47 protein-coding genes (1 of these 47 running past the window's edge) are annotated in these 57671 nt (G+C 68.1%); 16 read left to right on the top strand and 31 right to left on the bottom strand.

Annotated elements, in window-relative coordinates:
• The 3 genes from JHD77_RS14725 to JHD77_RS14715 all read right to left on the bottom strand — a co-directional run.
• Window positions 1-561, bottom strand: the 5' portion of a protein-coding gene (locus tag JHD77_RS14725; RefSeq protein ID WP_042163790.1) for a tyrosine-type recombinase/integrase. The gene continues 642 nt to the left of window position 1, outside the view; the window shows 561 of its 1203 coding nt (coding positions 1-561); the start codon lies at window positions 559-561; its stop codon lies off the left edge, out of view.
• Window positions 562-908: 347 nt separating this feature from the next.
• Window positions 909-1385, bottom strand: coding sequence for a hypothetical protein (locus JHD77_RS14720; protein WP_031756368.1), 477 nt, complete (start codon window positions 1383-1385; stop codon window positions 909-911).
• A 231-nt stretch (window positions 1386-1616) separates the two neighbouring features.
• A complete protein-coding gene (locus tag JHD77_RS14715; protein WP_003120795.1) occupies window positions 1617-1910 on the bottom strand; it encodes a DUF2845 domain-containing protein in 294 nt (97 codons plus the stop codon).
• A gap of 339 nt (window positions 1911-2249) precedes the next feature.
• Between JHD77_RS14715 and JHD77_RS14710 the strand changes: the two genes are divergently transcribed.
• Window positions 2250-2507: a YjhX family toxin gene (locus tag JHD77_RS14710; RefSeq protein ID WP_003085431.1), complete on the top strand. Its 258-nt coding sequence runs from the start codon at window positions 2250-2252 to the stop codon at window positions 2505-2507.
• 59 nt (window positions 2508-2566) lie between these two features.
• Window positions 2567-3073, top strand: a complete 507-nt coding sequence (locus JHD77_RS14705; protein ID WP_023518351.1) for a GNAT family N-acetyltransferase — start codon at window positions 2567-2569, stop codon at window positions 3071-3073.
• Between the two features lie 43 nt (window positions 3074-3116).
• On the opposite strand, the gene gloA is transcribed toward JHD77_RS14705, so the two are convergent.
• Both gloA and JHD77_RS14695 read right to left on the bottom strand, forming a co-directional pair.
• Entirely contained in the window at window positions 3117-3512 is a 396-nt protein-coding gene (gene gloA, locus JHD77_RS14700) for a lactoylglutathione lyase (RefSeq protein WP_023518350.1), read from the bottom strand.
• A 44-nt stretch (window positions 3513-3556) separates the two neighbouring features.
• A complete protein-coding gene (locus JHD77_RS14695; protein ID WP_003085421.1) occupies window positions 3557-3853 on the bottom strand; it encodes a putative quinol monooxygenase in 297 nt (98 codons plus the stop codon).
• 115 nt (window positions 3854-3968) lie between these two features.
• On the opposite strand from JHD77_RS14695, the gene JHD77_RS14690 reads away from it, so the two are divergent.
• The 7 genes from JHD77_RS14690 (at window position 3969) to JHD77_RS14660 (ending at window position 11666) form a co-directional block, all read left to right on the top strand.
• Window positions 3969-4823 carry a LysR family transcriptional regulator gene (locus JHD77_RS14690; protein ID WP_003098432.1) on the top strand — a complete coding sequence of 285 codons (855 nt, stop codon included), beginning with the start codon at window positions 3969-3971 and terminating at the stop codon, window positions 4821-4823.
• A gap of 285 nt (window positions 4824-5108) precedes the next feature.
• Window positions 5109-5888, top strand: coding sequence for a toxA transcriptional regulator ToxR (toxR, locus tag JHD77_RS14685; RefSeq protein ID WP_016263857.1), 780 nt, complete (start codon window positions 5109-5111; stop codon window positions 5886-5888).
• A gap of 92 nt (window positions 5889-5980) precedes the next feature.
• Window positions 5981-6619 carry a type B chloramphenicol O-acetyltransferase gene (gene catB / locus JHD77_RS14680; protein ID WP_003163350.1) on the top strand — a complete coding sequence of 213 codons (639 nt, stop codon included), beginning with the start codon at window positions 5981-5983 and terminating at the stop codon, window positions 6617-6619.
• A gap of 254 nt (window positions 6620-6873) precedes the next feature.
• Window positions 6874-7773, top strand: a complete 900-nt coding sequence (gene migA / locus JHD77_RS14675; RefSeq protein ID WP_199506531.1) for an alpha-1,6-rhamnosyltransferase — start codon at window positions 6874-6876, stop codon at window positions 7771-7773.
• Window positions 7774-7900: 127 nt separating this feature from the next.
• Window positions 7901-9295: an amidase gene (locus tag JHD77_RS14670; protein ID WP_023088529.1), complete on the top strand. Its 1395-nt coding sequence runs from the start codon at window positions 7901-7903 to the stop codon at window positions 9293-9295.
• A 70-nt stretch (window positions 9296-9365) separates the two neighbouring features.
• Window positions 9366-10682: an MFS transporter gene (locus tag JHD77_RS14665; RefSeq protein ID WP_023088530.1), complete on the top strand. Its 1317-nt coding sequence runs from the start codon at window positions 9366-9368 to the stop codon at window positions 10680-10682.
• Between the two features lie 78 nt (window positions 10683-10760).
• Window positions 10761-11666 (top strand): sterol desaturase family protein, encoded by a 906-nt coding sequence (locus tag JHD77_RS14660; protein WP_003085391.1) that lies wholly within the window; start codon window positions 10761-10763, stop codon window positions 11664-11666.
• Here the strand turns inward: JHD77_RS14660 and JHD77_RS14655 are convergent.
• The 21 genes from JHD77_RS14655 to gspG form a co-directional block, all read right to left on the bottom strand.
• The gene (locus JHD77_RS14655; RefSeq protein ID WP_003163355.1) at window positions 11649-12314 is read right to left on the bottom strand and encodes a helix-turn-helix transcriptional regulator; all 666 of its coding nucleotides are present in this window, start codon (window positions 12312-12314) and stop codon (window positions 11649-11651) included. The two genes, JHD77_RS14660 and JHD77_RS14655, sit on opposite strands and share 18 nt — an antisense overlap.
• Before the next feature lie 71 nt (window positions 12315-12385).
• Entirely contained in the window at window positions 12386-13372 is a 987-nt protein-coding gene (locus tag JHD77_RS14650) for a LysR family transcriptional regulator (RefSeq protein WP_023088531.1), read from the bottom strand.
• A gap of 9 nt (window positions 13373-13381) precedes the next feature.
• Window positions 13382-13807, bottom strand: coding sequence for a hypothetical protein (locus JHD77_RS14645; protein WP_003110838.1), 426 nt, complete (start codon window positions 13805-13807; stop codon window positions 13382-13384).
• Window positions 13807-14751: a peptidylprolyl isomerase gene (locus tag JHD77_RS14640; protein ID WP_003120806.1), complete on the bottom strand. Its 945-nt coding sequence runs from the start codon at window positions 14749-14751 to the stop codon at window positions 13807-13809. Before JHD77_RS14640 ends, JHD77_RS14645 begins: the two co-directional genes overlap by 1 nt.
• Window positions 14752-14755: 4 nt before the next feature.
• The gene (locus JHD77_RS14635; RefSeq protein WP_003098446.1) at window positions 14756-15235 is read right to left on the bottom strand and encodes a YbjN domain-containing protein; all 480 of its coding nucleotides are present in this window, start codon (window positions 15233-15235) and stop codon (window positions 14756-14758) included.
• A gap of 28 nt (window positions 15236-15263) precedes the next feature.
• Window positions 15264-15926, bottom strand: a complete 663-nt coding sequence (locus JHD77_RS14630) for a hypothetical protein (protein WP_003085372.1) — start codon at window positions 15924-15926, stop codon at window positions 15264-15266.
• A gap of 34 nt (window positions 15927-15960) precedes the next feature.
• On the bottom strand, window positions 15961-17667 hold the full coding sequence (locus JHD77_RS14625; protein ID WP_016852072.1) for a putative porin: 1707 nt from the start codon (window positions 17665-17667) through the stop codon (window positions 15961-15963).
• A gap of 67 nt (window positions 17668-17734) precedes the next feature.
• On the bottom strand, window positions 17735-18481 hold the full coding sequence (locus JHD77_RS14620) for an energy transducer TonB family protein (protein ID WP_003098450.1): 747 nt from the start codon (window positions 18479-18481) through the stop codon (window positions 17735-17737).
• 8 nt (window positions 18482-18489) lie between these two features.
• Window positions 18490-18909: an ExbD/TolR family protein gene (locus JHD77_RS14615; protein ID WP_003085366.1), complete on the bottom strand. Its 420-nt coding sequence runs from the start codon at window positions 18907-18909 to the stop codon at window positions 18490-18492.
• Between the two features lie 10 nt (window positions 18910-18919).
• The gene (locus JHD77_RS14610) at window positions 18920-20767 is read right to left on the bottom strand and encodes a DUF2341 domain-containing protein (RefSeq protein ID WP_003098451.1); all 1848 of its coding nucleotides are present in this window, start codon (window positions 20765-20767) and stop codon (window positions 18920-18922) included.
• 23 nt (window positions 20768-20790) lie between these two features.
• Entirely contained in the window at window positions 20791-22425 is a 1635-nt protein-coding gene (locus JHD77_RS14605; protein WP_003116531.1) for a ShlB/FhaC/HecB family hemolysin secretion/activation protein, read from the bottom strand.
• Between the two features lie 163 nt (window positions 22426-22588).
• On the bottom strand, window positions 22589-23191 hold the full coding sequence (locus JHD77_RS33085; protein WP_003098455.1) for a transposase: 603 nt from the start codon (window positions 23189-23191) through the stop codon (window positions 22589-22591).
• 390 nt (window positions 23192-23581) lie between these two features.
• Window positions 23582-36115, bottom strand: coding sequence for a filamentous hemagglutinin family protein (locus JHD77_RS14595; protein WP_034022227.1), 12534 nt, complete (start codon window positions 36113-36115; stop codon window positions 23582-23584).
• A gap of 198 nt (window positions 36116-36313) precedes the next feature.
• Window positions 36314-37492: a substrate-binding domain-containing protein gene (locus JHD77_RS14590; protein ID WP_023116094.1), complete on the bottom strand. Its 1179-nt coding sequence runs from the start codon at window positions 37490-37492 to the stop codon at window positions 36314-36316.
• Between the two features lie 512 nt (window positions 37493-38004).
• Window positions 38005-39219 carry a type II secretion system inner membrane protein GspF gene (gspF, locus tag JHD77_RS14585; RefSeq protein WP_003112721.1) on the bottom strand — a complete coding sequence of 405 codons (1215 nt, stop codon included), beginning with the start codon at window positions 39217-39219 and terminating at the stop codon, window positions 38005-38007.
• Window positions 39219-40628: a type II secretion system ATPase GspE gene (gspE, locus tag JHD77_RS14580; RefSeq protein ID WP_199506530.1), complete on the bottom strand. Its 1410-nt coding sequence runs from the start codon at window positions 40626-40628 to the stop codon at window positions 39219-39221. Before gspE ends, gspF begins: the two co-directional genes overlap by 1 nt.
• A complete protein-coding gene (gene gspD, locus JHD77_RS14575; protein WP_191519327.1) occupies window positions 40625-43036 on the bottom strand; it encodes a type II secretion system secretin GspD in 2412 nt (803 codons plus the stop codon). Before gspD ends, gspE begins: the two co-directional genes overlap by 4 nt.
• Window positions 43033-43626: a type II secretion system protein M gene (locus tag JHD77_RS14570; RefSeq protein WP_023096963.1), complete on the bottom strand. Its 594-nt coding sequence runs from the start codon at window positions 43624-43626 to the stop codon at window positions 43033-43035. Before JHD77_RS14570 ends, gspD begins: the two co-directional genes overlap by 4 nt.
• Entirely contained in the window at window positions 43613-44824 is a 1212-nt protein-coding gene (gene gspL / locus JHD77_RS14565) for a type II secretion system protein GspL (protein ID WP_016852076.1), read from the bottom strand. The genes JHD77_RS14570 and gspL overlap by 14 nt, the downstream gene beginning before the upstream one ends.
• Window positions 44821-45786, bottom strand: coding sequence for a type II secretion system minor pseudopilin GspK (gene gspK / locus JHD77_RS14560; RefSeq protein WP_003106847.1), 966 nt, complete (start codon window positions 45784-45786; stop codon window positions 44821-44823). Before gspK ends, gspL begins: the two co-directional genes overlap by 4 nt.
• A 7-nt stretch (window positions 45787-45793) precedes the next feature.
• Window positions 45794-46243: a type II secretion system major pseudopilin GspG gene (gene gspG, locus JHD77_RS14555; protein ID WP_003085349.1), complete on the bottom strand. Its 450-nt coding sequence runs from the start codon at window positions 46241-46243 to the stop codon at window positions 45794-45796.
• A gap of 233 nt (window positions 46244-46476) precedes the next feature.
• Here gspG and gspI point away from each other — a divergent pair, with 233 nt between their 5' ends.
• Entirely contained in the window at window positions 46477-46851 is a 375-nt protein-coding gene (gspI, locus tag JHD77_RS14550; RefSeq protein WP_003085347.1) for a type II secretion system minor pseudopilin GspI, read from the top strand.
• Between the two features lie 2 nt (window positions 46852-46853).
• Here gspI and JHD77_RS14545 read toward each other — a convergent pair whose 3' ends face one another.
• Window positions 46854-47285 carry a type II secretion system protein N gene (locus tag JHD77_RS14545; RefSeq protein ID WP_004366502.1) on the bottom strand — a complete coding sequence of 144 codons (432 nt, stop codon included), beginning with the start codon at window positions 47283-47285 and terminating at the stop codon, window positions 46854-46856.
• 146 nt (window positions 47286-47431) lie between these two features.
• Here JHD77_RS14545 and gspH point away from each other — a divergent pair, with 146 nt between their 5' ends.
• Together gspH and JHD77_RS14535 are read left to right on the top strand one after the other, a co-directional pair.
• Window positions 47432-47881: a type II secretion system minor pseudopilin GspH gene (gene gspH / locus JHD77_RS14540; RefSeq protein ID WP_003106853.1), complete on the top strand. Its 450-nt coding sequence runs from the start codon at window positions 47432-47434 to the stop codon at window positions 47879-47881.
• The gene (locus JHD77_RS14535) at window positions 47865-48506 is read left to right on the top strand and encodes a PulJ/GspJ family protein (protein WP_023105549.1); all 642 of its coding nucleotides are present in this window, start codon (window positions 47865-47867) and stop codon (window positions 48504-48506) included. Before gspH ends, JHD77_RS14535 begins: the two co-directional genes overlap by 17 nt.
• 9 nt (window positions 48507-48515) lie before the next feature.
• On the opposite strand, the gene vreR is transcribed toward JHD77_RS14535, so the two are convergent.
• From vreR to vreA, 3 genes are all read right to left on the bottom strand, one after another.
• Window positions 48516-49475: an anti-sigma factor VreR gene (gene vreR, locus JHD77_RS14530; RefSeq protein ID WP_003106396.1), complete on the bottom strand. Its 960-nt coding sequence runs from the start codon at window positions 49473-49475 to the stop codon at window positions 48516-48518.
• Between the two features lie 69 nt (window positions 49476-49544).
• Entirely contained in the window at window positions 49545-50090 is a 546-nt protein-coding gene (vreI, locus tag JHD77_RS14525; protein ID WP_003085329.1) for an RNA polymerase sigma factor VreI, read from the bottom strand.
• A complete protein-coding gene (vreA, locus tag JHD77_RS14520) occupies window positions 50087-50803 on the bottom strand; it encodes a TonB-dependent outer membrane receptor VreA (RefSeq protein WP_003120815.1) in 717 nt (238 codons plus the stop codon). The genes vreI and vreA overlap by 4 nt, the downstream gene beginning before the upstream one ends.
• 165 nt (window positions 50804-50968) lie before the next feature.
• Here vreA and JHD77_RS14515 point away from each other — a divergent pair, with 165 nt between their 5' ends.
• Window positions 50969-51289 (top strand): hypothetical protein, encoded by a 321-nt coding sequence (locus JHD77_RS14515; protein ID WP_003455167.1) that lies wholly within the window; start codon window positions 50969-50971, stop codon window positions 51287-51289.
• A 117-nt stretch (window positions 51290-51406) separates the two neighbouring features.
• Here JHD77_RS14515 and pigA read toward each other — a convergent pair whose 3' ends face one another.
• On the bottom strand, window positions 51407-52003 hold the full coding sequence (gene pigA / locus JHD77_RS14510) for a biliverdin-producing heme oxygenase PigA (RefSeq protein ID WP_003085321.1): 597 nt from the start codon (window positions 52001-52003) through the stop codon (window positions 51407-51409).
• Between the two features lie 251 nt (window positions 52004-52254).
• On the opposite strand from pigA, the gene imuA reads away from it, so the two are divergent.
• The 3 genes from imuA to dnaE2 are packed head-to-tail and all read left to right on the top strand — an operon-like array spanning window position 52255 to window position 57354.
• The gene (imuA, locus tag JHD77_RS14505; protein WP_031627677.1) at window positions 52255-52860 is read left to right on the top strand and encodes a translesion DNA synthesis-associated protein ImuA; all 606 of its coding nucleotides are present in this window, start codon (window positions 52255-52257) and stop codon (window positions 52858-52860) included.
• A 7-nt stretch (window positions 52861-52867) separates the two neighbouring features.
• Window positions 52868-54283, top strand: coding sequence for a Y-family DNA polymerase (locus JHD77_RS14500; RefSeq protein WP_003116540.1), 1416 nt, complete (start codon window positions 52868-52870; stop codon window positions 54281-54283).
• A complete protein-coding gene (dnaE2, locus tag JHD77_RS14495) occupies window positions 54259-57354 on the top strand; it encodes an error-prone DNA polymerase (protein WP_196994393.1) in 3096 nt (1031 codons plus the stop codon). Before JHD77_RS14500 ends, dnaE2 begins: the two co-directional genes overlap by 25 nt.
• Window positions 57355-57671: the final 317 nt, after the last annotated feature.

The raw sequence follows: 57671 nt of genomic DNA, 5'->3' as shown, positions 1-57671 counted from the left end.
GCTGGTCAGGCCGAAGCGATTTTCCTGCTCCAGGTAGGTGCGGGGGTTGTAGTCCTGCTGCAGGGCACTCTGGAACGCCGAATGAAGGCGAGAGCGCACCCGGTTCGTCATCGTCGTGACGCCGCCGGCAATCATCTTGGCCAGGATGTCACGGATATCGGCCGGCCCGATCAACACCGCCGGGCGCTCCACCAGGGTGGGGAACGGCTCGGAAACGTAGTGTCTAAACGACCACTCGACGTGCTCGGCACTGGCCGCCCCTTCCTGCTTCAGCTTGGCAACATAGGCGGCCATCAACTCCTTGAAGGTGCCAGCCTCGATCTGGATTTCCTTCTCCTCGCGACACCGGTCCCGCGCTTCCGTGAGCGCCATCGTCGGCCAGGTGCCCAGCTTGGTCTTCAGCTTTCGCCCGTTCTTCCGGCGCTGGAAGTAGAACTCCTTCGTACCATTGGGCCGCACCCGAAGCATCAAGACACCCTCACCCCGCGCGCTGCGCCCGTCGCTGACGGTGTATTCCTTCTCGGCTGGCTTGAGTGCGCGGATCTGTCTCTCGGTGAGCACGGGCTGTCCTTAATTGGGGGCCGTTTCTGGGGGCCGTTTGCACGGGGCAAGGTGGTTCTTCCTGGGACAACCTAGGACGAACCACCTATCCAGAGACCCCGGAATAGAAGGCCTCGACGCACAATTGTGCATGAACTCAGACAGCCGTGGACAGTGCGCCTCAATGCTTCCCAAGCTCATGACGAGGGTTCGATTCCCTTCGCCCGCTCCAAATCACCCTGCCAAGCCCCTGAAATGCCTAGCGCTTCGGGGGCTTTCTGTTTTCAGGCTTTACCGCGTGAAGCCCAGGAAAGATCGGAAGCGCCCCCTGGATTTCGGTGGAGGCGCAGCCGGAAGGTTCCTCTTCCTTACATCATCAGCGAGTAGGCCCGTTCCAACTGGTCCAGATCGATATCCAGAGGCAGCGGCAGGGGCGCTTCGCCGATGCGCTGCTCGCTGGCGAACTTTCCCTCGGCCAACACACGTGCCGGGTCGTTGAGGGCGAGGAAGTCGCCCCCGTCGTATTCCCAGAAGTTCAGCGGGGAGCGGCCGGAATAGGTTTCGTTCCAGCAGGCAACGTACGAACGTTCGCCCAGGACTTTCGGACGGCAGGAAACGTAGGGTTCCAGATAGACCTCATGGGTGAGGTACAGGAAGGTGAGGTCATCCACGCGATAGGCCGGCGCTTCGCTGACCTCCTGAGGCTCCCCGTCCAGTTGCGCTTCGGGGTTCGCTCCCGGATCGACCGCTGCGACAGCGGAAAACCCATCCGCCCCCCCAGGCTCTCCCATGGCCATGCCTCCGCCGATGAAAAGGGAAGCAACCACGACCAATAACTTCAACACGACGCGTCCTCGCCTGAAAATCGCGGAGATTACGCCGCCAACTTTTCAGGTATGCGATCAGGGTGGCCCGCAACCTTCCGCCCCGCCGCCCGATATCGGGCAATTCCTACACGACGGAAGACGCATCCACCTGGGCCCGCACCCGGCTCGTCTTCTCGCTCAGCGCTCTTTCACGGTGTTCCGCAGCGAATTAGTAATTATCTGTAGGAATAACTCCTCAACAGCCTCGTATCACTTCCGCTCGAGCCGAATCTCGACCAGCTTGCCATCGATGAAGCGCAAGTGTCGGTAGACGCCTCCACTGGGGCCATACACCCAGAATTCGGTGCGTGCGGCATTCAACTTGGGCACGCCGTTGTTGCGCAGGGCAGGCTCGTTGACGATCCTGCTCAGCGGTTGCCCGCACCTTTCTAGGACTTGCTCGACGCTGTCGCCCTCGTCCACCAGATGCGTGCCGCATCTCATCGAGGCGACGGCAGGAATTGCCAACGAAGACATGAACAGCATCAGCGCCGTGCGAAACATGGATACCTCCCGCCTCCCCCGATAATGAAAGCGCGGACCGCCGCGGGGCGAGGCGAACTCCCTCACAAAGGCGCAAGCGTCGCACAGCGGTATGGCGACGCAGGCAGTTCCTTGCCGTCGCTTCGCCAGCTTCGTTAGACTGCCGCATCGCAGCACGCTTTCGTGGCTGCGCCCTCCCCGATCCGAGGCTTGCATGTTGGAGATAGTAGTCATCCGATAACCGCCACTTCGTCATCCCGCACGAGGTGTCGCCGGTTATCTGCCTTCGCCATGGCTCGCACGCGCCTTTTCGCGCCGTGCGGCCGCGTTGTCACACCGATGATTACAGGTTCTACCGACATGAACGTTTCCAAGCCGGAACAACGGACGCTTCACGCCTTGGCCCAGGGCGGCCATATCGCCTTCCTTCGCGACGCTTCGGGCAAGATCACCCGCGTCGAGTGCTACAACCGCGACGGCCACCTGCTGCTCGACTGCACCCTGGCGGTGTTCTCCAGGCTGAAGAACAAGGGCCTGGTCCACTCCCGCCAGGGCAGGCCCTACCGGATATCCATGGCCGGGCTGAAAGCCGTGCGCCCGCAGGCGGACAATCGCTGACCCCCTTCCTTTTCCATTGCCCCCGCCGGGACAAGGCGGGGGTTCCGAGGAGTGCTTGCATGAATATTTCCATCCGTGCGGAAACGCCCGGCGACATCGACGCCATCGCTCGCCTGACCGAAGCCGCGTTCCGCAACGAAACGCATAGCAGCCATACCGAGCAGTACATCGTCGATGCCCTCCGCCGTGCTGGCGCGCTGACGCTTTCGCTGGTGGCCGAAGCGAATGGCCAGGTGATCGGCCATATCGCAGCCTCACCAGTGACCATCGATGGCGAAGCGGGCGGCTGGTACGGCCTCGCGCCGCTATCGGTGGCGCCCGGGCGACAGCGCCAGGGTCTCGGTTCGCAGTTGATCCGGCGCCTGCTCACCGAGTTGCGACTGCTGCCCGCGGGTGGCTGCGTGGTACTGGGCGAACCGACCTACTACTCGCGCTTCGGCTTTCGGGTGGAAAGCGGCCTGGCGTTGCCCGGCGTTCCCGCCGAATACTTCCAGGCACAGTCCTTCAGCGGGCGCATGGCGCGAGGAATAGTGGCCTTCCACGCCGCATTCGACGCCAGCGGCTGAGCCGGAACGACAGCAGCCGCTATGTCGCCCCCTGGTCGCGAGCTCAATCGAACTGGGTGCCCTTCTGGATCAGTTCCACCTTGTAGCCGTCCGGGTCTTCGAGGAAGGCGATCACGCTGCGTCCGTGCTGCATCGGCCCGGCCTCGCGGGTGACCCGATAGCCCAGCGCCCTGGCCCGGGCGCAGGTGACGGCGGCATCCTCGATTTCGATGGCCAGGTGGCCGTAGCCATCGCCCTGGGTGTAGCCGTCCCGGTCCCAGTTGTGGGTCAACTCCAGGGCAGCGGCCGCGCGCTCGTCCTGGTAGCCGACGAAGGCCAGGGTGAAGCGGCCTTCGGGATAGTCCCGGCGCCGCAGCAGGCGCATGTCCAGGGCGCGGGTGTAGAACTCCAGCGCGGCCTCGAGATCGGCCACGCGGAGCATGCTGTGCAGGATTCGCATGGAAATTCTCCGTGGAGTCCGGCGGCGAGCCGCCGGAGCGGGAATCAACCCTCGACGCGGTAGCCCTTGAACAGGAAAAGCGGACCGAAGGCGTAGCTGTCGATCAGTTCATAGAAGCGCGCGATGGTTTCGTTGCGGCAATGCTGGAGGAACGCCGCCTCGTCTTCGTACACCTCGTCGAGGTAGAAGCGGTTGCGGTTGTTCTCGTCGCGGATCACCTCGAAGCGCAGGGTGCCCGGTTCGTTCTGCAACGAGCCATTGGCATCGAACAGGCCTGCCGCGGCGAACGCTTCGCGCTTGTCGGAGGGAACGTCGAACTGAACCAGTACGTGGTAGGTCATGGAATCTTTCCTCGTGAAATGGGGTTGGAAGCGATCGCGAGGTCCATGCTAGGGTGGCCTTCTACTCATTAAAAGTAATCAATAATCAGCAAATCACTCACTTAAAGAGAATGATGTGAAACTCTCCCAACTCGGATTCTTCTGCGCGGTGGTCGAACGCGGCACCATCGCAGCCGCGGCCGAACAGTTGCATTGCGTGCCGTCGAACATCACTACCCGCTTGCGCGAACTCGAAGGACAACTCGGCGTAGCCCTGTTCAATCGCGAAAGGAATCGCCTGCTGGTCACCCCCGAGGGCCGCCTGCTGTACCGCCACGCCACGCGCCTGCTGGCGCTGGCCGACGAGACCGCTGCGCTGTTCGCCGGCGACCAGGCGCACGGCGCGCTACGGGTCGGCGCACTGGACGTGGCCCTGGCCAATCATCTGCCCCAGCGCCTGGCCCGCTACCGCCGCGAGTCGCCGGGCGTTGAACTGCACATCCGCCCGGAGCATTCGCTGCTGCTCGAGCGCCTGCTGATGGAGGGAGAGCTGGACCTGATCGTCACCGACGGCCCCATCGAACACCCGTTGCTGGCCAGCCGCCTGGCCTTCCGCGAGCGCCTGTTGCGGGTCACTCCCGCCGACCTGCCGGCACCCACTCCCGAGGACCTCGCCAGCCTCGAACTCTATGTGTTCGGCCACACTTGCCACTACCGCCGCCAGGTCGACCGCTGGCTGGCGGAAAGCGGTATCCAGCCGCGTGCAACCCTGGAAATCGAGTCCTACCCGAGCCTCTTCGCCTGCATCGAGGCCGGTCTCGGCTTCGCCTGCGTGCCGGAGAGCTTCGTTGCACGCATGCCCTCCGCGCGACGGGGTTTCCATGCCGAACCGGTAGCCGGCCTGGACTCCAGCGATATCCATTTCGTCTGGCGCAAACAGCAAGCCTCGCCGCTGATCCAGGGCTTCATCGACAGCATCGGCGCCGACTGACGCCAATGATCGATGCCGCAACACAAACGCACTCGGAAAAATCGGTAACAGCGGAACCACTGCACAGACCAGAGAAAAAGCCGCCACCAACCAGGCCTGGCGGCGACACCGGAAGTACCCTCGGCGGCCGATTACCGAGCCGATCCCCTACCTGCCCCCTGGGTTTTCCGACGAAAGACCTTGATTCGTGGGAGGTAGGGTCGTCTCCGCTAGATACCCCTCAACCCTGCGTGCGGGCTCCATGCCCGAGCGCCTTGGCGAGATTTGCCCATAGAGCCATCACTTATGACTGCGACAGACAGAACGCCCCCGCCATTGAAATGGCTCTGCCTCGGCAACCGTGATGCGAACGACGGATTCGAGCTCTTCGCCCATGGCATCTATGCGAGGAACGGCGCGTTGGTCGGCAGCAAGCTCTCCCTGCGCGAACGGCGCCAGCGCGTCGACCTGTCGGCCTTCCTTTCCGGCGCACCGCCGCTGCTTGCCGAGGCGGCGGTCAAGCACCTGCTGGCACGCCTCCTGTGCGTGCACCGGCACAACACCGACCTCGAACTGCTCGGCAAGAACTTCATTCCCCTGCATGCCAGCAGCCTGGGCAACGCCGGGGTCTGCGAGCGGATCCTGGCCTCGGCCAGGCAATTGCAGCAGCACCAGGTCGAACTCTGCCTGCTGCTGGCCATCGACGAGCAGGAACCCGCCTCGGCGGAGTACCTGGCGTCCCTCGCCCGGCTACGCGACAGCGGCGTGCGCATCGCGCTGCACCCGCAACGCATCGATACCGACGCTCGCCAGTGCTTCGCCGAGGTCGACGCCGGCCTCTGCGATTACCTGGGCCTGGACGCGCGCCTGCTTGCCCCCGGCCCGCTGACGCGTAACCTGCGCCAGCGCAAGAGCATCGAGTACCTGAACCGGCTGTTGGTGGCACAGGACATCCAGATGCTTTGCCTCAACGTCGACAATGAGGAACTGCACCAACAAGCCAACGCACTCCCCTTCGCCTTCCGTCACGGCAGGCACTATTCGGAGCCTTTCCAGGCCTGGCCGTTCAGCACTCCGGCCTGCTGAACGCCGACGCGGCTGCCAGCCGTCACGCCAGGCTGGCCCGCTATCCCGCCAGGCGCTACCCTTGGCAGTTTCGACGGACAGGGACGACGGTCATGGGCAACTATTTCGAGAGCCCCTTCAGGGGCAAGCTGCTCTCGGAACAGGTCAGCAACCCGAACATACGGGTGGGGCGCTACAGCTACTACTCCGGCTACTATCACGGGCATTCCTTCGACGACTGCGCCCGCTACCTGATGCCGGACCGCGACGACGTGGACAAGCTGGTCATCGGCAGTTTCTGCTCGATCGGCAGTGGCGCCGCCTTCATCATGGCCGGCAACCAGGGACACCGCGCCGAATGGGCGTCGACCTTCCCCTTCCACTTCATGCACGAAGAGCCTGCCTTCGCCGGCGCCGTGAACGGCTATCAGCCAGCGGGCGACACGCTGATCGGCCATGACGTCTGGATCGGTACCGAGGCGATGTTCATGCCCGGCGTACGGGTCGGCCACGGAGCCATCATCGGCAGCCGCGCGCTGGTGACCGGCGATGTCGAGCCCTATGCCATCGTCGGCGGTAACCCGGCCCGGACCATTCGTAAGCGCTTTTCCGATGGCGATATCCAGAACCTGCTGGAAATGGCCTGGTGGGACTGGCCACTGGCCGATATCGAGGCAGCCATGCCACTGCTGTGTACTGGGGATATCCCCGCCTTGTACCGGCACTGGAAACAGCGCCAGGCCTCGGCCTGACGGTTGGACGAAGGAGGTCGAGGATTTTTCTCGGGCCCGATGGCCTACCCTCTATGCTTCCAACGGTGTACTGTCGCGATGCCTGGCCATCCAGGCATGCGTGCCAGAGCCACTCCAGCGACCGTACCGGCGGAACGAAACGCTGTGTTTCCGCCAGCCCGTGCCGAGCAACGATCGCCGGAACGATCGCAGGACTTCATGACCGGCGGCCTCCTGGAACGGCTACCGGGCAAGACGAGTGACAAGAACGACACATGATTGAAGAAGCCACTTCCAGCAAGCACTCAGACACGACGGACGCCCCACTGGTATCCGTCGTAGCGCCCTGCTTCAACGCGGAAAAGTACCTGGAAGAAGCCCTGCGCAGCATCTACGAGCAGGACTACCCGAATTTCGAAGTGATCATCGTCGACGACGGTTCCACCGACAACAGCTACGCCATGCTGGAGCAGTTGCAGAAAGTCCACGGTTTCCAGCTCTACCGCCAGCAGAACCAGGGCGTCAGCGCAGCGCTGAACTTCGGCCTGCGACACGCCCGCGGCGACTACGTAGCCACGCCGGACCTGGACGACATCATGCTGCCGCACTCGTTGAGCGTGCGCGCCGCGTACCTCGACCAGCACCCGGAAGTCGGCTGCGTCGGCGCCCTGGTGATCTACATCGACAGCGAAGGCCAGGAAACCAAGCGGCAGAACGGCAATCGCATCCGCCAGCTGGACTTCGACTACCTGCTCGGCAACGCCTACGTCTGCGGCGCCCCGGAGTCCCTGTACCGCATGGAGGCCCTGCGCGCAGCCGGCTTCTACGATCCCGAGATCAAGGTGCAGGACTTCCAGATGACCCTGCGCATCGCCAGCCAGGGCTACCAGATCCACAAGCTGCCGGTGCTGGTCACCCGCTACCGGCGCCACCCCGACAACCTGTCGCGGCGCTACAAGGTGCTGCTCGATGCCGACCTGCGCACCATCGCCCCCTACCAGTCGCATCCCGCCTACGAGCGCGGCCGCACGGAGCTGGTCAACAAGGCCCTGAAATACGCCGTGGTCGCGGACAAGCGGCATGCCTGGCAACTGCTCCGCTCGCTGCCGCTGCGGCAGTGGAACCGCACCACCTTCCGCCGGTTGAAGCGCTTCCTTCTCCATCACGAGAGCTGAGTCCGTCACCGCGAAGATTCGTCGTGCATGGGCTATACCTCCCCGATACACCTTGGTTTCGAATCGCCGCCCGACGACGGGTAGGCCGGTCGCTTGACGCCCGCGGCCGTTCTTCGAGGGAGCTTGAATGACCACGCTGCACGACCTCCCGGGAACCCGCCTGCTGGCACTGTTCGCCCGCCGGGAACTCTCGCCTGGCGAGTACTACGAGCATCTGCTGGCCCACATCCAGCGCTGGGAACCGCATCTCAACGCGCTGTATCGCTTCGACCCGCAACGGGTTCGCGAACAGGCCGCGGCGGCCACCGAGCGCTGGCGCAAGGGACAGCCCAAAGGCCCGCTGGACGGGCTGCCGGTTACCATCAAGGAGCTGATCGCGACCGCTGGCGAACCTATCCCATTGGGCAGCGCCGCCACCGCCCTGCAACCCGCGCCCTGCGACGCGCCACCGGCCGCTCGGCTGCGCGAAGCCGGCGCGATCGTCCTGGCCAAGACTACGGTTCCAGACTTCGGCATGCTCTCATCCGGCCTCTCCAGCTTCCACGGAGTCACCCGCAATCCCTGGAACCTGGCCAACAATACCGGCGGCTCCAGTTCGGGCGCGGCAGCGGCGGCCGCCGCCGGCTACGGACCGCTGCACCTGGGCACCGACATCGGCGGCTCGGTGCGACTGCCGGCGGGCTGGTGCGGCCTGGTGGGCTTCAAGCCAAGCCTCGGGCGGATCCCCATCGACCCCTACTACACCGGTCGCTGCGCCGGTCCGATGACCCGCTGCATGGACGACTGCCTGCTGCTGATGCGCTACCTCGCGCAGCCCGACGCCCGCGACGCCACCAGCCTGCCGCCGGAAGTGCTGGACTGGAGCGCCGAGCCGCTGTCGGTGCGCGGCCTGAGGGTCGGCCTGCAACTCGACCCCGGCTGCGGCCTGCAGCCCGACGCGGAAATCCGCGCCGCGATCGAGGCCGCGGCGCGGCTGTTCGAGGAGCACGGCGCCCAGCTCAGGATCGTCGAACCGCTGATGGACCGGAGCCTGCTCGACGGCCTGAACGACTTCTGGCGCGCCCGCCTGTGGAGCGAACTGCTGCTCCTCGACGAGACGCGGCGGGCCAGGGTGCTGCCCTATGTCCACGCCTGGGCCGAGGGCGGCGCACGGGTCAGCGGGGTCGATGCGGTGCGCGGTTTCAACCAGACCTTCGAGATGCGCCGGCGCGCCGCCCGGCTGTTCGGCGAGATCGACCTGCTGCTGACGCCGACCAACCAGGTCGAGGCCTTCCCCGCCGACTGGGCCTCGCCGCTGAACGATCCGCAGCGACCATTCGAGCACATCGTCTTCACCGTGCCGTGGAATATGGGCGAACAGCCCGCGCTCTCGATAAACTGCGGCTTCACGGCCGCCGGCATGCCGATCGGCCTGCAACTGGTCGCGCCGCGCTTCGCCGATACCTGGCTGTTGCGCATCGGCAAGACCTACGAAGGCTGGCGCGGTCCGATCCACGGCTGGCCACGGCCGCCGGCTGACTGAAGCCGGCAGCCGCTCGTCGCTCGGCTCCAGGCCTGAGTGTTTCAGTCGTCACTCCGAGAGGGCCTTCGCCATGCGCTCCCCCACCCGTCCCCCGGCGGCCGCCGATCCGGCCAGCCGCCGCAGCGTCTTTGCCGTGGTCCTCGGCAACGCCGTGGAATTCTTCGACTTCGGGGTCTATGCCACCTTCGCGGTGATGATCGGACGGACTTTCTTCCCCTCCGACAGCGCCTTCGTCAGCCTGCTCCTGTCGGTCACCGCGTTCGGCGTCGGCTTCGTCATCCGCCCCCTCGGCGCGGTCCTTATCGGCGCCTACGCCGACCGCGCCGGGCGCAAGCCGGCGATGCTCCTTACCCTGTTCCTGATGGCGCTGGGCACCGGCGGCATCGCGGTGCTCCCCGGCTACGACAGCATCGGCCCGGCCGCGCCGCTGCTGCTGGTGCTGACCCGCCTGCTGCAAGGCCTGGCCTGGGGCGGCGAGGCCGGGCCGGCGACCACCTACATCCTCGAGGCGGCACCGCCGCACAAGCGCGGCACCTACGCCTGCTGGCAGGTCGTGGCGCAAGGCATCGCGGCGGTCGCCGCCGGGCTGATGGGCTACCTGCTCACCCTCTGGCTCGACGAGCGCCAACTGCAGGAATGGGGCTGGCGGATTCCCTTCGCGGCCGGCCTGCTGGTCCTGCCGATCGGCCTGTACATCCGCCTCAACCTGGCCGAGACCTTTTCCGGACGCGGCCGCCAGGCCAGCACCCGGAGCCTGCTCGGCGAATTGTTCGGCAATCATCGGCGGGCCCTGCTGCTCGGTCTGCTGATCCTCTCCGGAAGCACCATCACCCAGTACTTCCTCAACTACATGACCACCTTCGCCCTTACCGAGCTACACCTGCCGGCGGGCATCGCGATGCTCTCGACGCTGGTCGCCGGCGCCGCACTGGCGCTCTCGGCGTTGCTCGGCGGCGTGCTCTGCGACCGCTACGGGCGCCGCGCCGTGCTGATCCTGCCGCGCCTGGCGCTGCTCGCGGTGCTGTTCCCGGCACTGCAGGCAATGACCCGTCACCCCGAGCCGGCAGTCTTCCTCGCCGTCCTCGCCCTGCTCTCGGCCCTGCATGGCATGAGCGGCGCGGCGCTGATCGTGCTGCTGGTAGAAAGCTTCCCCCGGGCGCTGCGCTCCACCGGTTTTTCCCTGGTCTATGCAACCGGCGTCGCCGCGTTCGGCGGCACCGCGCAGATAGTGGTGACCTGGCTGATCGGCGTCACCGGCAATCCGCTGTCGCCGCTGGGCTACCTGCTGCTGGCCAACCTGGTCTGCCTGGGTGGGGCCTGGCTGGCCCGCGAGACCTGGCCGGGTCGCGGGGACATGGGAGGCGCGCCGCTGGTGCTGCGCGACTGAGAACTTGCGCGGTTCGTTCAAGCGCCGCCGGCCTGTCGCGAGCGACGCTGGGGACCTCATTCATCCGGAGGTCCCACCATGCAGTTCTTCCTGCGCTACGCCTACGCGCCCCTCTTCTGGTCCGGCTTCATCGGCCTGGCGACCTGGCAGGTCGGCTATCGCCAAGCTTCCCACGCCTGGCTGGTCGCCCTGTTCCTCGGGGCGCTCGGCCTGTCCTTTCTCGCCGAACGACGACTGCCCTACCAGCCACGCTGGAACCGGCCGCACGCCGACCGCCTGCGCGATGTCCTGCACGCGTCGGTCAACGAAAGCCTGAACGCACTTGGCATCCTCGCCCTGCCACTGCTGGCCGGAGTCCTGGGCTTCTGGCCGGTATGGCCGCAGGCCTGGCCGCTGTGGCTGCAACTGCTGCTGGCGATCGTCCTGGCCGATCTCGGCATCACCCTGGTGCACTATGCCAGCCACCGTTCGGCGCTGCTTTGGCGGCTGCACGCGGTGCACCATAGCGTGCAGCGCCTGTACGGTTTCAACGGGCTGATGAAGCATCCCCTGCACCTGGGCCTGGAAGCGCTCGGCGGCACCCTGCCGCTGTTGCTGCTCGGCGTGCCGCAGACGGTCGCCGCGCTGCTCGCCTTCGCCATCGGCATCCAGTTGCTGCTGCAACACAGCAACGTCGACATGCGCATCGGCGGGTTACGCCATGTGTTCGCCTGGGCACCGCTGCATCGCCTGCACCACATCCGCTACGGGCGCGCCGGCGACGTCAACTTCGCGCTGTTCTTCAGCGTCTGGGACCGCCTGCTCGGCACCGCCCTCCATCGTCCCGACTACCGCCTGGACAGCACCGACATGGGCATCGGCGACCAGCCTGACTATCCCCGCGACTATGCCGGCCAGTTGCTCGCGCCATTCCGCGACCTGCCACGCAGCAGGCACGTCCCACAGCCGCCGGAAGGATTGGGGCGTTCAGCCGGCCAGGCGTAGGTGCGGCAGCGACAGGCCGGCGCGGATACCGAGCAGGCTGCGTACGCTGCGCGACAGGTGCGCGGCGTCGGCAAAGCCGGCGTGATGGGCCGCCTCGGTCAGGCTGCGCCCCTGCAAGGCCAGGGCGAAGGCCAGGTACAGGCGGCGCCAGAGCACCAGGCGGCGCACCGACAGGCCGACCTGGACGGCGAACAGCCGCTCCAGTTGGCTCAGCGAAAGACTGGCGCTGCGCGCCAGTCTTTCCGCCTCGACCCGCGCCGCGAGTTGCTCGTCGAGCGCCGCCAGGGCCTTTTCGACGCGGCGGTCGAGCCGTCGACGAGGCAGCCGCGCAAGCCGCCCCAGCAACGCCTCGGGCTCGCCGGGAGCGTCCTCGAGAAGCTGACGCAGGTCGTCGCTGTCGAACGCCAGCGGCTCGGCGTACAGCGCCAGCAACGGCTGCGACGCTTCGACGCAATGGGCTTGCAGCGAGGGCACCAGCAAGCGCCGGGCCTCCAGTATCTGGCCAGCGACGCGCACTCGCAGCGGCGTCTCCGCCAGCAGCAACTGGTGGGCATAGTGCGCGTGCTCGCGGGTATCGCCGTTGACCCCGGCGAACAGCGCGTGGTCCCGCGCCAGCCAGACCTCGCCCTGCCAATGCCGCTCCGTCATCGCGTACCTTCCGTCAACCGTTCCGTGGCGAAACGGTGTCGGCTATGGCGACCGCCGTCAAGCCCGCAAGGTCAGCGTCCGAACCAGTCGCGCCGATCGTCGAAGGCGTGCTCGATCAGATCGAGCAAGGCACGCACCTCCACGCGGTTCTCCGCTTCCGGCTGCACGCTCATCCAGACTTCCCGCCGCATCGGCTCGTCGAAGACCTGCGGCAACGCCGCCAGGTTGCGCTCCAGGCGTCCGGCGTAATGCGGCAGCAGGCCGATGCAGGCGCCCCAGAGGATCGCCTGTAGCAGCAGGTCGTGGCTCTGTACCTCGATCACTCCCGACTGGCGAGCCGCCACCCGCCGGTTCCAGGGCGCCAGGGCGGCGCTGGCGGCGTGACCGTGGAGCTGCGCCAGCAGGTAGTCGTCCAGCTCGTCCTCGCTGGCCGGCCGCGTGCGCTCGCGCGAATAGCGCTTGCCGATGTGCGGCTGGTACTCCAGCTCGGCGATGCGCGCCGGTGCGGCGAAGTGGCCTTCCATCGCCGGATGCGGCTGCCCCGGATCGGCGATCCAGATGGCGATCTCCGCCGGCCCTGCGCTTTCCGGCCAGCCCTCGCGCAACTCGGCGAGGGCTACGCGCAGGTTGGCGTTCTTGCGCAGGTAGCCCCACAGCTCGCGACTGAGCACATCGTGCAGGACGCTTTCGGCCACCGCCAGGCGCACCAGCGGCTGTTGCCGGTGAAGATCGGCGTGGCTCTGGCTGTCCTCGACCAGGCGCTGCCCGGCGGCCTGGACGATGCGGCCCTCGCGGGTCAGCGAGAGGGCGTTGCCCTCATGCACGAACAGATGCAGGCCGAGGCGCTCCTCGAGCCGGGCCAGGGTCTTGCGCAGCAGTGTCGGCTTGACGTCCAGGCTGCGCGCAGCCTGCATGAAACAGCCGCAACGGGCAGTGACCAGGAAGAAATGCACCACCTCCAGAGAACCGAACAGCTCGTGCCAATAGGCACGGTCGTCGCGTCCCTGCGCGGGCCTGAGCGGTGCCGGGCGCTGCCCGGCGGACTCCGATAGGGCCATGCTTCCTCGCTAGCGTCCAGGCATGAGGCGAATCCGCAGTTCGATCGGCTGCGGCATGTGTTCCGGCGGCGGCAGGCGCAACGAACGGTCCATCAGCGCGCGCCGCAGTTCATTCTCGATCGGCTCGGCGTCGCTGCGCAGGCAGGCGAGACGGACGATCCAGCCGCGTTCGTCGAGCCAGACCCGCAGGTCGATGTCGGTATTCGGCAACTGCCCCGCCGCGCGCCGCGACTCCAGGAAGGCCAGCAGCCGCGGCGCGGTTTCGGCGTCTTCGCCCAGGCGCTGCTGGACCTGCTCGCCGAGCCATGCGGCATAGGCGCCCCAGAGCCGCTGGCGTTCGTCGCGGAACCGCTCGGGCTCGCCGAACAGCCAGCTGCGCAGGTGCCGCCAGCGGCTCGCGCGCGGCCCACGCCTGGCCTCCGGGATGCCGTCCATCAGTGCAGTTCCGCCAGGGTCTTGCCGAGCAACGCGCCGTCGATGCTCAGGGTAGCGTTGTTCACCAGGCCATCCAGGTAGGCCTTGGCTATCTGCTCCTGGCGTTGCGCGCGCAGGCTTTCGCGCAGGCGACCACGGACCTCGTCGAGGGTGGCGAGGCGGGCGTCGCGACGCTCGGTCAGCTTGACCAGGTGGAAACCGTTGGCGCCCTGGATCGGCTCGGACACCGCGCCGACCTTTAGCCGTTCCAGCGCCGGACGGATCGCCGGCAGCAGTTGCGCCTGCGCCAGTAACCCACCGATGTCGCCGCCGTTGCGGGCGGTCTGCGGGTCGTCGGAATGCTTGCGCGCCAGTTCGGCGAAGTCGCCGTCCGCGGCCTGCCGGTAGAGTTCCTGGGCGCGCTTGCGCGCTTCGGCAAGCCCGCCGGCCGCAGAGGCGGCGATGAAGATCTGGCTGACCCGGTACAGCGCCGGTACAGCCAGTTGCGCCTTGTTCGCCTGGTAGGCGGCCTGCAGTTCGGCATCGCTGGGGTAGTCCTCGGGCACCGTGCTCACCGACTCCAGGTAGGTACGCAGGACGATCTGCCGCGCCGCCGCATCGATCAACGTCTTCACCTGCGGACGCTGTTGCCAGTCCTGGGCGCTGGCCTGTTCGTAGAGCGCCTTCTCGGCGAGCCGCGCACGCATCCAGCGTTCCAGTGCGTCGCGGTTCTCGCTCAACTGCGCGCGGGTTTCCGCCGGCACCTCGGCCAGCAGCGCCTTCAGTTCGTCCGGCGCCACCTGCAAGGCGCCGAGGCGGGCCACCGCGGGTTCCGCGGCGGCGCTGGCAGATGGCTTGGCAAGCGCGGCCTGGGCCTGGCCCGCGCCGCCGTCCTCGCGCTGGCCACAGCCGGCGAGAACGGCAAGCGCGAACGCCAGGACGCCGCAACGAAATGCCGGCCGCATCGGCTCAGGCCTCGCCATCGACGGGTTGACCGGCATCCTGCGCCATGCCCTGCTGCTCCGCGGCCAGGCGGCTGTAGTCGCGCAGATAGGCGATGAACTCCTGCAGCAGGCGATCCCACAGTTCGATATGGCTACGCAGGTTGGCCGGGCTGACGCCGCCGGCGACGATCACGTCCATTTCCATCACCAGGAACTCGCCCTGCTGCGACAGGCGGCCGAAGCGCCGGCTGAGATTCCAGCGCTCGGTCAGCCCGGCGGGCAACTCGCCCTGCACGCGCAGGGCGCAGCTGAAGGTGAAGTCGAGGTAGCTCGCCGGCGTCGCCGCCGGATTGCCGAAGCGCACCGCGTAGCCGATTCCCTGGCTGGCGCTGAGCAGTTGCACGACGCCGTTCTGCTCGCTGCGGTTGACCCGATAGCCGGCCTCCTGCAAGGCCTCGGTCAGGCTGTCGACGGAAAGGTGTTCGATCAGGGTGATGTCGTTCATGTCCGGGTTCCTGGTTTGCTATCGGATTTCACTGGGCGAGCGCCGCCTGGCGGTTCTCGACCTGGGTCTTGTAGAGGTCGTCGCCGAGCTTCTGCGCCATCTCTTCGAATTTCACCCGCGCACCGCTGGCGAACGGTTGGCGGATCTTCATCACCTCGGCGACGCTGACGTTCTCGTAGGCGCCGAGAATCTCCTTGGCCACGCCATACATCTCCCGATTCTTCGCGGTGCACTGCTGCAACTGCTGGTCGTGCTCGCGGAACGCCAGGTCGAGCTTCTGCCGCTCGGCCTCCTTGGCTCGCGCCATGACCAGCAACTCGTCGTAGGCCTGCTTGTACTTGCCCAGTTGCTCGTTGCTCGCCTCAACCATCTGCCGCGCCCGGTCGTGCAAGCCCTGTTGCTGGGCCGAGAGCTGCTCGGCCTGGCCCTTGGCCCGGGCCAGCTCGGCGCTCAGTTGCTTGACCTGGGCCAGCGCCGCATCGCGCTGGCTTTCCAGCGCGGCTTTCGCCGCGGTGGCCTGGGCCTGTTCGGTCTGCAGCGCCTGGAGTTGCTGGGTGGTGCTGCGCAACTGGGCGCGCAGGCGTTCCTCCAGGCTGTCGGCGTAGGCCGCCTGGCTGGCGTAGGCGGCGAAGGCGGCCCCGGCGAGCAGCGCCTGGGCCCAGATCGGTAATGAGAAAGGTCGCGTGTTCATGGTCTGCCTCTTCATGGTCTGCCTCGAGGAGCGCTCAGAAGCGCGTGTTGACCTCGAGTTGCAGGACGTCGATGGAGAACGGTGCGCCGTAGACCTCGTCGGAGCTGAGCCAGCGCGCGGTACCGTAGACGCGCTTGTCGAAGCCATAGCTGGCGCCGAGGATGTAGCCCTTGGCGTTGGTCCCGCCAAGGTGGAAGGTGGAATCGTTGAAACCGTCCGGCAGGGCATCCGGCTGGATGTACTTGTAGGCGGCGAAGACCTGCCAGTCGCCGGCGTCGCGCATGTCCAGGGCGTTGCCCAGGGTGAACTGGAGCATCCAGGCGTTCGCCCCGCTCTTGATGTCGCCGTCGGAGCCGAGGTTGTTGGCGATCTGCGCCACACCGCCGGCGCGCTTGCGCATGTCGCCCTCGTCGTAGCCCAGGTTGTGCACGTAGTTGCCGGCCACCCGCAGCTTGAAGTCGTTGGGCAGCTCGGCATCCCAGCCGAGGTTCAGGTCGAGCAGGTTGAACTCCGAGGCCAGGCCGACGTACTGCGGGTTCGGCGTGTTCGCCGGGTCGGCCGGGTTGGGCACGATGTCGCGCAGGAGGAACACCGTGTTGCCCTTCTGCATGAAGGTCGGACGGCTGCCGTCGGTGTCGCACTCCGGATCTCCGGCCCAGGGCCGGCAGGGGCTGGAACGCCGCCCTTCGATATCGTCGAAGCGGTAGTAGGCCAGCGCGCCGGTAAGGCTGTGCTGCGGGTTGATCTTCCAGGTGGCGCCCAATTGCGCGCCGTACATCCACTTGTTGTCGCTGTCTTCCTTGTCGAAACCGTTCGACGAGGCGGTGTCCGAGCTGTACTCCACGGGGAACGCGCCGACCGTGCCGAACAGCGCGACATCGCGGCTCAGCGGCTGGTTGAAGATCGCCGCCACGCCGTCGAAGTTGAGGTCGTTGGAATACAACAGGTCGGTGGACAGGAACGGATTGGCGATCCGCCCGCCGGTCAGGCTCAGGCGCTCGCTGGGCTTCCAGGTCAGGTAGCCCTGGTCGAGCCAGAGGTCCTTCTTGCCGAAGCCGCCGCCGAGGGTCTGGGTGGTCGACACCGGGTTGTTGTCCGAACCGGTGCCGATGCGGATGCCGGCGCTCCAGCTTTCCGACAGAGCCGCCTTGAGGCCGAAGCGCGCGCGCAGGCGCAGCAGGCTGTCGCGGTCCTCGCGGGTGTTGAGCAGCGGCGGCAGGCCCGAGCTGGTATTCGGGTTGACGTCATAGGGACCGTCGTCGTTGAGTTCGGCGAAGTCGGTGATCTGGTTGCTGTTGCCGTTGCCGAAGGAGCGCGACTCGTAGCGCAGGCGCACGTCGCCGTCGAAGCTGATGCGCGAGGCCCAGTCCGGGAAGGCGTTGGGCTGCGCCCAGTTCTCCGCCTTGGCCTGGGTCATTACCTCGGCCTTCACTTCGTCGCGGATCTGGTCGCGCACCACCTGCGGGATATAGGGTACGCGGACCTCCCCGGGGACCGCGGCGACGGCCGCCGCGGGCGCCACGGCCTGGCGCGCCTGCTGGGCCTGCAACGCCTCGGCCTCGGCCTGCCTGACCAGCGCATCGGCCTGTTCCTTCTTCAACACGCCCTGCTGTACCAACAGGCGGATCAGGTTGATCGTGGCGTTCTCCGAGGGCGCCGGCGGCTGGGCCTGCGCCTGGCCGGCCAGCGCGGCGAGCATGACGCCCATCCCCAGCGCCAGTCGGTTCACTTTCGCGTTCATCTGTGTACGGCTCCTAAGGTCCTTCAAGGCAGTCGCCTGCCGGAAATCATTCTGGGTTGGCGTCTTCTCATCCCGGCCGCTTGCCCTGCAGGGCGATGCGCACCGGCAGGGTCAGCGAAGCCGGCGGGCGTTCTTCCAGGCGGCCGGCGGCGCGCAGCGCGGCCAGCACCTTCTGGTCGGTCTCGGGGTCGCCGCTGGAGCGGGTCAGTTCGGCCCGGGTGATATCCCCCGAGGAACTCAGCCAGATCTCCGCCTGCAGGCGGAACGCCAGGTTGCGCAGCTCCGGGTTGTCCCGCAGCAGGCGCTGGAAGGCGTAGGCCAGGTACTGGCTATAGCTGGCGTTGCCGGCGCGACCGCCGCCGGAACCGGCCATCCCGCCGCCCTTGCCGGCGCCGATGTTGAAAGCGTCGGAGCCGGACTGGGCGTCGCCATCCATCTGCATCGGGTCGGCCAGGTCGTCGGCCGGCGACGGCGGCGCTTCCTCCTGCGGCTTGACCTCCTCCAGTTCGGGTTGCGGTTCCGGCTCGACGATCTTTTCCTCTTCCACCGGCTGCTCCGGTTCCGGCGGTTTTTCCGGCGGCGGCGGAGGCGGTGGCGGCAGCGGGATGATCGCCGGCACCTTGGGCGCCTCGCGGCGCACGCCGCTCATGTCGTTGGCCCACTCCCAGACCAGCCAGGCGAGGCCGGCGAGCAGCAGCGCGCCGAGGCCCCACTTGAGGTAGCGCAGGGTCGGGTTCGCCGGGCGGCCGTCGATGGACAGCGGCGCGGCATTTTTCGGCTCGGGGGTGTGCTTGGGATCGGCGGACATGTTCATCCCGGGCCTCAGGTCGGTTTGCCGGTGACCAGGCCGACCTGGGACAGCTCCAGGCGGCGCAGCAGGTCGAGGACCTCGATGACCTTCTGGTACTGCACCGTGGCGTCGCCGCGGACCACTACCGGGAAGTCGGGGTTGAGGGCCTTCTCCGTACGCAGGCGGTCCTCCAGCTCGGGCAGGGTCACCGGGTAGGCGTCGAGGAACACCTGGCCGGCGTCGTTCACCGAGATCGCCTTGGTCTTGGGCTGCGACAGCGCCACGGTGGCACTGGCCTTCGGCAGGTTGATCTGGATCCCGGCGACCTGGGCGGTGGCGGTGAGGATGAACATCACCAGCACCACCATCAGTACGTCCACCAGCGGGGTGATGTTGATGCTGTCGACGGCGCCGTCGTCGTCATCGTCGTGGCTGCTGTTCACGGAAGCCATGGCGTTCTCCTCAGGCCGGCAACGGCTGGCCGTTGCGACGATGGGCCACTTCGCTGAGCTGGCTTTCGCCATGCACCTCGGCGAGGCGGGTGACGAACTCGTCGACGAACACCCGCATGTCCGCGCTGACTTCCTTGTTCCGCGTGACCAGGCGGTTGTAGCCGAACAACGCGGGGATCGCGACGAACAGGCCCATGGCCGTGGCCAGCAGGGCGGCGGCCATGCCCGGGGCGATGGCATTGATGTTGACGTCGCCGGCCATGGCGGTGCCGAGGAACACCACCATGATCCCCAGCACGGTGCCGAGCAGGCCGATGTAGGGGCCGCCGGCGATGGCGTTGGACAGGCTCGACAGGCGCGAGCCGAGCTGCTGGTTCTCCTTGATGCGCACGCCGTCCATGGAGGCGCGGATCGCCTCGATGGTGGCCGCGGAGACGGAAGAGGTGTCGGCGCCCTGCTCGCGGCGGGTACGGATCTCCTTCACCGCCACCTGGTACAGGCGCCACAGCGAGGAGTGTTGCAGGCGGGCGGCCAGCTCGCGGTCGTCGGCGAGCAGTTCCAGGCGCGTGCCGACCTCGGCGAAGCGCTCGCGGAACAGCCCGTTGGCACGACTGACGCGGCCGACGTTCTGGTTCTTGCGGTACATGATGACCCACGACTGGACCATCATCAGCGCCAGGATCGCGATGATCACCCAGGCATCCAGCGGCACTGCGTTGAGCAGGAAGCCGAGCTTGCCGAAGCCGAAGCCGGACTGCTTCTCGTCGACCCCGTAGGCCACCAGGCGCGACTCGGCGCCCTGGGCGGTGGCATCGGCGAGGAGCAGCGCCGCCGGGCGGGCGATCTTCGACAGGCGCAACTCGTCGATGGCGCCCTGGAAGGGTTGCAGGGTCGGCGCCGCGGCGCTCGCCTCACCTTCCCCGCTTGCCGCCTCGGTGGCGGCCGCAGGCGCGACCTGGCCTTCCGCGCCGATGGCGATCGCGCCGCTGAACGCCGGCAGCGCCGCCGCCAGGCTGGCGACTTCGCGACCGCCGAGATACAGCGCCAGCCGGGTACCGTCGGCGACCAGCGCCAGATGCTGCCATTGCCCCTGCGCCAGGGCCTGGCTGGCGGCAGCGCGCTGACCGTTCAGCTCGACGAAGGGCGCACCCTGGGCCAAGCCGACCAACAGGGCGTTGCCGCCTTCGCGGCGCGACAGCAGGACCTGTTCACCGGCCAGTTGGTCGGGACGCACCCAACCGCTGAAGCTGAAGGTGCCACCGGCGCTCACCGCCAGCGATGGGCTGGCCGGCAGCAGCAGCGGCTGGCCCAGCAGTTGCGCGGAGCGACCGATGACGCCCTCCACCGGACTGCCGGCGGCGGTCTGCGCATTGTTGGCGTAGGCGGTGGAGTCCCGCGGCGGAGTGCCTGGCGCACCGTCGAAGTGATAGACCAGGGTGTAGTCCGGGTCGAACACCGACTGGCCGTTGCCGCTCTCCGGCGCCTTGGCGTTGCCGTAGTACATCCAGATGTCCTGGCGCTGGCCACCCTCCACCCGCGGCACGTCGACCCAGATCAGGGCCATGCCCATCAGCGGGTCGAAGCTCTCGACCTGGTGGCGCAACACGGTCTTGTCGTCGGCGGCGACGAAGCGAATGTCCGAGCCGTTCTCGTTGACCCCGTCGAAGGTGAAGTTGCCGGTATGCAGGCGCACCAGCAACGGCAGGCGACCGAGACTCTCGTTGATCGCCGCGCCTTGCGGGGTGGTATCGACCGAGACCTGCTTGCGGTACTGCCAGTCGTCCTGCCACCAGGCACTGGCGCTGGCCGGGGCCAGCAGGCCCAGGCAGATCAGCGATGTCAGCAATAAGCGATACATGTGGGGTTACTCCGGGGTCAGCGTCAGAAGCTCGCCTGCACGCTGAAATGCAGGCGCGAGTCGTGTTTGTCGGTGTTCGTCCCTTCCAGCAGCGGGAAGGCCCAGTCGAGGCTGCCGGACAGCCAGTCGGCGAGTTGCGCGCGGGTGCCGATGCCGACGCTGGCCAGGCTGAAGTCGTCGTCCTGCTCGGGCAGCGCATCCTGCAGGCGCAGTTGCGCGCCCTCGGCGAACACGTAGAAGCGCCAGTCGTTGACGTAGCCGCCGGCGCGCTTGCCGAGGAAGCGTCCGAGGGACGGCGTACGCCATTCCTGGGAGAGCAGGTAGCCGTCGTCGGCGGTGTTCTCCGCCGCCAGGTAGCCACGCACGCTGGTGGCACCGCCGGCGGCGAACTGTTCGTTGGAAATCAGCGGCCCGGAGGCGAGCTGGAAGGCCGCCTTGGTCGCCACCTGCCAGTCGCCGCCGAAGGTCAGGGTGTGGTTGAGATCGCCCTTGAGCACGCCGAAGCCGGACTTGGCGCGATAACGCTTGCGGTCGAATTCCTCGTCGTCGTCGCCGTAGCCGAGGAGACTGCCGGTACCGGCCACCAGGCTCAGGCCAAGGGCCAACTGGGAACGTTCGGTGTAGCGGAAACCGTTGTAGCCGAGGGTCAGCGGGGCGTACTTGATCGGCACCCTGTCGTTGTTGCCGCCGATCCGGGTCTGTTCCTCGAAGTCCTTGAAGTCGACGCCGAAGGAGAACGAGTGCGACCAGAGGCCGGTGACCGGCAGGCTGTAGATCGCCGCCACGCCATAGGAATGGCCCTGACCGACCACATTCATGCTGCCCACCGTGGCCACGTCGCTGTCGGACTGGTAGCCGGACAGCTGCACGCTCCAGCGCTGGCTCAGCGGCGCGGTATAGGAGCCGGACCAGACCTTGGCGTTGTCCTGGTCCTGCGGCGCGGTGAAATAGGTCAGCGAGATGGCGTGGCCGAGTTGCCAGAGGTTGTCGTAGCCCAGCGAAACCACCGAGCGCAAGTGACGGGTGTCGGCGCTGTAGTCGTTGTTCAGGCCGATGCTGGCGTGCCAGGGATTCTTGTCTTCCACCTGCAGGTCGACGTCCATGGTGCCGGGCCGCTGGCCCTCGCGCACCATCGGCAGCACCTGGCGGCCGGGGGTGCGGTTGACCTGCGCCAGCTCGCGCTGGACCTGGGCGAAGTCGGGCACCTTGCCCTCCTCCAGGGCCGGCACTTCCTCGCGCAACTCCACCGGCGAATAGTGCTTGGCGCCGACCACCCGGACGCGACCGACAGTGGTCTCGGTGACCTGCAGGTAGACCACCCCGCCGCTCACCTGCTGCTCCGGCAGCTCGACGTAGACCGACTGGTAGCCCTTCTCCTGGTAGGCGGCCTGCAGCGCATCGCGCGCCCCCTCGATGTCGCCCAGGCTGCGCTGCGGTCCGAGGAAGGGATACACCGCCGCCTCGATGGCGCGGTTGTCCAGCACGGTGTTGCCGCGTACCACGTACTCGTTGATGTCCACCAGACGCTGGGTCTCGGCTCCCGCCGCGGCGGGAGGGGCCTCGTCGGCCAGCGAAGCGCACGACAATGCGACAGCCAGGCAACCGATCGACCAGCGCTGGCGAAACGGGTGCGCACAATTGAACAGCGAACGCTTCACACGGTCCCCCGAAGTTCCATCGGGACTTATTGTTCTAATGCAACAAGTCCGTTCATCGAACAGTTCTGTGAAAGACAACAAACTAGCGGCGACGCATGAACAACCTGTTAAAAACGGCGCCCGCCCTTATGAAATCTCGTTCTTTTCTATTTTCACTTTCGTGCTAGATATTCAGCCGTCGCGCTCCGCCATGGCGCGCTTGCCATGTATGCAACAAGGCGAAGTTCAGGGAGAACTCCGGCATCTGCATGAGATCCCCGGAAATCACTTCCCCGATAATCCTGCCTATTATCCTTACCGCCTCCGCGCTGTTCAGCAGGACGGTTATATCGCTGACGAAAACCGGAAAATTCCAGATCTTCTGCTTCATTTCCAGGCCGACGAACCAGCGATACAGCAGGTTGTAGTTCAATTGCTCGTACAACTGCTGCTCGCTGGGAATCGCGTACAGCAGTTGCAGCAGCAGCGCGTGGATCAGCGGCTCCGGGGCCAACTGCATGCCATGTTCGCGGGCGAGCGCCGAGAGGACTTTCGCCTCTTCGCCAAGGAGACTTTCTATTTGCGGTTTCAGCAACGCCAGGGAATGTCCCGGCGGTATATAGCTGGACACTTCCTTGAGCGCACCCTGCCAATCTTCCTGGGACACTATCCAGACCCATGGCGCCCCATATCGATAAACCGATACCGGTTTCTTGCGTGCGGCTTCGACGATCTTCGATAGGCGCTGGTCAAGTTCCTGCATACCGACTTTCGAGTAACTTTCCATCAATACTCACCGTCCTTCGCCGTATTCACCGGAGTGACCACGGCCGTTAGCGGATACTGTTCTCTTGTTTCAGAGCGGAACGCGTCTTTCTCGAACGACACGCTCATTTCCAGCAACCGGTCAGCGCAACCGGGAAATGGCCGATTCCTTTCGTTCCCGTCCCTGCCTTTCACCGCTGAATTCCGTTTTCCTCATTCACACCTGTTTGACGGCAACCCCGCCGCACCACCGAACTTTTGTCATGAAAACTTCATGCGGCCGGCCATTCGCGCGCCACCGGCGGGGACGAACGGGCATTCACCCGAGAATCGACCAGCGCCTCGGAAGTTCGCAAAAAAAGGGCCCTCCGTGGGGAGGGCCTGGCGGGTATCGTGCCTCCGCGGCGGTGCCTTACAGGATCAGGTTGCCGCGCTCTTCATCGGTCAATTGGCTGCGCGCCTGTTCGCCGAGGGCTCCGGCGCCGAGCACCTGCACGGCGCTGTCCGGGTTGTAGCCCGGCGAACGACTGGCGCCGTCGCGCGAAGGCTCCAGGCGCTCGTTGCCGAACCCGAGCACCTGCACCGTGATCACCGACGGCATGCGCTGCCGCGCGGCGGCCTGCTGCTGGCGACTGACGTCCTCCGCCGCCTGGGTCGCGGAACTCGCCGCGGCGCTGGCGGAGGTCAACGCCCCGGTATTCACCGAAGCCACCAGCGGAATGCCGCTGGACTGGCCCTGGGTCTGGATGTTCGCCGCGTTGACCACCTGCAGCGCCGCCACGTTGACGTTGCCGGAAACCCGGATGCCCGCCTCGCCGGCATCGATGGTGCCGAGCGGGGCGATCAGGTCGATGTCGCCCGGTGCCACTTCGGGAATCGGGTTGAGGGTGGCGATACCGGCGCCGGTGCTGGGCACCTGTGGCGACAGGCTGACGTTGCCCCAGGCGTCGTAGATGCGCCGCGGCGGGGTGTAGACCACGGTGGTCTTGCTGCCGCGCCCGGCGTTGATGTCGCCCTCGGCCGACCAGATCTGGATATCGCCACCGAAGGTGGTCATCACCCGGCTCTGGCCGAGCAGGATGCTGCTAAGGGCGTAGGAACGGATATTGCCAACGCCCTGGGTCACCACACCGGCGGTGGACGGCGGCGCCTCACCTTCGATACCGAATACCTGCTGCCCACCCGGGGTGAGCAACTGGATGTCGCCACCGAAGTTGGTATGCACGCCGGCACCGCCGTACATGACGATATCGCCTTCGTAGCTGATCGGATTGCCCGCCGGATCGCGCTCGGGGAACAGCGCGGCGATCGCGTTGCGCCCGCGCAGGTAGCTGCCCTGGCGCACTCCGCCGACCTCGTTGTACTCGCGGCCGCCGGCCTTGAGCTCGGCGAAGTACACCTCGCGGGCGAAGATCCGCTGCTGCTCCGCCGAGAGGCCGGCGAGGAACTCCCGCGCCTGCTGGGCGTCGCCGCTGAAGCCATAACGCCCGCTCAACCATTCGATCAATTCGTTTTCGTAGGTCCGTACCACCTTGCCGGGCTGTTCCGCCAGGGGCGTTCCTGCCTGCGCCAGGTTGTCGAGCTCCAGGTAACGCCGGAGGAAGCCGGAGTAGTCCGCCTGGCTGGCGCCCGCCTGCAGGACGATGCTGGCGCCGGAGCGCGTGTCGCCCGCGGCGACCGCCCCCAGGCTGGTGACCGCCACCTCGTCGTTCATCAGCAGGTTGCGTCCGGCGCTGATCTCCAGGCTGCCCGGTCCCGCGACGTTGAAGTTGCCGTAGAGGATGTCGCGCCCCGCCTGCACCAGCGACACGTCGGTAGCCGAGGTATTGACGAACAGATTGCCGCTGCTGGCGTAGACCCCCATGTTGTCGCTCGCGGTCCGCTCGGAGCCCAACCCGGTGCCGCTGCTGACGATGTCACGGCCGGCGATCATGCGCACCGCACCATGCCCCTCGTAACGCAACTGGCCGAAACGCACATCGCTGGTCCCGGTGTAGCGCAGCAGCCGGCCACTGTCGACACCGACCAGATCACCCGCAAGGGCGTAGAAGCGCGACGGTTCCAGCGCCGCCCCCCATTCGCCGGAGACGCTGTTGGCGCCGAAGGCGAACAACGGGAAGTGGTTCGTGTCGGCGCGGCTGCCGTCGCTGGACAGGTTGTCGACCTGCCGCGTGATCCCGGTATAGCCCTGGTAGCTCGGATTCAGCGGCGTGGCCAGGCTGCCGGTGCTGGCGCCGGAACGGCTGATGCTGTAGCCGCCGGCGTAGATGGAGTCGCCGGCCAGCAGGTCGAGACGGCCCTGACTCGACGGCGCCAGGACCAGCGCGGTCCTGTCGCTGCGAGCGTTTTCGCGGAGTGTCGCGTTGCCATAATAGAGGCTGCCGGTCAGCGCCACGGCCGACAGCTTCGCCGGATAGACCAGCGCGGAATCGGTGTCCTGTTCCGTCCTGCCTTGGGAAACCGGGGTCAGGTTGCCTCCCGCCGATGTCAGGTCGATCGCCGTGCGTTCGGTCCACAACGAGAAACCGCTCAGGCCGTAACCCTCGACACCGCTGGCGCTGGTATAGGGGGTGCCGTTCATCAACGGCGTCCGCCCGGGATCGACCACCCCTTGCAGCACCAGGTCACCCAGGCTGTTCAGGCTGAAGGTGGCGTCGCCCGGCACCAGCGTCGGCCCGCCGTTGGCCAGGCCGAGGGTCGAGACGAAGGGATCGTAGGCGCGCCGTTCGCCCGGAACCTGATCGCTATCCAGACGACCATAGATCAGATCGATACCACCCAGGCTCGTCGCCCGGACCTGAGCATTGCCGCGCAGGTTGACCATCGCGCCGTACAGTGAACTGCCCTGATCGAAGGGCGTCAACGGGTTGAGCGCACCGCCGATACGTACGTCCATGTCTCCGCCGCCGCTCAGGGTCAGTTGGCCATCGGCGCCTACCCGGCCGCTACCGCCCACCGCCAGCACCAGCCCCTGGCTGCGCTGCGACGTTTCCTGCGGAACGCTGGACGTGCGCGCCTCGATGACGCCCGCATCGCCCGCGACCTTCAGGCTCAGATCGCCACCGCCCAGGGTGCCGATGCCGGTGAAGCCCACCTGCTGCGTGGCGGCAGCCGCTCCATCGCCGCCCGGCTGGCGCGCATAGGTGCCGAAATTGATCCACCAGGCGGTGCGGTCGGCCGTACCGGCGGTCGAACCGCTGCCCTGGCGCCAGAGCCAGTTGCCGACGGCCGCCGAGTCGTAGCCGGCGTTGGGTACGGCGCCGGACAACCGACCCAGCACATCGCCGCGCAGATCGCCACCGACCGCCAGCGTCAGGTTGCCGCCCAGGGTCGGGTACCAAGCGCTGTAGAGGCTCTGTTCGCCGCCGTCCACCCATTGCTCGTAACCGCCCAGCGCCGGATCGCGCAGAACGCTGCCGCCGTCCCTGGCACGCGCCAGGTTGTAGCTGGAATCGACCGCGCTCGCGGTACCGGCGGTGTAGACTCCGAATGGCGAATCCATACGCAGGTTGCCGGCGGCGAACAGGTCGAGATCGCCAGTGCCGGTGCGCAGCACGCTGAAGCGCGAAGCGTAGGGTTCGGCTTCCAGCGCATAGTCGTCGCTGGACGCAGCGCACCAGGTCGGGAAATCGTCACAGATGGTCGGGTAGCCCAAGGCCTCCGGGTCCAGTGGGTCGCCCGGCTTGATGCCGGGGTCGCCCCATCCTGCCACCCCTTCCTCGGTCCACACCATGCCGCCCGAACTCGCGGCGCACCAGGTCGGGAAATCGTCGCAGATGGTCGGGTAGCCCAAAGCCTCCGGGTCCAGTGGATCACCGGGCTTGAGGCTGGGATCGCCCCAGTTATCCACCCCTTCCTGGGTCCATACCAGCCCACCACCCGCCGCCGGTATGCGCCGCATGCCGTAGTGCGTATCGGCGAGGCGCATCTGCCCGCTGGAACGCGGATCGGTCAGCCGCGGATCGGCCGCCTGCAGATCGGCGCCAGCCACCAGGCGCACGCTCCAGGACTGCGAACCGGCCGCCAGCATCGGCGCGATGGCCCAATTGTGCGAAACCGCACCGGCCGGGCGTACGTCCACCGACGCGGCGCCATCGGGCAGGCGGATATCGCTGCCAGCCGGCAGGAAGGCCCCGGCGCGCAAGGCCAGTCCACCGGCCAGACGCACGCCGTCGACTTCGTCGTTGGCCAGCGTGGCGCGGCCGGGCAGCGGCACGCCGCCCGGCCAGGTCATCCCCGTCACGGGCGTCGCCAGCGGCAGACGGCTGCCGGCGCCGAGGCGGGTGCCGGCGGGCAGGTCCAGAGCCTCGCCAAGCAGGCTGCCGGCCGGCCGGAGCAGGTTGCCGGCGGCATCCAGCAACGCTCCCTCGAGCACCGTTCCCGCCGGCAGTTGCAGTGGCTGGCTGAGCACCGCCTCGACCGGCAGCCGGGTACCGGCGGCCAGGGTCATGGCCTTGATCGGCAGTTCGAAGTTGAGCGTCTTGCCGGCCGGGAAGAAGCTGTCGTCGTCCAGCCGCACGCCAGCCGTCGGCACCACCCGATCGCCGCCCAGGTGATCCTGGCCGGCTAGCAGCAACCAGCCCTGATCGTCGTCGGTTTCCGGCGGCGGGGCGAAACCGTCGGTGACGCTGCCGTAGATGTTCAGGTCGCCGCCGGCGCGGATCGCCAGCGAACCGGCCTCGCCGGAGCCGTATACCGAGGTTTTCGCCCTCCGCGGGTTGAGACTGGCGTAGCGATGGCCCGACAGGTCCAGGTCGCCCTGCACCACCAGGTCGCCATCGGCCGTGGCGCTGACGATCTCCAGCCCGGGGCGCAGGTGGAAAGCTTCCGCGTAGGTGGCATTGTTCAATCCAGCCAGCTTGCCGTCGAGCAGGGTGCTATTGGCCAACGCCGCCTGCATGAACAGTTCGCTCTGCTGGTGCTTGCCATCCAGGTAGGCCTGGGTGATCTCCTGGTACGGCCGGCCGTTGCTCGCCGGCAGAGCGGCGACCGGCGCGTCGTCGTAGCGCTGCACGGCGCTAAGGGTGATGGCGCGGACACCAAGGATCTGCAGCGGCGCACCGGCGTCGATGGCGATATCGCCCGCCGTCGCCCCGCCCAGACGCGGCGCGTACAGGTCGAGGGTGCCGCGGGCGACGCCGTCGTTCTGCCCGGGCGCGCTTCCCGCTGCCGCCTCGGTGCCGTGGCGCAGGTCGATACGGGCACCGGCGCCGAGGCTGAGCAGCCCGTCTCCGGCGTTCAGCTCGATCAGCGCGCGGTTCGGCGAATCGATGATCTTGCCGTAGCTGTCCACCCGCAGCCGCCGCCCATGGGCATCGAGCAGCGCCTCGCCACCGATGCTCAGGCCCTGCTTGGCGGCCAGGCGGATACTGCCGACCTGCTCGCCGCTGGCGTCAAGCACGCCGTTCACGCTCAGATGGCCACCATCCAGCGACACCTCGATCGTCGAGGCCCTGACATCGTTGCCGATGTTCAGGTCGCCCTGCTTGATCTGGAAACTGCGCGCACCGAACACCTGACCGGCATTCAGGCGCTGGTTGAGAGCGGCGAACCGGCTGTCTGGCGTACCGTCCTCGCCCAGCCGCTGGGCACGGATCTCGACGCTGCCCGCGGCGTATGGCACCAGGGTGCCGCCAGCGTCGTATTCGCCGCTGCTCGCCGCCAGGATCTGCCCCTGTAGGTCGACCACGCCGGCCGCGCTGTCCAGCGCCACCGCCGTCAGGCTACCGGCCTGGTTGTTGCTCGCCGACAGGTCGATGCGCGAAGCGCCGGCCTGGCGGATGTTGCCACCGTGGCTCAGCAGGTTGACTTCGCCGCCCCAGCTGTAGCGGGTCACGTCGTCGAAACGCAGCGCGCGCCCGGCCAGGTCGAGCTGGGCGCCGGCGCCCAGTTCCAGGTCCTCCTGCGCGGTCAGGCTCAACTTGCCGCTGGGCAGGCCGACGCGGGTGTCCAGCAGCAGGCTGGCGCCCTCCAGGGCCAGTTCGGCGCCCAGTGCACCATTGGCCAGTTCGACCGGGGTGGATGCCGCGCCGTCGCCCCCCGCGCTGACCCGCAACGCACCGCCCGCCAGCAGGCTGTTGCGTGAGCCGGCCTCGCCGGTGAGCAAGGGTGTGATCAGGTTGAGATCGCCGCCGCTGTATGCGTAGCCGCTACCAGCCCGATACTCGCCCTGGCTCTGATAGACCGCGAGGCTACCCTTGTGGTTGGCGGTGATCCGCTCGCTGGCCGCCAGGTTGACCGTGGCGAAGCCCAGCGCCAGGCGCTGGTAACTGTCGATGGCGCTGGGCTGGCTGAAGGGACCGTAGCCGAACTCCAGGCGTTCGCTGCGGATGTCCAGCGTGCCCTGGCCACTGCCGGCGCCGCCGGCGATGCCCCCGGCGGCCGGCGTCTGCGCGCCGTTCCAGATCAGGTTGGAGGTGCGGATCGAGGCGACGCTGTCGCTGTCGCCGTATCCATAGATCGCCGGGGTGCCCAGCACCAGGCGCGACAAGCGGGAGCGACCGCTGCTCGGATCGTAGGAATCGAGGCTGACGTCGCCGTAGAAGTTGAACGCGTCGCGGGCGTTCAGCACCAGCGTCTCCAGGGGCGGCGCGCCCTCCGACGCATCACCCTGCAGCAGGCGGTCGAGCACTTGCTGGTCGAGCGCCAACCCGGTCGGCAGCACACCGCGCTCGGCCAGTTCGGCCAGCAGCGCCTGCTCGCCGACATTGAAGCCGCCCGCCGCCAGGGTCAGGTTGCGGGTGCCGTAACGCACGCTGCCGTCGAGCACGAAGCGCTTGTCGGTGGCCGCGACCAGACTGCCCTCGGAATACAGCCGGGTTTCGCCGGCCACACCATCGGCAGCGGGAACGCCAAGCAGGATGTCGCCGGGACCACTGTCCGGCGTTCCGGCTTCCGGTGGCAAGACGTTCAGCACGCCGTTCGACAGGGCGAGCATGGAACGCCCTCCCGACGCATACAGGAAGCCATCCCGTGCATCGTAGGCAGCAGCCCCCCGCCCTAGGGTGACAATGGCGGCACCTTGTTCAAGGCTGATCGCCTCCCCCGGCCGATTCGCCAGGAGGAACACCTCGGGTGCGGCCAGTTCGGCGCCATTGCGCAGGACGATGCTTTGCGCGCCATCGGTGATGTCGAAGGTGACGTAATTGCCGCCTTGCCCGTAGAGCACTGCTGGCGTCGAGCCGATCACCATGCGCGCCGCACCGAAGGCGTTGAGATCGTCGGCCCGCAGCGTCACGCCCTGGAACCCCTCGCTGGCCTGCGCGCCGGCGCCGACGATCTCGATCCGCTGGTTGTTGCCCAATACCACCAGACTACCGCCATAGCCGCCTCTGGCGGCCTGGAACAGCCCGGTGCCGTCGAACGCCAGCGCATCGGCACCGCCACCGGCGAGCAGGTCAAGGCGCAGGCTGCGCGCATCCACCGGCAGCATCGGCCGCGGGATGCCACGGCGAGCAGCATCGGCCATGGCGAAGTCGCTGTAACTCGTTTCGTTGTACTGCGAATGGCGCCGCAGCACATCCGCCGGGGTCAGCAGCACCTGGCGGAACAGTTCGTCGCGCACCCCGGTGCCGGCGAGGGACAACTGCCCGGCCAGCGACCAGGAGCCGCTGCGCATGAGCTGGGTGGGCGCTGCCCGTCCCAGCCCGGCCTGGCCGTTGAGTTCGACCCGGTACGCGCCGGGCAGCAGGGCGTAGGTCGACGGCAACAGGGTGTAGGTTCCCGCCGACAGGCCGGGCACGCCGCTACCGATGCTGATCTGCTGGCCGACCAGCGGGTCGACGGCGCCGCCTTCGGCGGCCACCGGCGCGATGCGCTGAACCCCGGGCACAATGGCGTAGATCGGATTGTCGGCCAATCCCGGCAGGTCGAAGCGGCCCTCCTCGTCGAAACGCACCAGCGGGTTGTAGCGCGCATCGGTGGAGCCACCGCGGCCGGAAACGAAACCGGCGCCGAGCAGTTCGCCGCCGCCGGAAAGATCCAGCGTCGCTCCGGACGCCACCCGTACGGAGCGGCCACCCAGGTCGACCCCGGTATCCATTATCCCCCTCTCGTTGAAGCTACCGCCGACGCCGGTCAGGGCGATTTCCTCCCCGGCATAGCGCCAGACCTGGCCGTCTACCGTGCCGCCGTAGGGCAAGGTCAGGCCGGCGCCGCTGACCGAGGTCAGGCTGCCAGACAACAACTCGACCTTGTCGGCGTTCTGGCCGATTTCCAGATAGCCCAACGGAGCGCGCACGACGCCGCCCTGAACGACGCTCGCCGCCCCCAGCGACAAGCGACCGAAGACCGCCAGGGGCTGCTCTGGCGTCGTCGCGTCGCTGCGCTCGATACGCAAGCTGCGCGCCGGGTCGAACGCCGCAGCGGCGCCATCGGCCTGGTAGCCGTAGCCGGCGAGAATCCGCGCGCCCGCCCCGGTGCCCGGATAGAGCTGCGCAGCGCGGATGAGCAGATCGCCGCCACTGAGCACCTGGGTGTTGATGCGCTCTACCGGCGTCGCGTTCCCCGCCAGCAAACGCATGTCGCCCGTGCTGGACAGCTCGACCCGGTCGAAGCCACGCCGGTCAATCGTCTGCGTCCCGCCACTGGCGTCGCGGAAACTGCCACGCGAGCCGAAGACCAGGCTGTCGCGGATATCCAGCACCTGCGCGCTGGCTTCGAAGAGCGCCTCGCTAGGTTGCCTGGAAACCTCGAACAGGCCGGTCGACAGCGGCTGGGTTTCGTTGTTCTCCGCCGCTTCGTTGACGAATGCTCCCGCCAACAGCAGGGACGGTGCCGACAACCTGACCCGGCTATCGCCGGCGGCGCCTTCGCCAAGCCCCAATGCCCCGCTGTAGAGGCGCAAACGTTGCGCCAGGGACAGCTCCAGATCGCCGGCGAAACTCAGCAGGCCGTCGCTGAACAGGGTCAGGTCACCGAACCCGCCATCCTGTACCTGGCTCGCCGCCAGGCGGCCATGGCCATAGGCATAGTCTCGCCCTTCCCCGGCGGCTTCGCGCTGCTGGCCGACGATCAGCTCGCGCGGGCGCAGCACCTGGTCGGTCGCCAGGCTGGTCAGGTAGTTCGGCGTGGCCAGCGCCAGCGTCAGGCTGCCGGCGGCGGCACCTTCCCCGCCGGCGAAGGCGCGCAGGTCACCATCCAGGTACAAGCCGTTGGCCGACGCCAGGGAGATACTGCCGCCGGCGCTGCTGACCCGGGTCTGGCCGACCCCGGGCACGTCCAGCAGCGCCTGGGTGCCGGAGGCATCCAGCAGGCTTCCCGGGCGCAGGTCGATGAACAGTTCGGCGGCATCGGCCTTGCCGCTGGCATGTTCGACCGTGCCGCCGATGACAATGCTGCCACCATCGGCCACCTGGCCGTAGCGCCGCCCCTGGAAGTCCAGCGCGGTCGCAGCGCGTGCGGCGACATCGAGCACACCCTGCTCGCCAACGCGGATGGCGCGCTGGTGGCCGACGCTCTCGACCTGGTCGCGCACCGGATCGGGCAACGCCACGCTGCCCAGTTCGATCGAGCCGCCCCAGGCGTTCAGGCGACCATCGACGCTCAACTGGCCGACGCTGCGCAGCTCGATGCGCTGGCCGGGATCGACCTCCAGCAGGCTGCCACCACCGACGTCGAGGACGCTGTCGGCCACCTGCCCGGCACCACTCTGGCGGCTGCCGGCCTGCAGGAACAGGCTGGCGCCGGGACGCTGGCGCAGTTCACCGTCGGCCGGCCGCTCCTCGTATAGCGGCGTCAGCCAAGGCTCCAGCGCGAGCAGCGGGTCGGCGCCGCTGGCGACGCTGACGGCGTCGTCGCGGAAACGGTACAGCGGACGCAGCACCTTCACCTGTGCGCCTTCCGCCACTTCCAGTCCCTGCTCGCCGATCACCTGGTAACTGGCGAAGCCCTTGTCGAAGAACCCGGCGGCCAACGCCAGGGTGCCGTCCTGCGCCGCCGCGCCAATGCTCACCCGCGGCGCCTGGACGCTCAGGGTGCCGGCGCCGGCGACGCCATGGCCGGCCAGTTCGCCGCCCAGTTGCAGGCGGCCGTCACCTGCCGCCGAGCCGGTATTGGCCGACAGCGTCAGGTCGCCGCCCTTGCCGCCCACCTGTTTGCCATCGGCGAGCAGCGCGGCCCCGGACGACACGTCGATCCGGCTGCCATCGCCCAGCGACAGGTCGCCGCTGCTACGCAGGGAAATCCGCCCGCCGTCGAGATGAGCTCGATCGGCATCCACGCCGCCCTGCGCCTGGTTGCTCCAGAGGCCACGCGCATCCAGCGTCACGCCATCGCCCAGGGTCAGGGCGGCACGCTGGCCGGCGGCGGGGGTGAGATAGGTATCGATCCGCTCGCCACGGGCTACCTCCACCTGCTCCAGCACGTTGCCCAGGCGCAAACTGCCGGCGCGCGCCGTGAGGTCGGCGTTCACCTCGACCTCGGGCGCGTACAGGACGATCTCGCCGCCATCGCTGACCTGCAGGGCATTGTCCACCGCGATCCGCTCACGGGCGGCCACGCGCAGCGCCCCCAACTCGAAACCCGACAGCCGTTCGCTGTCGAGCAGGAGGACGCCCCGCTGTTCGTCGGCCAGCGCGGTATCCAGGTCCAGGTTCGCCGCCAGCGGCTCGCCGCCATCGGCCAGGCGCACCTGCTGCAGGGTCGGCGCAAGGTTGTACAGCACGTTGCCGCTGGCACTTTCGTAGCGCGGGGTATAGCTGCCCACGATCAGCTCGGCGCCGCGCGCCACTGCGTTCTGCGCCTGCTGGTAGCCATCCGCGCCCGACTGCGGCGCGCGCACCTGGCGCTCGCCCTGGAATACCTTGCCGAGCAGGTCGCCCTCGAGCACCGCCGAAGCGGTGCCGACCACCAGGCGGCCAGCATCGCGGCCGACCATGTAGCCGCTCTCGTAACGGCTCTGCGGGGCGATCAGCGGATTGTAGAAATAGCGCGTCTGCCCCCAGCGCGGGCTGCTGTCCTCATAGCCGCGGTAGATGCCCTCGTAGAGCAGGTCGCCGGGGGCGCGGGAGATTTCGTAGAGACGTCCGTCGCTGCCCTTGAGCCAGGTCTGCCGGATCAGGCCGCCCTGCACATCGAGGGACCCGCCGGAGAGGTTGACCGTCGAGCCGGGCTGGCTCACCAGTTCGCCGCCGGTGAAGGTCAGGGTGCCGCCCTGGGCCATCCACTCGCCGGCCGAATGGTTGCGCGTGCCAAGGTAGCCACCCAGTTCCAGCAGGCCGCCGGCGGTATACCAGCGATCGGTGGCGTAGCCGTTGGTGCCGGCCGGAACCAGGACCAGTTCGCGGGCATCGACCCAGACATCATTGCTGGCCAGTCCGCCGCCGTCGCGGTTGACCGGCGCGTCGCGCTGCTCGTTGCCCTGGACATTGATCTGGATGTTGTTACTTTCCATCGCCACCTTCACCCCGACGGCGCCGGCGACGTCCACCTGCGCGCCGTCGCGCAGCAGGCTCCGGCCCGCCGCGCTGACCGCCACCTGGCCGCCGCTGGCCAGGGTCAGCGAGCCGCCCTGGAAATCCACGCTACCGCCGCTGACGATCTCAACCCGCGACTGCTCGCTGCGATCGGCGACCCGGCTGAGGTTGTCGAAACGACCGATCACGTTGTTGGTCGGCGTGGTGCCATCCAGCGCCTGCTGGGCGGCATCGCGCTGGCTGTCGAGGGCGCCGGCGCCGCTGGCGTCGATCAGCACCGCGGTGGTGCTGCCCTCGCCCAGGACCACGCTGCCCCTGGCGTCGCTGGCCGAGTTGAGCAGGTGGATGGTGCCGCGCACGTCGGTTGAGCTACTGGACAGAGCGACGCCCTCCTGGCGGACCTGGCGCCCGGTCAGGGTGATGTCGCCGGTGGCCGCCTGGATCAGACCCTGGTTGACCACCCGGCCGGCGGCGCTGTCAGCGGCCAGGGAGGTGGCCACTTCATTGCCGCGGGTGGTGGAGCGCAGGTTGCCATCGGTGCCGACGCCACGGCGAATGTAGAAGCTGTCGCCCGCCGCCAGGGTGGTCTGGCCCTTGGGCGTGACGATCTGCCCGGCGTTCTCCACCTCGCTGCCGAGCAACAGCACGTAGCCGCCCGCCGCGGTGGAGCTGGCCGGATTGGCGGTCTGCAGCAAGGCGCCCTGCTCCACCCGTACCGCGCCGGCGGCGTCGGTGAAGCTCGGCTGGCTGCCGTTGGCGTCGAAATACAGGCCGCGTTCGCGGAACTGGCTGTCGCTGATGGCTGCGGCGGCGACGGCCAGGTTGCGTACGTTGACCTGGCTGCTGCCGCTGAACACCACACCGTTGCGGTTGGCCACCATCACCGTACCGTCGGCCTTGATCTGGCCCTGGATCTGGCTCGGCCGGGCGCTCGGGTCGTTGACCCGGTTGAGCACCGCCCAGTTGCTCTGCTGGTCGAACTGCAGGGTGGTCTGCCGGCCGATGTTGAAGGTTTCCCAGTTGAGGATCGCCCGATCCGCGGTTTGCTCGACCGTCACCGTGGTACGCCCGTCGGCCTGCGACTGCACTGGCGCCTTGGCGTTCTGCCAGGCCTGCTCGAAAGGCAGGGAAGCGTCTACTTTCAGGCCGCCCTCGCCCAGGCCGTCCGGGATGTCCGTCGGCGCCGCCAGCGCGGCCTGGCGTCCCGCCGCCTGGGCGGCCTGCTGCGCGGCGATGGCCGCCACGGTGTTGTTGAGGTTTTGCAGCGAACGCTGCAACTGCTGGTTGACCTTCTGCTGCTGGGCCAGCGGCGGTGGCGTCATGCCCGGCAACTGCGCACTCGGACGCGCCGCCCCGGCGCTCTGCTGGGCGCCCTTGGCGGCGAACCAGGCGGCGCTGAACGGCTGGGAAGCCTGGGCGCCACCTGCAACCATGAGCAAGGCGATGATCTGCGCCAGCGGTTTCAGCCGCGGCAAGCCGCCATCGAGCGAAACGGTGACGGGGGACGACGGCACGAACGGACGAGACGGCATGACGCGAGATTCCTTGGGCGTGTTCAACTCGACGCGTCGGCTTGCCAACGCGCATTCCTGATAGAAAGACAGCCCGCAACCGGGCGGGCCGAAGTCTTGTCACGGAAAGTTCATGGAAAGCGGCTAAGCGCCGGAAAAAAGAAACCGGCAGTGCTTGCGCACCGCCGGTCTCCGCTATCGCCCGTGGACTGGAGCGTCTTAGAGCGGACGGCCGATACCGTTGCAGACGTTGGAATGGCCGATGTACAGGTTGTTGGTGGAGGTCAGGAACGACTGGCGTACGGCAAGCTTCCAGGAAGCCGGCAGCGGCACGAAGCGATGGTTGGTGATCGCGGTGTCGTTGTTGACGCTGGCGCCGTAGTGACGGGTGAAGAAGTCGCGCACCTGCTGGGTCTGGGTAGCGTCGGCGTAGCACTGGCTGAAGATCAGGTTGGTGAAGCCGAGGATCGGATAGCCGGTGGTCGGATAAGGACGGACGCTCGGATCGGTCGCACTGGCAGTGGCGGCGAAGACCGGCACCCAGTTGTTCGGGTCTGAACGCTGTGCGGTGGTCGGCGGGGTAACGGCACCGATGGCTGCCGAGACGTTGGCCGGAGCCGGCGATACGCCGCGCACCTGGGCGACCTTGGTGGCGTCGTCGAGGCCGGCCAGCGTCGGCGCGGCGAAGTCCGGGCTCATATAGGTGATGCGGCCTTCGGCGGCGTTGAGCGTATTCATCACGGCCTGGCTGCCCTGGGCCGATATGGCGCCAGCCGGCAGGCCGCCGGAGAAGCTGTTACCGAAGCTGGTGGTGATGGCGAAGGTGCCACCTTCGAGGGCGCTGGAGCAAGAGGCGTTGAGGAAGCGGGTGAACAGTTCGGTAGTGCCGCTGCTCTCGGAACGGTAGACCACTGTGATGGCGCCGCTACGGCCCGATCCGGGAATCTGGCTCCAATCGGTCAGACGGCCGGAGAAGACACCGCAAAGGGTGTTCACGTCTGCGAAGTTGACGGCGTTGCTACCTGACTTGTTGAACGGCAGAGCGACCGAAGTAGCTACCGACGGCACTTGGATCAGCGGTCCCCAGGCGGAGCCATGGGCGCTCAGATAGGGGGTGGTTTCGCCGCTCGGGTTCAACTTGGAGTCGCTGCCGGCCCAGTGCACGTTCTTGTTGGTGGTGCCGGCGACGAACTTGGTGTAGTCGTTGTTCAGGAAGGCCGCCTTGCCGTTGCCACTGCCTACGCCGATGTAGGCGGCAAAGCCGGCGGTCAGGACGCCGGGCTCCTGGTACAGCTGTTGCGGCAGGGTGGCGCCACCGCCGTTGATGTCGGCCATGGCTTGGGCGGATACGAGGGCGGCCACGCTCAGCGAGGCAGCGATCAGAGAGCGCTTGAACATGAAGAATCTCCTTTCATCGTGGTGTTGGTACGTTGAGGAAGTCGTCTTGCATGAGGCGGCGCCGTGCTTGCCGGGCTTTGCATCCCTAGCCGGTCGAAGGGGCCGCTGGGGATAAAACTCGCAAGTTCCGGTGACAGATCGGGGAAAAAATCTCGGGAGCATCGAATTGTTTTCGCAGCCTTTCCTCGGGTGTTCGCAGGCTCTGCGCCGGGCCTTTTCGCGGGACCTGCGAGGTTCCGCGAGCGCCTCCCGGCGGCCGGCCCGCGACGGCCATGGCGCGCCCTCGGGGCAACCTCGCTGAAACATGCACCCGAGCCCTGGCGAGGGGCCACACGGGTTGATGACAGCGAGAGGAAGGCCGGCTTGCACAAGCCCACCCGTAGGGCGGATTACGCCAGCGGCGTTATCCGCCGATACCTCTCTTCGGAAGATTGCTGAGACGCCCCATCCCCACGGCGGATAGCCGCGAGCGGTTAATCGCCCAGCACGGGAAAGGCTTGTTCAGGCACGGACTACTGGACCAGTTGGTTCATCTCGATGATCGGCATCAGCACCGCCATCACGATGGTCAGCACCACCCCGCCCATGACCACGATCATCAGCGGCTCGAGCAACGCGGTCATGCCCATGGCGCGGCGCTCGATGTCGCGCGACAGGGTCTGCGCTGCGCGGTCGAGCATCGGCGGCAGCGCACCGGTCTTCTCGCCGCTGGCGATCAGGTGGGTGAGGATCGGCGGGAACACCTGCCGCGTGCGCAGCGCCGAGGCCAGCGAGACACCTTCGCGAACCTGCGCGGTGGCCTCCTCCACCGCCTGCGCGAGGCAGTCGTTGGCCAACGTCTGGCGCGCCGCATCGAGCGCGCGCAGCAGCGGTACGCCAGCGCTGCCGAGGATCGCCAGGGTGGAGGCGAAGCGCGCGGTATTCACCCCGAGCACGAAACGACCGAGCAGAGGCAGGCGCAGCACTCGCCGGTGCCAGCCGAGCCGCGCCTGCGGGTCGCGCAGGTACAAGCGCCAGCCCCAGTAAGCGCTACCGATGGCGCCGGCGCAGAGCCAGCCCCAGGCGCGCACGAAGTCGCTGGCCTGGAGCATCGCCCGGGTCAGCGCCGGCAGGTCCTGGCGCGCCTGGGAGAAGGCGCTGACCACCTGCGGCACCACGTAGCCGAGGAGGAAAATGACGATGCCGATGGAGACCACGCCGACCACCGCCGGGTAGATGAACGCGGTGAGGATCTTGCCGCGCAGGGCGTTGCGTTCCTCGATGTAGTCGGCCAGGCGCTCCATCACCTGGGCCAGGTCGCCGGACTCCTCGCCCGCAGCCACCAGCGCCCGGTAGATTTCCGGGAAGTCCCGCGGCCGTGCGGCAAGGGCGTCGGCCAGGCGCATGCCGCCGCGTACGTCGCTGCGCACGGCGCTCAGGGTCTGGGCGATGTGCTTGCGCTCGGCCTGGTCGAGGGTGGCGCTCAGCGCCGCCTCCAGCGGCAGGCTGGCGGCCAGCAGGCTGGCCAGCTGGCGGGTGGCCCAGGCCAGGTCGCCGTCGGACAGGCGCGGGGCGAACAGCGCGCCCGCCCCTTGCCCGGTCCCGCCGCCAGCCTGCTCGCGGACCTCCAGCGGGGTCAGGCCGCGGGCGCGCAGTTGGCCGAGGGCGCCACGCTGGCTGTCCGCCTCCAGGGTGCCGGTCTCGATCCGGCCCTGGGCGTCGGCGGCTTCGTAACGGAAGGTCTGCATCAGGCGTCCCGGGTCACGCGGAGGATTTCCTCCAGGGTGGTGGAGCCGCTGGCGATCCAGCGCTCGCCGTCCTCGCGCATGCTGCGCATGCCGGCCGCGCGGGCGGCTTCGCGGAGATCCTGCTCGGCGCGGCCCTGGTGGACCAGGCGGCGGATCTCGTCGTCGATCACGAACAGTTCGTGGATGCCGGTGCGCCCGCTGTAGCCGGTCTGGTTGCAAGCCGGGCAGCCGACCGCGCGCCAGCCGCCGTCCTCTTCGACCCGGCAATGCGTGCACAGGCGCCGCACCAGGCGCTGGGCGAGTACGCCAAGCATCGACGAGGCGAGCAGGAACGGCTCGACGCCCATGTCCACCAGCCGCGTCACTGCCGACACCGCGTCGTTGGTGTGCAGCGTGGCCAGCACCAGGTGCCCGGTGAGCGAAGCCTGCACGGCGATCTGCGCGGTCTCCAGGTCGCGGATCTCGCCGATCATGATGATGTCCGGGTCCTGCCGGAGGATCGCCCGCAGGGCTACGGCGAAGGTCATGTCGATGCGCGCGTTGACCTGGATCTGGCTGATCCCCGGCAGGTCGTACTCCACCGGGTCCTCGACGGTGAGGATGTTGCTGGTGCTGGCATCGAGCCGCGCCAGGGCGGCGTAGAGGGTGGTGGTCTTGCCGCTGCCGGTGGGCCCGGTGACCAGCACGATGCCGTGCGGCTGGCGGATCAGGTTGTCCAGCGGCGCCAGCACGCCGGGAGCCATGCCCAGGGTCTCCAGCCTCAGGCGTCCGGCCTGCTTGTCGAGCAGGCGCATCACCACCCGTTCGCCGTGGCCGGTGGGCACGGTGGAGACGCGAATGTCGATCGGCCGCCCGGCTACCCGCAAGGCGATGCGGCCGTCCTGGGGCAGGCGTTTCTCGGCGATATCCAGCTGCGCCATGATCTTGATCCGCGACACCAGCGCCGCGTGCAGCGCCTTGCGCGGCGCGACCACGTCGCGCAGGGCGCCGTCGACGCGGTAGCGCACCACCGAATGGGGCTCGAAGGGCTCGATGTGGATGTCGCTGGCCTCGTCGCGCGCGGCCTGGGTCAGCAGCGCGTTGATCATGCGGATCACTGGCGCGCCATCCTGGGTGTCGAGCAGGTCGGTGACCTCGGGGATATCGTCCATCAGGCGGTCGAGGTCGACCTCGCTCTCCGCCGCGCCGACCACCGCCGCGGCGCTGCCGGTATCGGAGTAGGCGCTGGCCAGCAGGGTGTCGAGTTCGTCGTCGCGGACGCTCTCCAGGCTGGCCAGCGCATGCCGCTGGCGCACCTCGCTGATCGCCCAGCCGGGCGTGCGCGGGCTGACCAGCAGGGTCGCGCCATGCTCGCCCGGCCGCAGCAAGGCGCGCTGCGCCTTGGCCCAGGCGTAGGGCAGCAGGCTCATAGCGGCGCCGCCTCGCCCAACGGTACCGCGCGCAGCGGCCGCGGGCTCGGGCGCAAGTCGTAGGCGGCCTGCGGGATGCCCTGCTGCGCCGGCGGCAGCACCGGAGCCTGCATGTCGCCGACGCTCCAGTCGTGGCGCGGCTGCACGCGCTGCTGGGCGCGGCGGATGAAGTCGTAGCGGTTGAGGGTGATGCTGCGGCCGGCGGCGGCGTCGCGGACGATGTAGGGACGCAGGAAGACCATCAGGTTGGTCTTGGTCCGCGAGCGCTTCTGGTAGCGGAACAGCGAGCCGACGCCGGGGAGGCTGGAGAGTCCGGGAACGCCGTCGGTGTTGTCCTGCACGTTGTCCTGCAACAGGCCGCCGAGGACCATGATCTGGCCGTCGTCGAGGAGGATGCTGGTATCGATCGCGCGCTTGTTGGTGACCACCCCGGCGGCGGTGCTGGCGCGCTCGTCGACGCTGCTGACCTCCTGGTAGACGTCGAGCTTGACCGTTCCTCCCTCGGAGATCTGCGGACGGATGTTCAGCTTCAGGCCGACGTCCTCGCGCTGGATGGTCTGGAACGGGTTGTTGCTGGTACCGCCGCCGTCGGTGACGTACTGGCCGCTGACGAAGGGTATGGTCTGGCCGACCATGATGCTCGCCGACTCGTTGTCCAGGGTCAGCAGGTTCGGGGTCGACAGGACGTTGGTGCCGCCGCGGCTCTTCAGCGCCCGGGCGAGCACCTTGAGGTCGAGGATCTTGCCGATCCCGGGGATGTCCACGGTGCCATCCACCAGGCCGATGTTGAGCCCCTTGGGCAACACGTCGATGGTGTTCTTGCCGGCCGTGTTCAGCGCCGACTGGCCGAAGTTGACCCCGCCGAACACGCCGTTGCCGCCGAGGTTGCCGGCCTGCCACTGGATGCCGAACTCGCTGGAGTCGTCTTCGCTGACCTCGACGATCAGGCTTTCGATCACCACCTGGGCGCGGCGCTGGTCGAGCAGGTCGATGACTTCGCGGAGGTTGCGGTACAACGGCTCGGGTGCGGAAATCAGCAGGGTGTTGGTGGTGGCGTCGGCCTGTACGGTGACCCCGCCGGCGGAGAACGCCGAGTTCTCCTCGCCCATCGCACCGGGTCCGGCGCCGCCCTGGCCGCTGCCCATCGCACCATAGGCGCCGCCGCTGCGGTTGCTGCCGCCCAACCCGCTGGAACCGCTGCCCGTGGTATTGCCGCTGCTCCCCAGGCCCTGGCTACCAGTACCGCTATTGCCGCCACCGAGCATGCCGCCGCCGCTCAGGCGCGCGCGCTGCTGGTCGCCCTCGTTGCCCTCGCCGCCGCTGTCGCCGGTGATCAGCCCGCGCAGGGCCTGGACCAGGCGGGTCGCCTGGGCGTTGCGCAAGTAGACCACATGGAGGTTGCCGGGATTGCTTTGCACGCTGTCCAGCTTGCCGATCAGGTCGCGCGCCAATTGCGTGCGCTCTGGGCTCGGCGAGCGGATCACGATGCTGTTGGAGCGTGGGTCGGCGAGCACCACGGTCTTCTGGCCCTGCTCGGCGCCGCCGCTGCCCTGGCTGTCGAGCAGTTCGGAGACGGTGCTGGCGATGTCCACCGCGATGCCGTTCTGGATCGGCACCACGTCGGTGTCGCTGGCGCTGGGGATGTCGATGCTGGCGATGATCCCGGCGACCCGGTCGAGGTTTTCCGCGTAGTCGGTGACCACCACGGTGTTGTTCCCCGGATAGGCATTGATCGGGTTGTTCTGCGCGACGATCGGGCGCAGTACCGGGATCAGGTTCACCGCGTTCTCGTAGCGCAGGCGGAAGGTCCGCGTGACCATGCCGTTGGCCGCCGGCCGGTCGGCGCCGTAGACCGGCCCGCCGAGCAGCTTGGCGTCGGCCTCCGGCACCACCTGGCTGACCCCGTCGACGTCGACCACGCTGAAGCCCTGCATGCGCAGGGCGCTGGTGAGCATGCGGTAGGCGGTGCGCGCCGGCACCTGGCCTTCGGAAACCAGGGTCAGCTTGCCCTTCACCCGCGGGTCGACCAGGAACTGCCGGCCGGTGGCGCGCGACAGCGCGCGCACCACCGCTTCCACCTCGGTATCGACGAAATTCAGGCTGACCGGCTGCTCGCCGAGTTCGGCCGCTGTCGCTGAGACCGGAGCCACGCCACCGGAGCGCGCCACGCCGCGTCCGGCACTCAGCGCGCGGCGGGCCTGCTCGGCCTGGGGCCGCTCGCGGACGTCGGCGCTGCGCAACGGCGCACCGGAGCGGACACTGCTCAGCGGCCGACCGACTTCCTCGTCGGCCGGGGGCACGCCGGGGACCTTCGGCGTCTCGCTACACGCCGCGACCAGTAGCGCGCCCAGCGCCACGCCCAGTACAGGCCAACGACGCCGGGCATGGTGGAAAGCTGATTGCCTCATGGGGAATCCTTGGGAGCGGAAGTCGACTGCAAATGGATCGAGGCGGACACCAGCCCGCCGGACAGCTCGTTCGAAGAGCCGGAGCGCTCCTCGGAAGGAGCGTCGAGACGCGTCACCTGCGCCTCGCTGACGCTCAGGCGCAACGCTGCCGGGCTGCGCGCCAGCCAGCGCAGCAAGGCCTCGCCGGACACGCTGGCGAAGTCCAGTTGCCATTGGCCCGGTTGCGGGGCGTCCAGTTGGAAACCGTCGAGTCCCTGATCGCGCAGGCTGCGACGGATCGCCTCGGCGTCCGCCGTACCGCTCAGGGTCGGACCGCGCAACGCCTCGACCTCACGCAACACGCCGTCCACCGCCACAGCCTGCGCACGCAGGCGCGGCAGTTCGGCTTGCCAATGCTCGATCCGCGCCAGCGGCGGATCGACGAACACTTGCCAGGTCAGCGCCAGGCATAGCGCCAGGCCACCGCCGGCGAGAATCTTGCGCTCGCGCGGCGCCAGTTGCCGCCAGTAGGCCTGCAATCGCAGCAGCAGGGGACTCCAGCGCTGCGCCGGAGTATTCAGCAGGCCCGCCAGGCGCTTATTCATCTTCATCGGCAGCCGCCTCGGCAGTGCCACTGTCTGCCGCGCCAGCGGCCGGCGCTGGCGGCGCTTCCATGGCGCGCACCTGCCAGCCCTTGTCGGAGGCATCGGCCTGCAACCCGTGCTTGCCCAACTCGCCCTGCCAGGCAGCGGCATCGCCGCCTGGCGGTCCCGGCAGCAGCTCCAGGTCCAGTTCGCCGGCGTGGTAGTCCAGTCGTTGCAAGCGCCCGGCGAGGAACGGCATCGCCTCGCCGGCGCCATGCAGCAGCGCGGCCAGTCCCGGTGCGGCATCGCCATCGGCCTTGCCGGCCAGATAGGCGTCGCGTCGCTCGCGAGCCTGGCGCAGCGGATCGAGCACCACCGGCAGTTCCGGGAAGGCCTGCTGCACGCGTTGACTGCTCTGCCGTTGCAAGGACTGGCCCTGCCCGGCCAGTTGCCCGGCGTACAGGTTCAGACCGGCGACCCACACCAGCAAGGCCAGGGCAGCGCAGAACAGGGGCATCTTCCAGGTGCCGTTGCCGGCGCTCGTCGCCGGCGCTTTCAGCGCCAATCCCCACGGACTGGCGGGCCCGCTCCAGCGCAGCGCTTCGTCCAGCGCCTCGGCCCGCTCCAGGGCTGCGGAGCGCCACGCCGGTCGCTCGCCCAGCCAGAACAGCCGCAACTCCTGCGGGACCTCAGCGAGGCCCTGCTCCGGCAAGGGATGGACCACAGCGTCGCTCAGCGAGCGGCGCAACAGCAGATGGCCGTCCCACTCGCCGGCCACCCAAGCGTCATCGCGCAACGGCAGGAGGAACGGCGCGGCCTGCACCTCCCGCACGTCGAGCCGCAGCCGCTGTACGGCCTGCTCCAGCGAGGCCAGCGCCGACGCCTCCAGCCACCCCAAGGTCAGGCGCCCGTCGGCGCCGCGCGGGCCGTGGGCCAGGCGTAGCTGCGCCGGATCGCCGAGGACCAGCGCCTCGGCCGCACAGTTCACCGCGGCGGCAAGCTTCGCCGCAGGCAGCGCCGGCAGTTCGAGACTGACCAGGCGGCAATCGCGCGGATGCAGGAACAGCGCCACCGGCAACCCCTGGCGCCGCCGCGCCAGTTCCGCGAGCGAGACCTCGATTCGTTCCTGCACCGCGCCGCGCGCATCCAGGCGCAAACAATGCAGCGGCGCCGCCTCGGCGAACTCGCTCAGCGGCGGCAGCAGGCAACGCCAGGCGGCCTTCATGAGCCCACCCTCATCCAGTTGACCGCCGTGCTTTCACCGGCCTTGCGCTGCACCAGGGCTTGCAGGCGCACCTCTTGCCGGTCGCGCCGAGCATAGGCGGTGAGCAGGAACCAGTCGCTGGTGATCCCGACCTTCACCGACTGCGCCTGCAATTGCGGCATGTTCAGGCGGTTGACGAAGTCGCCGCGATTGAGGAACCAGCGGCCCCGGTCGCGCTCGCCGAGCACCCGCCGCGCCTGGTCCAGCCCGAGGCCGGGGACACAGGCGGCGAGCACTTCGGCGCGCGCGGTGTTGCCGTTGATCCAGGTGGTTTCGGGCAGGATGGTGACGTAGGGTCGCAGGCGTTCCAGGGTCGCCGGCGGAATGCCCAGCCGCGCCAGGTCGTCGAGACGCCTGAGCGCCGGCATGCGCGCCGGAAGCGCACGCAACACGGCGCCCGGCGAAGTCTCGCGGCCGCTGTCGAAGCCTGCGGGTTGCGTCTCGGCCGGCGGCGCTTCGGCGGGCAGCCGTGCATAGGAATCGAGTACCCGCTCGACGATCAGCCGCGTCTCCTTCGGGCGCACGCCGAGCAGACCGGCGAGGCGTTCGAAGTTCGCTCGCTCCTGGAGATCGGGGCGTTGGTCGACCAACAGGTTGCGCAGGTTGAACTTGCCCTGCTCGTCTTCCAGTTGGCCGTTGAACGGCAATTCGGCGCTGCTCAGACGCAAGCCACGCATCGGTTGCGCCCAGCGCTGGTCGAGGCGGGTCAGCGGGTCGCGGCGGCTGTCCTCGAGCAGCAACTGGCGGCTCCATTCCAGGCCGCCGCGCAGCATCCAGCCGGCCTGGATGCGTAGCTGCTCGCTTTCCAGGGCGCGGATGAATGCGCTCTGGCGGGCGATCAGGCCGGCGGCTATGACCGCGACCACGGTGACGATCAGCAGCGCGCTGATGATCGCCATGCCGCGCTGGCGATGACCGTTCATGGCGCGCTCAGAGCTGCCAGGAGCCGATGTCGGCGTTGATGCCCTCGCCGCCCGGCTGCCCGTCGGCGCCGAGGGAGAACACGTCGATCTCACCGTTCACGCCGGGATTCAGGTACTGGTAGGGCTTGCCCCAGGGATCGTTGGGCAGGCGCTCCAGGTACGAGCGCCAGTTGCTCGCCGAGGCATCGGCAGGGCGCTCCGCGAGCACCTTCAAGCCCTGCGCCTGGCTCGGATAGCGGCCCTGGTCGAGGCGGTAGAGCTTGAGCGCCTGCATCAGCCCGGAGATGTCCTGGCGCGCCGCGGTGGCGCGGGCCTGGTCGGGACGGTCGAGCACCTTGGGCACCACCATCGCGGCGAGGATGCCGAGGATCACCACCACCACCATGATCTCGATCAGGGTGAAGCCCCGCTGTCCCCGATGTCCTTTCGGGCTGGAGCTGAACTGCACGACATCCATCTCGACACTCCTCGGCATGGTTCGATTCGCCGCGGATTGTTTCAGGAAGATATGTCAACGATATTGAAAATCCTCGGGTGCGCCGCTCTTCCGGAGGCGCCCGCAAGGCCCTGGAGCCGGGCTTTCCGGCAGGCGCCGGGGATGGCTCGCGGGGGCGCCCTCCCGAGCTTTTGTCAGGGATCGGTCAGATTTCCCGGCTAGCCTGGAAGTCCCCTTTCGCCGACCTTTCCGCGATGTCCACGCGCCTGTCTTCCCGCGGTTTCACCCTGATCGAAGTGCTGGTCGCGCTGGCCATCGTCGCCATCGCCCTGGCCGCGGCGATCCGCGCGGTGGGCCTGATGACCGACGGCAATGGTCTGTTGCGCGACAAGTCGCTGGCCCTGCTGGCAGCGGAGAGCCGGCTCGCCGAGCTACGCCTGGGCGTCGGCGCGGCTCCGGGAAACAGCGATTTCGAATGCTCCCAGGGCCGCCTGCGGTTGTACTGCGAACAACGCGTCGAGGCCACCGACGACCCCGCGCTACTGTGGGTAGAAATCCGTGTGCGCACGCAGCGCGAACAGGCGGTGCCGCTGGCGCGCCTGAACACCCTGCTGAGCCGCTCCCGGTGATCTCAACCGCGCTTGAGGGTAGCCAGCGGCGGCGGTTCGGCGAGCCGCTGCATGGCCACCCGGCGAACCTCGCCGTTCTGCTCGATGAGCACCGCGTCGGCCTCGATCCGCCGCACCTTCGCCGCACGTGCCAGGACCTCGCCCTCGCGATAGGCCTGGGCCGGCGCGCCGTTCACCGAGAGGATGGCGATCGCCGCGGGACCACCGCTGATCAATCCCGCCAGTTGCACCTCTACCTCACCGGAAGGCGCCGCGAACCAGCGTTGAGCGGCGTCCTCGCCGCTGGGCGGCGGAACGTCGGCGACCTCGGCCTGGACCACGCCGGGAATCGGCGCCAGCAACAGATAGCCCCAGAACAGCAGGCCGGCGAGGATCGCCAGCACGGCGGCGAACTGGACCAGGCGGGGCGGATCGATACGGGGCATGGCCGGCATGGCGGGCTCTCCTGGCGTATGGGCGACAGGCGCCACGAACGGCGCCCCGGCACCAGCCTAGCGCGGAATTCTCTCCGTTATGTTTCACACGCCGATCATCTTCGTCGGGCACTCTGGAAACCTCTCTCTTCGCGGAGCGGCATCCGGTGAGGCGACCCCGGCAAGGCGGTTTCACCCTGATCGAACTGATGGTGGTGCTGGTAATCGTCGGCATCGCCACGGCGGCCATCAGCCTGAGCGCCCGCCCCGACCCGACGGGCCTGCTGCGCCAGGATGCCGCGCGCCTGGCGCGGTTGCTGGAAATAGCCCAGGGCGAAGCGCGGGTACGCGGTACGCCGATCCTCTGGCAGCCCAGCGCCAAGGGCTATCGCTTCAGCCCGCAGGCCTATCGCGGCAAGACCGACGCCTTCGCCGCCGACACCGAATTGCGCGCGCGCGACTGGCAGGCCGCGCCGCTGCGGGTCAGCGTGCGCCCGCCGCGACCGGTGTTGCTGGACGCCGAATGGATCGGCGCGCCGTTGCGGATAACGCTCTCCGACGGCCAACACAGCGTCACCGTGCTGCGCGAGGCGAACGGCCATGTCCGGGTACGCTGAACGCGCGACGACGCGGCGCCGGCAAGCCGGCTTCACCCTGATCGAGGTGATGGTCGCGATCATGCTCATGGCCATCGTCAGCCTGATGGCCTGGCGCGGCCTGGACAGCATCGCCCGGGCCAGCGCGCACCTGGAGGACAGCACCGAGCAGGGCGCCGCGCTACTGCGCGCGCTGAACCAACTGGAGCGCGACATCGCCCTGCACAGCGCCATCCGGGAGGAGACCGGCCTGCCCAGCGGCGACGAGCCGATCCGGGCCGGCGACAGCCTGCCGCCCGGACTCGCACTGAAGCGCCTGAGCGAGATCCCATTGCGCCTGGACATCGTCCGCGCCAGTACCGAGCCAGGCGCGCCGCTGCAGCGCGTGCGCTGGTGGCGACAGGGCAAGGTCCTCTACCGCGCCGCCTCGCCCAGCGGCGACCGCCTGCCGTTGCCGCCGCTGGCGGAGCGGGTGGCTGTGCTGGACGGCGTGAGTCGGTTCGAGATCCGTGCCTGGGTGCCGGGAAAGGGCTGGACGCACCTGCCGGCACGCAGCAAAGTCCGCGCCAGCGGACTGGAGATCAGCCTGGCACGGGTCACCCGCAACGGCGTGGAGCGCTATCGACGGGTGGTGGCCCTGCAATGAAGCGGTGGCTCAGCCGAGCAGCACCACCCCGCCCGGCAGGCGGGTGACCTCGATGCCATAGGCATCGCGGATCAGGGTCGCCACGTCGGCCAGTTGATCGAGGCTGAAACGGGCCTGGACCCGGCGTCGGCCAAGGGCCTTGTCCAGCAGCAGGAGCATGCCGGGACGGTAGCGGTTGATTTCGTCGATCACCGTGGCCAACGGTACGTCGTTGAACACCAGCATGCGCTCGCGCCAGGCCATCACCTCGGCAACGTCGAAAGGCACCGGCGGACCGTTGCGTCGCTCGTCGAAGGTCAGCTGCTGGCCGGCCTGGAGGTCCAGGCGCTGGCCGAGGTGTTCGAGCCGCACGCTGCCCTCCAGGCAGGTCACCACGCAAACGTCACCGCTGCTGCGCACATTGAAGCGGGCCCGGCTGGCGCTCAGCCAGGCGCTCCCGGCCATCACCCGCAGGCTGCTCTGCGGCGGGTGGCTGGCGATGATCTCGGCCTCGCCGCCGAGCAGTTCGATGGTTTCCTGCTGCTCTTGATTGCGCCGCACGTTCAGGCGGGTGCGGGTGTTCATCTCGATCCGCGTCTCGCCGCTCACCTGCACCTGGCGCTGCTCGCCGACCGCCGTGACGTAGTCGGCGCCGCCCAGGCCATGGTCGAGCAGCGACGGGCGCAAGACGAACAACGCCACCGAGGCGGCCAGCGCACCGCCGACGAACCAGCGACGACCGAAACGCCTCGGCGCGATCTGCGCCACGGCCGGCGGCTCCAGCGGCAGAGCGGCGGCACTGCCGAGTGCCTGCCAGAGATCGCGCGCCTCGACGAACGCTCGCAGGTGTTGCGGGCTGCGCGCACACCACTGGCGGAAGGCCCGCGCGTCGCCCTGGGTGACGCGTCCGGAGGTCAGGCTGATCACCCAGGCGTGCGCTTCGTGGCGAAGGTCGCCGGTTTCATCGGCGGCGGAGTCTGAGGCTGTCATGACTGTGCTGTACGGACACCGGAATGGCTCATGGGAGGGATATGGCGGCGGTTTTCCACCTGCTTATGCTTATGACGGTTTTCCGGCCCCGGGACCGAACCTCTGGATGACTTTTCTTTCCAGGCGCTCCGCGCAGAACCACAGGGCGGCCTTGAGTTCCTTCTCCACGGTGCGGGTGGAAATGCCGAAGCGACGGGAGATTTCCGCATGCGGCGTCTCTTCCAGGCGCGAGGCGATGAGAATCTGCCGACGCCGCGCCGGCAGTTCGCAGAGCGCCTCCAGCAGGCGACGGATCTCGGCGTGACCGCCGACGATGCGCTCCGGGTCGAGGCCTTCGTCGGCCACCTGCAACAGCTCCGCCACCTCCTCCCCGGTGAGCAGGCGGGCGTCGCCCTCGCGGCGGTCGGCGGCAATGTTCAGGGCAATACGGAACAGGTAGGCCTGGGGCTTCTTGACCTCCAGGGCATCATCCAGCCGGTCGACTCTCAGGTAGGTTTCGTGCAGCACGTCGCACGCCAGGTCCTCGGAGCCCAGGCGCCGTTTCAGGCGCGCCTTGAAGTCGTCATAGGAGGCGAGGAACAGCTTCACCATCGCGCTTTGCCGCGAATCGCTCATGACCCTCCCACTCCCTCCGTCAGCTTGCATTCCATGGCCTTGCCCGTCGTCTTCGGCAGCAACAGGATGGTCAGCGGCTGGGCCAGCGTAGCGGGCGTCGCCTGCATCACCCGCACGCCGCGCAGGCTTTCCACCAGGGCGCTGTCCCGCTGCGGGTCGCCGGTCGAACCGAGCAGGCGACTGTGGCGAACCTCGCCGAAGCGACCGATCCAGAGTTGCAGCACCGCGCGATAGGTACCCGGACGAGTGCGCGGCGAGCGGCACAACTGTTCTTCCAGCGCCGCCTGGACCGCTCCCGCGTAGCGGCGATCCAGCGGCTGCTCGACCTTCGGCATCTCTGCCGGCAGCGGCGCAGCGTTCCTGACGGCCTGCGCCGGCAGCAGGGTGAACGCTTCCTGGCTGGTGTAGCGCGCCATCAGGCCGGTTCCGCCGAGCAGTCGGGTCAGGGCGTCGCTGGCGGTGAAGCGCCCCTGCAAGCGGGCCGAGCGCCGTCCACGGGCCAGCTCGCCATCCACCAGAACCGCCATTCCCGTCACCCCGCTGTAGGTCACCAGCGCCGATGCCAGGCTCTGCGGAGGAATATCGAACGCGTGCACCGCCAGGCGCAACGGCGGCCTGCCGCCATCGCCCGGCACGGCGCCGGACGCCGGCAGCAGCATGCCGAGACCGAGCAACGACACTGCGCACGACCTTGCCACCCCGAGGATCGACATCAACGGATTCCAGTCCGAACTACCCGGTTCAGGCCAGATGGCCATCACCCAGGAGGGACATCCTGATGGCACTGTGTGACTGTGGTGTGACGGTACCTGCGGTGACATGTTTTCACCGATTGCCGTATAAGCGGGAAACCACCATCCCAGCGCGGGAGAATCGCCATGCACCGTTCATCGCAGGTTCTGCCGGCCCTGATCCTGGGCCTGGCCATGAACGCCACCCTGGCCGACGAGCCGACGCCGCCGGCGAACTGCATCAACACCGAGGTCAACGGCTACCAGGCTTTGTCCTATGAATGCCTGAGCCAGCAGATGACCGATCCTGACAGCGCGGCCAGGACCCGCCGCGAACAGGAGCTGGATTCCGCCGCCATCGTCCGGCGTCCGCCAAACCAGCTCGGCCTGTACAACCAATCGGCGACGCGCATTCGCCTGGGCACCTCGTTCGGCAACTCAGTGGAAGCGCAGCGGCCGCCTCGCTAAGGGTCTCCGCAGGTCCGCGCTCCTGGCCGGCGGCGCAAGACAGAAAACCCCGGCAACCAGGCCGGGGCAATCGTCGTCGGCGAGGTTGGCCGCCGATCAAAGGACAAGGAACGCCCCTCAGGCGAAGGTACGCTCCAGCAGGTCGCCGAAACGATTGAAGGCATCGCTGGCGCCCTTGGCGGCCAGGCGCTCTTCTTCCTCGTTCAGCTCGATGCCGTCGAGGATCGCCACGAAGCTCTTCCAGCCTTGCGCGCGGCCGCCTTCCGGTTCGGCCAGATGGCGGGCGCCGAAGTTCTCGTCGAGTTCGAGCGCGGCGGCTTTCTTGAACAGGAACGCAGCGCCCAGCTTCGAACCTTCGGAAACGAACAGCCAGCCCAGTGCCTCGGCCAGGCTCAGGTCGGCCTCGCGCACGCTCTGGTCGCCCTCCGGCACCGGATGGCCGAGGTCCGCCAGGTCTGCACGAGCGGCGTCGTCGCGGGCGCGGGAAGCCAGGCCGGGGAACAGGCGGGCCAGCGCTTCGTTGCGATAAAGCGGCTCCAGGTCATGCTGGAAGAGGTACTGGGCGGCGACGAAGCGGGCGAAATTGTCCCGGCTGGCGAAGGGTTCCTTGCTTTTCACCAGGCTCTCCAGGCGCTGGTGCGGCTCGTTGGTCAGCAGGTTGAGGCGTTGCGAACGCAGGTTTTGCCGAGTGGATTCAGGGGCCAGGGTATCCATAGGGGAATTCCTTTCGAGGGACGGAACGCACTGGGCCGACATAGCGCGCCCAGGATCAATAACGATTCTCAATTATATTCGTTATTGAATCTCAGTGTCACATGAAAGGATGCCGACCGACTGCCATTGACCAGAAAAGGACTACAGCAAATACTGTATTTACATACAGCATTCGAGTTATTTCCTTGGCCTCCCTTTCATCCGTAGCCGACATCACCCCACCCGCAGCCGTCGCCGGACGAGGCAATGGCATAGCGCTGAGTGCGCTGCTCGACGCGCGTAGGATCTGGAAAGGCCAGTCCGCCGTACCGGCCGGCGCTTCCCTGCCCACCGGGCATGCGCGCCTGGACGCACTGCTGCCCGGCGGCGGTTGGCCGGAGCATGCCCTGAGCGAAATCCTCCATGCCCGCGACGGTGTCGGCGAACTGCAACTACTGATGCCGACCCTCGCTCGCCTGACCCAGGCGCAACGTCGTGTCGTCCTGGTCGGCGCCCCCTACGTACCTTATCCGCAGGCCTGGCTGGCCGCCGCGGTCGACCTGCGCCACCTGGTCCTGCTGCAGGCCAGCGGACGCGACGCCTTGTGGGCTGCCGAACAGTGCCTGCGCTCGGGCAGTTGCGCCGCAGTGCTGTGCTGGCCGCAGCAGGCCGACGACCGCGCCCTGCGCCGCCTCCAGGTCGCCGCCGAAAGCGGTCAGGCCCTGGGTTTCGCCTATCGCCCCCTGCGCGAAGCGGTCAATCCTTCGCCGGCAGCGCTACGCCTGTGCATCGAAACCCGCCCCCCACGCCTGCGCATCCTCAAGTGCCGGGGCGGCCTCGCGCCGGCGACCGCCCTGCCGGCCAGCGCCTGGCAATGAGGCGGCCATGCTCTGGGCTTGCATTCTCCTGCCGCAACTGGCCATGGACAGCGCGCTGCGTCAACGGAGCAATCCCGACGCACCGCTGGCGCTGCTCGGCGGCCCAGCGCAGCGCCGGCAGTTGCAGGCGGTCAACCCTGCGGCACGCGCGCTCGGCCTGAAGCCCGGTCAATCGCTGATCGCCGCCCAGGCCCTGAGCCGGGACTTCGCCACGGCGGAATACGACCTCGCCGCCGTGGAGCGCTGGCAGGCCTTCCTCGCCGCCTGGGCCTACGGTTTCAGCTCGCAGGTCAGCCTGCACTATCCGCGTGCGCTGCTGCTGGAAGTGCAGTCCAGCCTTGCCCTGTTCGGCCCCTGGCCACGCTTCGAGGCCCGCTTGCGCAAGGAACTCACGGCGCTGGGCTTCCGCCATCGCCTGTGCCTGGCGCCGAACCCGGTGGCGGCGAGGGTCCTGGCGAACAGCCACGACGGCCTGGCCATCGAGGACGAGACAGCGCTGCAACGCCAGTTGTCCGCCCTTCCGCTGGACCGCCTGGGACTCTCGCGGGAGCTGGCCGTCGCCCTCGGACGCATGGGACTGCGCCATCTGCGCCAGGTCCTCGAGTTGCCGCGCGCCGCCCTGGCCCGTCGCTTCCCGGCCGAACTGCTGTTGCACATCGACCGCCTCTGCGGCCGCAGCCCGCTGGCGCTGGAGCACTACCGGCCGCCGGACACCTTCGACCTGCGCATCGAACTCAATTTCGACGTGGAGTCGCACCAGGCCCTGCTCTTCCCCCTGCGACGGCTGAGCGCCGATCTCGCCGCCTTTCTCGCCGGACGCGACAGCGGCGTGCAGCGCTTCACCCTGCATCTGGAGCATCACGGGCGCGCCGACAGCCAGGTCACGGTCGGCCTGCTCAGCGCCGAACGCGAGGCGGCCATGCTCTTCGAACTGACCCGCGGCCGTCTCGAACAGCTGCAACTGCCCGCCCCCGTGCATGCCGTGCGCCTGGAGGCCCGCGAGCTGCCTCCTTTCACGCCGCAGCACCGCGAACTGTTCGACGAGCGCCCACAGCAGTATCTCGGCTGGGAACAGTTGCGGGAACGCCTGCGCGCGCGGCTGGGCGACGAGGCGGTACAGGGCCTGAGCGCCGTCGCCGAACACCGTCCGGAGCGAAGCTGGCGGCCGCACAGCTGCGACAGGGCGCAATCGCCGGCAGCCTGCGGCCTCCGCCCCGGCTGGCTGCTGGCGGAGCCACGCCCCCTCGGCGAGGCCTTGCCCACCGTGCTGGCCGGCCCGGAGCGGATCGAGTCGGGCTGGTGGGATGGCGAAGACATCCGCCGCGACTATTACCTGGTGGAAACCCGCAGCGGACAACGTGCCTGGGTCTATCGCGAGGTCGGCAGCGAAGGGCCGCTGTGGCTGCATGGCTGGTTCGCATGAGCGCCTACGCCGAACTGCATTGCCTGTCCAACTTCAGTTTCCAGCGCGGCGCCTCCAGCGCCGCGGAACTCTTCGCCCGTGCAGCACGCCTGGGCTATCGGGCCCTGGCGATCACCGACGAATGCAGCCTGGCCGGTATCGTGCGGGCCTGGCAGGCGGCGCGGGAGCATCAGGTACAACTGATCATCGGCAGCGAAATCCGCCTCGAACAGGGGCCCAAGCTGGTCCTCCTGGCGGAGGACCTGAAGGGCTACCAGAACCTCTGTCGCCTCATCACCCGCGGCCGGCGACAAGCCGACAAGGGCCACTACCGGCTGCTGCGCGAAGATCTGCAACAGCCGCTCGCCGGCCTGTTGGCGATCTGGTTGCCGAACGACCATGGGGACGAGCAGGCTGCCTGGCTCCGCGAACGCTTCCCCCAGCGCCTTTGGCTGGGCGTCGAGTTGCATCGCGGCGCCGATGACGATGCCCGCCTGGACAAACTGCTCGCGCTCGCCTCGCATCTCCGGCTACCGCCCGTGGCCTGCGGCGACGTCCACATGCACGCCCGCGGCAGGCGAGCCCTGCAGGACTGCATGACAGCGATCCGCAACCATCTGCCGGTCAGCGAGGCCGGCGCCTATCTCTTCCCCAACGGGGAACGCCACCTGCGTACCCTGGAGGCCCTGCAGGGGATCTACCCGCAAGCCCTGCTGGCGGAAACCCTGAAGATCGCCGAACGCTGCCGGTTCGATCTGGAACAGCTGAAATACCAGTACCCACGCGAATTGGTACCGGCCGGACACGACCCGGCGTCATGGCTCCGCCATCTCACCGAACAGGGCATCGCCAGGCGCTGGCCGAACGGCGCGAGCGCCAAGGTCCGCAAGCAGATCGAGAGAGAACTCGAGCTGATCGCCGAACTGGGCTATGAAAGCTATTTCCTCACCGTGCAGGACATCGTCGCCTTCGCCCGGGGCCGGAAAATCCTTTGCCAGGGCCGCGGCTCGGCGGCCAACTCGGCAGTGTGCTTCGCCCTCGGCATCACCGAGTTGGACCCGGACCGGACCAACCTGCTGTTCGAGCGCTTCCTTTCCCGCGAGCGCAACGAACCACCGGACATCGACGTGGATTTCGAACACGAGCGCCGCGAGGAGGTCATCCAGTACGTTTTCACACGCTACGGACGCCAGCGCGCGGCGCTGACCGCGGTGGTCAGCACCTACCACGGCGCCGGCGCGGTGCGCGACGTAGCCAAGGCCCTGGGTCTGCCGCCCGAGCAGGTCGACGTCCTGGCCAACTGCTGCGGCCGCTGGAGCGACCAGGCCCCCAGCGCCGAACGCCTGGAAGAGGCCGGCTTCGATCCGCAGAGTCCGATCCTGCGCCGGGTGCTGGCCCTGACCGACAAGTTGATCGGTTTTCCGCGCCACCTCTCGCAGCACCCCGGCGGCTTCGTCATCTCCGAACAGCCATTGGACACCCTGGTCCCGGTGGAGAATGCCAGCATGGCCGAACGCACGGTGATCCAGTGGGACAAGGACGATCTCGACGCGGTCGGCCTGCTCAAGGTCGACGTCCTCGCCCTGGGCATGCTCAGCGCCCTGCGCCGCAGCTTCGACCTGATCCACGCGCTGCGCGGCGGCAAGCGGTTGAGCATCGCCAGTATCCCGAGCGAAGACCCGGCCACCTACGAAATGATCAGCCGCGCCGATACCATCGGTGTGTTCCAGATCGAATCGCGCGCCCAGATGGCCATGCTGCCACGCCTGCGCCCGCAGAAGTTCTACGATCTGGTGATCCAGGTCGCCATCGTCCGGCCGGGGCCGATCCAGGGCGACATGGTGCATCCTTACCTGCGCCGGCGAAACGGTGAAGAGCCGGTGGCCTATCCATCGGCCGAACTGGAGAAGGTCTTCGAACGTACCCTGGGCGTCCCGTTGTTCCAGGAACAGGTCATGGAACTGGCGATCGTCGCCGCCGACTACACGCCGGGCGAGGCGGACGAACTGCGTCGTTCGATGGCCGCCTGGAAGCGTCATGGCGGCCTGGAACACCACCGCGAGCGGCTGACCCGGGGCATGCTCGCCAACGGCTACGAGGCCGACTTCGCAGCGCGCATCTTCGAGCAGATCAAAGGCTTCGGCAGCTACGGTTTCCCTGAATCCCACGCCGCCAGCTTCGCCCTGCTCACCTACGCCAGCAGTTGGCTGAAACGTCACGAGCCGGCGGCCTTCGCCTGCGCCTTGATCAACAGTTGGCCGATGGGCTTCTACAGCCCCGACCAGTTGCTCCAGGACGCCCGCCGCCACACCCTGCAGACACGCCCGGTGGATGTCCGCCACAGCGGTTGGGATTGCAGCCTGGAGCCGTTCGGCCAGGCGCAACCGGCCATACGCCTCGGCCTGCGGATGATCCGAGGCTTTCGCGAGGAGGATGCCAGGCGTATCGAGCAGGTCCGGGAGGCCCAGCCGTTCCTCGACGTGCACGATCTTGGCCGACGCGCCAGGCTCGACGCCCGGGCCCTGGAGTTGCTGGCCGATGCCGGCGCCCTGCGCGGTCTCGTCGGACACCGGCACAAGGCGCGCTGGGCCGTCGCCAGCGTCGAGCCGCAATTGCCGCTGTTCGCCGAAGGGACCGTCATCGAAGAGAGCACGGTCAGCCTGCCACTGCCTTCGCGCGGCGAGGAACTGCTGAGCGATTACGCTCTCCTCGGCACCACCCTCGGCCCGCATCCGCTGAAACTCTTGCGTGGACAGCTCAAGGCCCGCCGCTGCCGCGACTCCCGCGAACTGGCGAAACTGGGACATGGGCGACCGATACGGGTCGCCGGCCTGGTGGTCGGCCGGCAGCGCCCACAGACCGCCAGCGGCATCACCTTCATCACCCTGGAAGACGAGTTCGGCATGGTCAACGTGGTGGTCCGACACGACCTTGCCGAACGGCAGAGGCGGCCATTCCTCGAGTCCCGGCTGCTACAGGTGGAAGGCATCCTGGAGTCCTCCGGCGAGGTGCGCCACGTCATCGCCGGGCGCCTGCATGACCTGACCCCTCTACTCACCGGCCTGGACGTCCGCAGCCGGGATTTCCATTGAGACAAAGAAAAAGGCAGCTCGAGAGACGAGCTGCCTTGGGATGGCCAACAGGGATGGCCACGAAGGGGGGAGCGCTCAAGATACTGTTTATTCATACAGTAAATCAAGCGATTCCCTTCACCGGAAGCCATCTTTTGTCTTTCTCCTCGAAGCGAGGCTCTAACTCGCGGATCGGGATCGGTACGGCGAACGCAAGAGCGCCAGCGTCATGCGGATCCGCCCGGACTCTCGCTACGCTAGACGCGAAAGAGGACATGCCAGGAGGGGTTCGGCAAGGTGAACAGGAAGCACGCCTTTTTCCGCGCGCAAAAGCAAAA

Source organism: Pseudomonas sp. P20, from assembly GCF_016463925.1.
GTDB lineage: Bacteria > Pseudomonadota > Gammaproteobacteria > Pseudomonadales > Pseudomonadaceae > Pseudomonas > Pseudomonas aeruginosa.
Note: the sequence above shows the minus strand (reverse complement) of the source record. Positions and strands in the feature narration are given on the sequence as shown.

Excerpts from the sequence above, each read along its gene's own strand:
- toxR (WP_016263857.1), top strand. The coding sequence starts at position 5,109 with ATGACTGCGACAGACAGAACGCCCCCGCCATTGAAATGGCTCTGCCTC.
- gspG (WP_003085349.1), bottom strand. The coding sequence starts at position 46,243 with ATGGATGTCGTGCAGTTCAGCTCCAGCCCGAAAGGACATCGGGGACAG.
- gspK (WP_003106847.1), bottom strand. The coding sequence starts at position 45,786 with ATGAACGGTCATCGCCAGCGCGGCATGGCGATCATCAGCGCGCTGCTG.
- JHD77_RS14515 (WP_003455167.1), top strand. The coding sequence starts at position 50,969 with ATGCACCGTTCATCGCAGGTTCTGCCGGCCCTGATCCTGGGCCTGGCC.
- migA (WP_199506531.1), top strand. The coding sequence starts at position 6,874 with ATGATTGAAGAAGCCACTTCCAGCAAGCACTCAGACACGACGGACGCC.
- JHD77_RS14570 (WP_023096963.1), bottom strand. The coding sequence starts at position 43,626 with ATGAAGATGAATAAGCGCCTGGCGGGCCTGCTGAATACTCCGGCGCAG.
- JHD77_RS14615 (WP_003085366.1), bottom strand. The coding sequence starts at position 18,909 with ATGGCTTCCGTGAACAGCAGCCACGACGATGACGACGACGGCGCCGTC.
- gloA (WP_023518350.1), bottom strand. The coding sequence starts at position 3,512 with ATGCGAATCCTGCACAGCATGCTCCGCGTGGCCGATCTCGAGGCCGCG.
- JHD77_RS14705 (WP_023518351.1), top strand. The coding sequence starts at position 2,567 with ATGAATATTTCCATCCGTGCGGAAACGCCCGGCGACATCGACGCCATC.
- JHD77_RS14650 (WP_023088531.1), bottom strand. The coding sequence starts at position 13,372 with ATGGCCCTATCGGAGTCCGCCGGGCAGCGCCCGGCACCGCTCAGGCCC.
- JHD77_RS14620 (WP_003098450.1), bottom strand. The coding sequence starts at position 18,481 with ATGAACATGTCCGCCGATCCCAAGCACACCCCCGAGCCGAAAAATGCC.
- gspE (WP_199506530.1), bottom strand. The coding sequence starts at position 40,628 with ATGAGCCTGCTGCCCTACGCCTGGGCCAAGGCGCAGCGCGCCTTGCTG.
- catB (WP_003163350.1), top strand. The coding sequence starts at position 5,981 with ATGGGCAACTATTTCGAGAGCCCCTTCAGGGGCAAGCTGCTCTCGGAA.
- JHD77_RS14670 (WP_023088529.1), top strand. The coding sequence starts at position 7,901 with ATGACCACGCTGCACGACCTCCCGGGAACCCGCCTGCTGGCACTGTTC.
- JHD77_RS14660 (WP_003085391.1), top strand. The coding sequence starts at position 10,761 with ATGCAGTTCTTCCTGCGCTACGCCTACGCGCCCCTCTTCTGGTCCGGC.
- JHD77_RS14695 (WP_003085421.1), bottom strand. The coding sequence starts at position 3,853 with ATGACCTACCACGTACTGGTTCAGTTCGACGTTCCCTCCGACAAGCGC.
- gspD (WP_191519327.1), bottom strand. The coding sequence starts at position 43,036 with ATGAGGCAATCAGCTTTCCACCATGCCCGGCGTCGTTGGCCTGTACTG.
- JHD77_RS14595 (WP_034022227.1), bottom strand. The coding sequence starts at position 36,115 with ATGCCGTCTCGTCCGTTCGTGCCGTCGTCCCCCGTCACCGTTTCGCTC.
- JHD77_RS14545 (WP_004366502.1), bottom strand. The coding sequence starts at position 47,285 with ATGCCGGCCATGCCCCGTATCGATCCGCCCCGCCTGGTCCAGTTCGCC.
- JHD77_RS14715 (WP_003120795.1), bottom strand. The coding sequence starts at position 1,910 with ATGTTTCGCACGGCGCTGATGCTGTTCATGTCTTCGTTGGCAATTCCT.
- JHD77_RS14635 (WP_003098446.1), bottom strand. The coding sequence starts at position 15,235 with ATGAACGACATCACCCTGATCGAACACCTTTCCGTCGACAGCCTGACC.
- JHD77_RS14625 (WP_016852072.1), bottom strand. The coding sequence starts at position 17,667 with ATGAACGCGAAAGTGAACCGACTGGCGCTGGGGATGGGCGTCATGCTC.
- JHD77_RS14590 (WP_023116094.1), bottom strand. The coding sequence starts at position 37,492 with ATGTTCAAGCGCTCTCTGATCGCTGCCTCGCTGAGCGTGGCCGCCCTC.
- JHD77_RS14655 (WP_003163355.1), bottom strand. The coding sequence starts at position 12,314 with ATGACGGAGCGGCATTGGCAGGGCGAGGTCTGGCTGGCGCGGGACCAC.
- gspI (WP_003085347.1), top strand. The coding sequence starts at position 46,477 with ATGTCCACGCGCCTGTCTTCCCGCGGTTTCACCCTGATCGAAGTGCTG.
- JHD77_RS14645 (WP_003110838.1), bottom strand. The coding sequence starts at position 13,807 with ATGGACGGCATCCCGGAGGCCAGGCGTGGGCCGCGCGCGAGCCGCTGG.
- gspF (WP_003112721.1), bottom strand. The coding sequence starts at position 39,219 with ATGCAGACCTTCCGTTACGAAGCCGCCGACGCCCAGGGCCGGATCGAG.
- vreA (WP_003120815.1), bottom strand. The coding sequence starts at position 50,803 with ATGTCGATCCTCGGGGTGGCAAGGTCGTGCGCAGTGTCGTTGCTCGGT.
- vreR (WP_003106396.1), bottom strand. The coding sequence starts at position 49,475 with ATGACAGCCTCAGACTCCGCCGCCGATGAAACCGGCGACCTTCGCCAC.
- JHD77_RS14630 (WP_003085372.1), bottom strand. The coding sequence starts at position 15,926 with ATGAACACGCGACCTTTCTCATTACCGATCTGGGCCCAGGCGCTGCTC.
- vreI (WP_003085329.1), bottom strand. The coding sequence starts at position 50,090 with ATGAGCGATTCGCGGCAAAGCGCGATGGTGAAGCTGTTCCTCGCCTCC.
- JHD77_RS14535 (WP_023105549.1), top strand. The coding sequence starts at position 47,865 with ATGTCCGGGTACGCTGAACGCGCGACGACGCGGCGCCGGCAAGCCGGC.
- pigA (WP_003085321.1), bottom strand. The coding sequence starts at position 52,003 with ATGGATACCCTGGCCCCTGAATCCACTCGGCAAAACCTGCGTTCGCAA.
- JHD77_RS14610 (WP_003098451.1), bottom strand. The coding sequence starts at position 20,767 with ATGTATCGCTTATTGCTGACATCGCTGATCTGCCTGGGCCTGCTGGCC.
- gspL (WP_016852076.1), bottom strand. The coding sequence starts at position 44,824 with ATGAAGGCCGCCTGGCGTTGCCTGCTGCCGCCGCTGAGCGAGTTCGCC.
- JHD77_RS14665 (WP_023088530.1), top strand. The coding sequence starts at position 9,366 with ATGCGCTCCCCCACCCGTCCCCCGGCGGCCGCCGATCCGGCCAGCCGC.
- JHD77_RS14500 (WP_003116540.1), top strand. The coding sequence starts at position 52,868 with ATGCTCTGGGCTTGCATTCTCCTGCCGCAACTGGCCATGGACAGCGCG.
- JHD77_RS33085 (WP_003098455.1), bottom strand. The coding sequence starts at position 23,191 with ATGGAAAGTTACTCGAAAGTCGGTATGCAGGAACTTGACCAGCGCCTA.
- JHD77_RS14710 (WP_003085431.1), top strand. The coding sequence starts at position 2,250 with ATGAACGTTTCCAAGCCGGAACAACGGACGCTTCACGCCTTGGCCCAG.
- JHD77_RS14640 (WP_003120806.1), bottom strand. The coding sequence starts at position 14,751 with ATGCGGCCGGCATTTCGTTGCGGCGTCCTGGCGTTCGCGCTTGCCGTT.